Source organism: Nocardia sp. NPDC050378, from assembly GCF_040655675.1.
GTDB classification, from domain to species: domain Bacteria; phylum Actinomycetota; class Actinomycetes; order Mycobacteriales; family Mycobacteriaceae; genus Nocardia; species Nocardia coubleae.
Genome location: NZ_JBFAKI010000010.1, coordinates 173,015 through 230,685, shown reverse-complemented (window position 1 = coordinate 230,685; position 57,671 = coordinate 173,015). Strand labels below are relative to the sequence as shown.

Annotated in this window: 41 protein-coding genes (2 of these 41 running past the window's edge); 13 read left to right on the top strand and 28 right to left on the bottom strand. The window is 65.8% G+C overall.

Annotated elements, in window-relative coordinates; all coding sequences use genetic code 11:
* Together AB0I35_RS22455 and brxD are read right to left on the bottom strand one after the other, a co-directional pair.
* Positions 1-1,082, bottom strand: the 5' portion of a protein-coding gene (locus AB0I35_RS22455; protein WP_357398107.1) for a DEAD/DEAH box helicase. The gene continues 1,051 nt to the left of window position 1, outside the view; only the first 1,082 of its 2,133 coding nucleotides appear in the window; the start codon lies at positions 1,080-1,082; the stop codon falls past the left edge of the window.
* Positions 1,079-2,392 (bottom strand): BREX system ATP-binding protein BrxD, encoded by a 1,314-nt coding sequence (gene brxD / locus AB0I35_RS22450; RefSeq protein WP_357398106.1) that lies wholly within the window; start codon positions 2,390-2,392, stop codon positions 1,079-1,081. The genes AB0I35_RS22455 and brxD overlap by 4 nt, the downstream gene beginning before the upstream one ends.
* A 183-nt stretch (positions 2,393-2,575) precedes the next feature.
* On the opposite strand from brxD, the gene AB0I35_RS22445 reads away from it, so the two are divergent.
* Positions 2,576-4,483, top strand: a complete 1,908-nt coding sequence (locus tag AB0I35_RS22445; RefSeq protein ID WP_357398104.1) for a DUF2075 domain-containing protein — start codon at positions 2,576-2,578, stop codon at positions 4,481-4,483.
* A gap of 35 nt (positions 4,484-4,518) precedes the next feature.
* On the opposite strand, the gene pglZ is transcribed toward AB0I35_RS22445, so the two are convergent.
* The 5 genes from pglZ to AB0I35_RS22420 all read right to left on the bottom strand — a co-directional run bounded on the left by pglZ (position 4,519) and on the right by AB0I35_RS22420 (position 19,811).
* On the bottom strand, positions 4,519-7,338 hold the full coding sequence (pglZ, locus tag AB0I35_RS22440) for a BREX-2 system phosphatase PglZ (RefSeq protein ID WP_357398103.1): 2,820 nt from the start codon (positions 7,336-7,338) through the stop codon (positions 4,519-4,521).
* Positions 7,335-11,234 (bottom strand): phage resistance protein, encoded by a 3,900-nt coding sequence (locus tag AB0I35_RS22435; protein ID WP_357398101.1) that lies wholly within the window; start codon positions 11,232-11,234, stop codon positions 7,335-7,337. Before AB0I35_RS22435 ends, pglZ begins: the two co-directional genes overlap by 4 nt.
* Positions 11,234-14,869, bottom strand: a complete 3,636-nt coding sequence (pglX, locus tag AB0I35_RS22430; protein ID WP_357398100.1) for a BREX-2 system adenine-specific DNA-methyltransferase PglX — start codon at positions 14,867-14,869, stop codon at positions 11,234-11,236. The genes AB0I35_RS22435 and pglX overlap by 1 nt, the downstream gene beginning before the upstream one ends.
* Positions 14,866-19,335, bottom strand: coding sequence for a BREX system serine/threonine kinase PglW (gene pglW, locus AB0I35_RS22425; protein ID WP_357398099.1), 4,470 nt, complete (start codon positions 19,333-19,335; stop codon positions 14,866-14,868). Before pglW ends, pglX begins: the two co-directional genes overlap by 4 nt.
* A 104-nt stretch (positions 19,336-19,439) precedes the next feature.
* Positions 19,440-19,811, bottom strand: coding sequence for a DUF732 domain-containing protein (locus tag AB0I35_RS22420; RefSeq protein ID WP_357398098.1), 372 nt, complete (start codon positions 19,809-19,811; stop codon positions 19,440-19,442).
* A gap of 208 nt (positions 19,812-20,019) precedes the next feature.
* On the opposite strand from AB0I35_RS22420, the gene AB0I35_RS22415 reads away from it, so the two are divergent.
* Positions 20,020-21,441 carry a serine/threonine-protein kinase gene (locus tag AB0I35_RS22415; RefSeq protein ID WP_357398097.1) on the top strand — a complete coding sequence of 474 codons (1,422 nt, stop codon included), beginning with the start codon at positions 20,020-20,022 and terminating at the stop codon, positions 21,439-21,441.
* 1,166 nt (positions 21,442-22,607) lie between these two features.
* Entirely contained in the window at positions 22,608-25,217 is a 2,610-nt protein-coding gene (locus tag AB0I35_RS22410) for an ATP-dependent RecD-like DNA helicase (protein ID WP_357398096.1), read from the top strand.
* A gap of 20 nt (positions 25,218-25,237) precedes the next feature.
* Here AB0I35_RS22410 and AB0I35_RS22405 read toward each other — a convergent pair whose 3' ends face one another.
* Positions 25,238-28,420 (bottom strand): hypothetical protein, encoded by a 3,183-nt coding sequence (locus AB0I35_RS22405; RefSeq protein ID WP_357398095.1) that lies wholly within the window; start codon positions 28,418-28,420, stop codon positions 25,238-25,240.
* The gene (locus AB0I35_RS22400; RefSeq protein WP_357398094.1) at positions 28,417-31,908 is read right to left on the bottom strand and encodes an SNF2-related protein; all 3,492 of its coding nucleotides are present in this window, start codon (positions 31,906-31,908) and stop codon (positions 28,417-28,419) included. Before AB0I35_RS22400 ends, AB0I35_RS22405 begins: the two co-directional genes overlap by 4 nt.
* A 428-nt stretch (positions 31,909-32,336) precedes the next feature.
* On the opposite strand from AB0I35_RS22400, the gene AB0I35_RS22395 reads away from it, so the two are divergent.
* From AB0I35_RS22395 to AB0I35_RS22385, 3 genes are all read left to right on the top strand, one after another.
* Entirely contained in the window at positions 32,337-32,477 is a 141-nt protein-coding gene (locus tag AB0I35_RS22395) for a Fic/DOC family N-terminal domain-containing protein (protein ID WP_357398093.1), read from the top strand.
* Complete coding sequence (locus AB0I35_RS22390; RefSeq protein ID WP_357398092.1) at positions 32,474-32,566, top strand: hypothetical protein; 93 nt, start codon at positions 32,474-32,476, stop codon at positions 32,564-32,566. The genes AB0I35_RS22395 and AB0I35_RS22390 overlap by 4 nt, the downstream gene beginning before the upstream one ends.
* Positions 32,567-32,649: 83 nt before the next feature.
* Complete coding sequence (locus AB0I35_RS22385; RefSeq protein WP_357398091.1) at positions 32,650-33,339, top strand: Fic family protein; 690 nt, start codon at positions 32,650-32,652, stop codon at positions 33,337-33,339.
* Between the two features lie 136 nt (positions 33,340-33,475).
* Here AB0I35_RS22385 and AB0I35_RS22380 read toward each other — a convergent pair whose 3' ends face one another.
* From AB0I35_RS22380 to AB0I35_RS22365, 4 genes are read right to left on the bottom strand one after another with little or no spacing between them, the layout of a single operon-like run.
* Positions 33,476-34,783: an AAA domain-containing protein gene (locus tag AB0I35_RS22380; protein ID WP_357398090.1), complete on the bottom strand. Its 1,308-nt coding sequence runs from the start codon at positions 34,781-34,783 to the stop codon at positions 33,476-33,478.
* A complete protein-coding gene (locus AB0I35_RS22375) occupies positions 34,783-36,246 on the bottom strand; it encodes a hypothetical protein (RefSeq protein ID WP_357398089.1) in 1,464 nt (487 codons plus the stop codon). Before AB0I35_RS22375 ends, AB0I35_RS22380 begins: the two co-directional genes overlap by 1 nt.
* Positions 36,243-37,328 (bottom strand): hypothetical protein, encoded by a 1,086-nt coding sequence (locus tag AB0I35_RS22370; protein ID WP_357398087.1) that lies wholly within the window; start codon positions 37,326-37,328, stop codon positions 36,243-36,245. The genes AB0I35_RS22375 and AB0I35_RS22370 overlap by 4 nt, the downstream gene beginning before the upstream one ends.
* Positions 37,325-38,101, bottom strand: coding sequence for a hypothetical protein (locus tag AB0I35_RS22365; protein ID WP_357398086.1), 777 nt, complete (start codon positions 38,099-38,101; stop codon positions 37,325-37,327). Before AB0I35_RS22365 ends, AB0I35_RS22370 begins: the two co-directional genes overlap by 4 nt.
* 157 nt (positions 38,102-38,258) lie before the next feature.
* Between AB0I35_RS22365 and AB0I35_RS22360 the strand changes: the two genes are divergently transcribed.
* Positions 38,259-38,717 (top strand): DUF6228 family protein, encoded by a 459-nt coding sequence (locus AB0I35_RS22360; RefSeq protein WP_357398085.1) that lies wholly within the window; start codon positions 38,259-38,261, stop codon positions 38,715-38,717.
* Positions 38,718-38,736: 19 nt separating this feature from the next.
* Here AB0I35_RS22360 and AB0I35_RS22355 read toward each other — a convergent pair whose 3' ends face one another.
* The 4 genes from AB0I35_RS22355 to AB0I35_RS22340 all read right to left on the bottom strand — a co-directional run bounded on the left by AB0I35_RS22355 (position 38,737) and on the right by AB0I35_RS22340 (position 42,684).
* On the bottom strand, positions 38,737-39,117 hold the full coding sequence (locus AB0I35_RS22355) for a hypothetical protein (protein WP_357398084.1): 381 nt from the start codon (positions 39,115-39,117) through the stop codon (positions 38,737-38,739).
* Between the two features lie 207 nt (positions 39,118-39,324).
* A complete protein-coding gene (locus tag AB0I35_RS22350; RefSeq protein ID WP_357398082.1) occupies positions 39,325-40,923 on the bottom strand; it encodes a PQQ-binding-like beta-propeller repeat protein in 1,599 nt (532 codons plus the stop codon).
* 40 nt (positions 40,924-40,963) lie between these two features.
* The gene (locus tag AB0I35_RS22345) at positions 40,964-42,472 is read right to left on the bottom strand and encodes a hypothetical protein (protein ID WP_357398080.1); all 1,509 of its coding nucleotides are present in this window, start codon (positions 42,470-42,472) and stop codon (positions 40,964-40,966) included.
* Positions 42,469-42,684, bottom strand: coding sequence for a hypothetical protein (locus tag AB0I35_RS22340; RefSeq protein WP_357398079.1), 216 nt, complete (start codon positions 42,682-42,684; stop codon positions 42,469-42,471). The genes AB0I35_RS22345 and AB0I35_RS22340 overlap by 4 nt, the downstream gene beginning before the upstream one ends.
* Positions 42,685-42,739: 55 nt before the next feature.
* Between AB0I35_RS22340 and AB0I35_RS22335 the strand changes: the two genes are divergently transcribed.
* The 4 genes from AB0I35_RS22335 to AB0I35_RS22320 all read left to right on the top strand — a co-directional run bounded on the left by AB0I35_RS22335 (position 42,740) and on the right by AB0I35_RS22320 (position 45,173).
* Entirely contained in the window at positions 42,740-42,922 is a 183-nt protein-coding gene (locus AB0I35_RS22335; protein WP_357398078.1) for a hypothetical protein, read from the top strand.
* A 285-nt stretch (positions 42,923-43,207) separates the two neighbouring features.
* The gene (locus AB0I35_RS22330; protein WP_357152152.1) at positions 43,208-43,744 is read left to right on the top strand and encodes a hypothetical protein; all 537 of its coding nucleotides are present in this window, start codon (positions 43,208-43,210) and stop codon (positions 43,742-43,744) included.
* Positions 43,745-43,848: 104 nt separating this feature from the next.
* Positions 43,849-44,382 (top strand): hypothetical protein, encoded by a 534-nt coding sequence (locus AB0I35_RS22325; RefSeq protein WP_357398077.1) that lies wholly within the window; start codon positions 43,849-43,851, stop codon positions 44,380-44,382.
* A 62-nt stretch (positions 44,383-44,444) separates the two neighbouring features.
* The gene (locus AB0I35_RS22320; RefSeq protein WP_357398075.1) at positions 44,445-45,173 is read left to right on the top strand and encodes an SDR family oxidoreductase; all 729 of its coding nucleotides are present in this window, start codon (positions 44,445-44,447) and stop codon (positions 45,171-45,173) included.
* Positions 45,174-45,216: 43 nt separating this feature from the next.
* Here AB0I35_RS22320 and AB0I35_RS22315 read toward each other — a convergent pair whose 3' ends face one another.
* The 5 genes from AB0I35_RS22315 to AB0I35_RS22295 all read right to left on the bottom strand — a co-directional run bounded on the left by AB0I35_RS22315 (position 45,217) and on the right by AB0I35_RS22295 (position 49,254).
* The gene (locus AB0I35_RS22315; protein ID WP_357398074.1) at positions 45,217-45,528 is read right to left on the bottom strand and encodes a pyrimidine/purine nucleoside phosphorylase; all 312 of its coding nucleotides are present in this window, start codon (positions 45,526-45,528) and stop codon (positions 45,217-45,219) included.
* A gap of 36 nt (positions 45,529-45,564) precedes the next feature.
* Positions 45,565-46,587 (bottom strand): lipoyl synthase, encoded by a 1,023-nt coding sequence (gene lipA / locus AB0I35_RS22310; protein WP_067496062.1) that lies wholly within the window; start codon positions 46,585-46,587, stop codon positions 45,565-45,567.
* The gene (lipB, locus tag AB0I35_RS22305; RefSeq protein WP_357398073.1) at positions 46,584-47,333 is read right to left on the bottom strand and encodes a lipoyl(octanoyl) transferase LipB; all 750 of its coding nucleotides are present in this window, start codon (positions 47,331-47,333) and stop codon (positions 46,584-46,586) included. Before lipB ends, lipA begins: the two co-directional genes overlap by 4 nt.
* 83 nt (positions 47,334-47,416) lie before the next feature.
* Positions 47,417-48,733 (bottom strand): deoxyribodipyrimidine photo-lyase, encoded by a 1,317-nt coding sequence (locus tag AB0I35_RS22300; protein ID WP_357398072.1) that lies wholly within the window; start codon positions 48,731-48,733, stop codon positions 47,417-47,419.
* Positions 48,730-49,254 (bottom strand): lipocalin family protein, encoded by a 525-nt coding sequence (locus AB0I35_RS22295; RefSeq protein WP_357398133.1) that lies wholly within the window; start codon positions 49,252-49,254, stop codon positions 48,730-48,732. The genes AB0I35_RS22300 and AB0I35_RS22295 overlap by 4 nt, the downstream gene beginning before the upstream one ends.
* Positions 49,255-49,572: 318 nt before the next feature.
* On the opposite strand from AB0I35_RS22295, the gene AB0I35_RS22290 reads away from it, so the two are divergent.
* Entirely contained in the window at positions 49,573-50,466 is an 894-nt protein-coding gene (locus tag AB0I35_RS22290) for a MerR family transcriptional regulator (RefSeq protein ID WP_357398071.1), read from the top strand.
* 4 nt (positions 50,467-50,470) lie between these two features.
* Here the strand turns inward: AB0I35_RS22290 and AB0I35_RS22285 are convergent, their stop codons facing one another.
* The 4 genes from AB0I35_RS22285 to sucB all read right to left on the bottom strand — a co-directional run bounded on the left by AB0I35_RS22285 (position 50,471) and on the right by sucB (position 55,052).
* Complete coding sequence (locus tag AB0I35_RS22285) at positions 50,471-51,814, bottom strand: TIGR01777 family oxidoreductase (protein ID WP_357398070.1); 1,344 nt, start codon at positions 51,812-51,814, stop codon at positions 50,471-50,473.
* Between the two features lie 80 nt (positions 51,815-51,894).
* Positions 51,895-52,401: an N-acetyltransferase family protein gene (locus AB0I35_RS22280; protein WP_357398068.1), complete on the bottom strand. Its 507-nt coding sequence runs from the start codon at positions 52,399-52,401 to the stop codon at positions 51,895-51,897.
* Positions 52,402-52,409: 8 nt separating this feature from the next.
* Complete coding sequence (locus tag AB0I35_RS22275; protein ID WP_357398067.1) at positions 52,410-53,306, bottom strand: TIGR01777 family oxidoreductase; 897 nt, start codon at positions 53,304-53,306, stop codon at positions 52,410-52,412.
* Positions 53,307-53,318: 12 nt separating this feature from the next.
* Positions 53,319-55,052: a 2-oxoglutarate dehydrogenase, E2 component, dihydrolipoamide succinyltransferase gene (sucB, locus tag AB0I35_RS22270; protein ID WP_357398066.1), complete on the bottom strand. Its 1,734-nt coding sequence runs from the start codon at positions 55,050-55,052 to the stop codon at positions 53,319-53,321.
* Positions 55,053-55,309: 257 nt separating this feature from the next.
* Between sucB and AB0I35_RS22265 the strand changes: the two genes are divergently transcribed.
* On the top strand, positions 55,310-55,660 hold the full coding sequence (locus tag AB0I35_RS22265) for an oxidoreductase (protein ID WP_067496046.1): 351 nt from the start codon (positions 55,310-55,312) through the stop codon (positions 55,658-55,660).
* Here the strand turns inward: AB0I35_RS22265 and AB0I35_RS22260 are convergent, their stop codons facing one another.
* Both AB0I35_RS22260 and AB0I35_RS22255 read right to left on the bottom strand, forming a co-directional pair.
* The gene (locus tag AB0I35_RS22260; RefSeq protein WP_225282204.1) at positions 55,661-57,172 is read right to left on the bottom strand and encodes a leucyl aminopeptidase; all 1,512 of its coding nucleotides are present in this window, start codon (positions 57,170-57,172) and stop codon (positions 55,661-55,663) included.
* 38 nt (positions 57,173-57,210) lie between these two features.
* A protein-coding gene (locus AB0I35_RS22255; protein WP_357398065.1) for a GMC family oxidoreductase N-terminal domain-containing protein crosses the window boundary here: on the bottom strand, positions 57,211-57,671 show its final stretch. Its footprint extends 1,495 nt past the window's final position; 461 of the gene's 1,956 nt are visible here — the last part of the coding sequence; the start codon falls outside the window, past its right edge; the stop codon is at positions 57,211-57,213.

Below are 57,671 nucleotides of genomic sequence, written 5' to 3'. Positions count from 1 at the left end.
AGGCAGTTACGTGTGCTTCCCGCTCGACGTCCGGTACGCCCGATGCGTTGCAGAAACGATGCGACAGTGCTCGGTGAATCGATCTGAATGACTCGGTCCAGGTCGCCGACGTCGATCCCCAATTCCAGGGTGGAGGTGGACACGATCACGCAATCGCGCGCTTCCGCGAAGGCTTGTTCGGCTCGGGCCCGTTCATCCACGGACAGTGAGGCGTGAGAGAGGAACACGGTCACGCCACGGGTGCGTAGTGCCGCACCTAGTTCTTCGACTTGGCGTCGCGAGTCGCAGAAAACCAGCCTCTTCTCGCCGCGGTGCAGAGAGGCGATCACTTTCGCCGCGTTCTCCAGTGACCCGACATAATCGAGTTCGACATCGCCGGGCGGGGGTGTTGCGGTCTGTCCGGGAACTGGCAAGGTGACGCCGGGCGCTATCACCCTGCCGGGCCGTCGGCCGGCACCTGAGCCCTGCAGCCAGGTCAGGAGTTCGTCCGGATTGCCCACCGTGGCGGACAGCCCGACTCGTTGGATCGGCCTACCTGTCACTCGTTGCAATCGTTCCAGAACTGCGAGCAGGTGCCAGCCACGATCGTCGCCGGCAAAGGCGTGCACTTCATCGATGACGACGGCACGGACATTGCCGAGTAGCTGGTTGTGGTCGGTCTTTGTACCGATCAGCATGGCTTCCAACGACTCCGGCGTGGTGAGCAGGATGTCGGGGTGCTCACGTCGGATCCGGTCGCGCCGAGAGTTCGTCACATCCCCATGCCAGAGTTCCGCGCGGCGCCCGAGCCACTGCGCGTAGCCGTCGACCCGCGTGACGAGATTGTTCAGCAGGGCTTTCAGCGGGCACAAGTACAGGATCGATACGCCGGTCCATCGCTGCTTGGCCATGGCGCTGAGCAGCGGAAAGCAAGCTGCTTCTGTTTTGCCGCCCGCTGTCGGTGCGAGCAGGACGACATCGTCACCGTCGAGCACCGGAGCGATCGCGTCGCGTTGCAGGGGCCGTAACCCGGGCCAACCGAGGGTGTTGACGATGTGGTGTAGGACAACAGGATCGAGCCGATCCCATACTTCCTCGGTCACAGGTCGAGGTCGATGTCGTCGGCGCTGACCAGGTTGCGCTCGCTGTCGGTCAACTCGGCGGCGTTGACGGTCAGCTTGTAGTGTGCGCGCGGGTCGAAGTCGGGGAACTGGTCGATACGGTCCAACACATCCCCAACCAGTTTCTTCAGAAACAGGCGAGGTGCGATCCCGACTTTGCCGCCGAGGGTTCCGCCGACAGCATGGGCCAGATCCGCGATATAGGCGTTGTCGGCGACTTCACGGATTCGGTCGGGGTGGGAGCTGCCCTCGGCATAGAGATCGCGAATGGTGATTCCCAGTGCGACAAGCGATTCCATGGTGAACCCGGGCAGTCGCAATTGCACGGCTCTGGGGTTGTCGAAACGGGGGTCGGTGGTGAAGTCGGTGGCGAGGCGCTGGGCGAGGGGCGCGAGACGCTGCACGCCCTGTTGGCCGTCGTAGAACGCCGGTGTCCCGGTGATGAGTAGGTAGAGGCCGGGGAACCGGCCGGAATGGACTTCGTCGATGAGTTGTCGGAGCGCGTTGAGCGCCTTGTCGCGCGCGTCCGAGCGCACGCGCTGCAGAGTCTCCACTTCGTCGAGGACGAGGAGCAGTCCGCGATGGCCGCTGTCGCGCAGCACGGTGAGCAAGCCCTGAAGGAAACCGAGGGCCCCGAAATGATCGAGTTCGCCGCGGACACCCGCGGCGCGGCGTGCGGCCGCGGCGACATTCGGTTGACCACCCAGCCATGCCAGAATCGCCGCGGCGGTCGCTTCATCGTTGTCAATGGCAGCCCGGTGATAGCCGCGGAGCGCGGTCGCGAAGGCGGGGGCGTGCCGCGAAACCTCGATCAGGCGTGCGGTCATCAATTCGCCGACGGCCTCGGGAAGAGCGTCCTCTTCGGTACCGGCGGCGAGCGCGTCTTCTTCCAGGGCATAGAACCAGGCGTCGACGACGGGGCGCAGCGCGCTAGGGGGAAAGCTCGCGGTGGCGAGTTGTTCGGTGACTCGGCGATAGACGGTTTCCAGCTTGTGCAGTGGAGTCTCTGTTTCCGAGATCTGGACCTCGGCGACCGCGAAGCTCTTCTTGCGGGCACGTTCTCCCAGCCATCGCGAGAAGAACGTCTTGCCCGAGCCGTATTCACCACGGACGGCCTTGAATACCGCGCCGCCGGAAGCGACCGTATCCAATTCGACATCGAGCGCGGCTTCGAACCGGTCGAGTCCGGTCGCCAGCAGGTCCAGTCCGTTGCCGGGTACGGCGCCACGACGCAAGGCATCGATGACGTCACGGCGGCGGACTGCGCTGACCGGGGTGGGGACGCTGCTCACCACGGTGATCTTGCCACGAGCCGAAATAGACCGGCTACGTCCGCGTCCCGCGCCGGGCGCGTAGTCGCGTGATGAACTGCCCAACGCTGCGGAGGCTTCGTGTCGCAGTGTGGACGTCAGGGCGTTGCGGTGACTGAAAAGTCTTGCTAGGCAGAGCATTTCATGTTCACGTAGATTCTTGTCGTGAGGGAATCGTTTCGTGCGACAGCCGATGAGATCGCCAAGTACAAGCCGCATGGTTCGCGGGCAGAAGTTTTGCTTTCGACGATGCTCGCCGAGCATCTCGGTGGCGGAAAGTCGATGAAGCGGTCGTGGGACGCCAGCCTGCCGGTGTTCGCGCAACGGCTCGTTGACGCCGGCCTCGGCGACATCGACATGCTGATCGAGTATCCGATGCCGGAGACCGCCAAGTCGGCGGCCGACGTCGTACTCGCCGGGATCGACCCACGCGACGGCACTCGGATCTACTTCGTCGTCGAGCTCAAGCAGTGGAGCATTACGCGGCCGGCTTGGGAAAGTGCTCAGTTCGTCGAGGTGGCGGGCTTACCGGTCCAGAATCATCCCATCGATCAGGTGCGCGGCTACTGCGAGTTCCTGACGAACTACGTCGCCGTACTGCACGGGCGATCGGAGTCGATTCACGGGTTGGTATACCTGCACAACGCGACGCGGGCGAGCGTGCGCAATCTCTTCGACCGGGCACCTGACAGGTCCGGTCAGCTGTTCACCTCGAGTGAGGATGCGGCGCTCGTCGCCTACCTCCGTGAGCGGATCGCGCCAGCACCGGAGGTTGTCGACGAGCTGTTGAGCAGCGATATCCGCCGTTGTGGCGGATTCTTCGATACCGCTGGCGAGATACTTCGCGGTCGTTCCACGATCGCGCTGTTGGACAATCAGCGACTCGCCGTCGCGGCTGTCCTGAACGAGATCGAACAGGCTGCCGCGCCATCGAATACCAGGAAGCGGCTGGTGGTTGTCACCGGTGGGCCCGGAAGCGGGAAGAGCGCGATCGCGCTCGACATCATGAACAGGTTGCGGGATACGCGCCATAGTGTGGTCCACGCGACCGGGTCGGGCGCGTTCACCACCACGTTACGCAAGTACTCGGACAAACGAGGTGCAGAGGTGAACGCGCTGTTCACCTACTTCATGCGGATCTACAACAACCACAGGGCCACCGGAGTCGAGGTACTGATCTGCGACGAGGCGCACCGGGTGCGCCGTGTCTCGGATGGTCCGCGCGTCAAGAAGTCCGGTCTGTCACAGATCGACGAACTGGTCAGTTGTGCGCGCGTGCCGGTGTTCTTTCTCGACGAACAACAGGCTGTGCGTCCCGACGAGGTCGGCACGATGAAGATGATCAGGGAGTACGCCGACCATCACGGCATTCAAGTCCGTCATGTCGAGCTGGAGGACCAGTTTCGTTGTGGTGCGAGCGCGGACTACCTCGACTGGGTGAGCAGTCTGCTGGGACTACGCGCGGGCGCCTATCCGACGTCGTGGCGTGGCGACGGCTTCGATGTGCGCATCGCGTCGACACCACAGAAGATGGAGGACTTCCTGAAGTCGCGAGTCGCCGCCGGTGAGACCGCGCGCATCACGGCGGGTTTCTGCTGGGAGTGGAACGAGCCGCTGGATGACCGGACACTGCCCGCTGACGTCGTGATCGGTAGCTGGGCGCGACCCTGGAACAAGAAGGGGCCCACGGTGGTGCCCTCGGCGCCGCACTCGGAGTACTGGGCGACGGATCCGCGCGGATTCGGGCAGATCGGCTGCACTTATACCGCGCAGGGCTTCGAGTTCGACTGGGCCGGAGTGATTCTCGGGCCCGATATCGCCCTCGGCGTCGATGGCCGGTTGGACGTCGACGCCACGAAGAACTGCGACAAGCCGCTCAAGGGAACCAAGAACAAGCCGGTCTTCGACGAGGACGCCGAGCGACTCATCCGCAACGCCTACTACGTGCTGTTGACCCGAGGCCTGCGCGGCGTGGTGATCTACGCGACCGACCCCGACCTTCGAGATCTGTTGCACGAGCTGGTCAAGGTCGGTCCGCGACGACGGGCGTCGGGTAGCGTCGTCGAGCTATGACTGAAACGCGGTGACGTGCGGCGTCGGGACGCACGTCACCGCACGCCGAACTGAGCGCGAAGCAATCCGACATTCAGGCGTAGGGTGCGGCCGTCGGCCAGGGTTTCCAGGACCTGGATGCCGTCGACGTTGAGCAGTTGGCCGAGGATCGCCGCGAAACCGTTCGCCCGGTTCGGCGGGTCGCCGACCCGTTGCGCCAGCGCGGTGGTTGATTGCGGGCTGTCGAGCAGCGCCCGGATCGCCTTCTCCAGCTTCGCGTTGGTCGGTTTGCGCGCGAGCTGTTCGAGCTGGGCAGCGAACACGTCCGAGGCGAGCAGGCTGGTCACCAGATCCGCCGCGGGCGTGGCGGAGCGGACGAGCGGTCCGCTTGCGGGCAGGGGGATGTCCAGGCTGATCTGCGCCTGGGCGTCTTCGGCGATACGGGTGGTGACACGTTTGGTCGCCTTCTTGACGACCGTCGGGGTTGGTGGCGCGGTCAGGACGTCGGTCTCGCCGGTCCACCAGGTCGGGCGCTGGTCACCGAGTTCGTGCCAGCCCTGCGGGCGTTCGGCGCCGTAGGGGAGGAAAGCCAGGACTGGGATCGTCATCTCGGCCAGCGAGGCGCCGCCGTGATAACCGGCTTTCTGGGCGGTGTAGCGGGTGTCGTTGTCCCACAGGGCGACGATCGACGCACCCGGCTCCGGCCAGACCACGCGTGGACCGCGCAGCAGGATCTCGGACTCGTCGCGTCGGTCGAATTCCGCGCCGGGCAGGCGATGACGGGCCGATTCGATGTCGGTCGCCGCGATGGTCGAGCTGTGCCGGTCGATGACGTGCCCGTGGTCGCTGGTGATCAGGACGGCCATGCCCTGAGCGGTCGCCGCCGAGGCCAGCGCCCGCAGGTCACCGATCTCGCGGGCTTCCCACCCGGAGTCATCGAGCTTGGCTTCCTTGCCGAGGCGGTCGTCGATGGTGTTGAGCACGACCGCGACATGGCAGTCCGGGTCCACGAGCGCGGCGCTGAGCTCGGCGCCGAAGCGTTCGCCCGGCTTGCTACGCAGATCGGCCTTGTGGAAGACGGCCGCGCGCTTCGCGCCCCAGAACGAATGCGCGGGGAAGAGTTTCTGCTCGGTCTTCTGATCGCCCTTCATGAGTTTCCCGGCGAACAACGAGGTCCGCGAGACGGCGGTCAGACTCGGCAGCGCGGCGACCATGCACCGGCGGCGGTCGTCACCGTCCGGCAGCGGATCGTGTTCGGCGAAGCTGGCGCGCAGTTCGCCTGCCAGTTCGGTGGCGATGGACGCGCTCATGCCGTCGACGACGATCAGTAGCACGCGGTGTGACGCGGCCAGAGGACGAACGACACGGTGGAGAAAGGTCTCCACCGTCAACAACGATTGCGGTGCGGTTCCCGATTCGGTCCACACCGCCAGGTTCTTGGCGAACTCGCGATCGAATTCACGGCGGAGGGCCCGGGCTCGGGTGGTGATGCTGTCGTAGGCGACGCGCAGGGCAGGGTCGTCGTCACCGCCCGCGTCGAGGTAGTCCAGGGCCCGATCGGCCCAGGCCGTGCTGCGCATCTGCCGATTCAGGGCCGCGCCGACACTGTCGTCGACGGTGGGGTCCGGGTCGGTGGCCAGCCACCGGCTGAGACGTTGGGCCATCCGGACTCGAGTGATGCGCACTCGGTGGTCGGCGGCGAGGTCGTGGTCGCGCAACGCCGCGACAGCCCGATCGATTTCGGCGGCATCGCCGCGACCGAGCGCATGGCCGGCTGCGGTGAACCTGGCTTCGAGTCCGGCAGCGAGCAACGGGCTCTGGGCCGCGGCTTCATGTGCGCCGAACTGGCGAACCAGTTGATCAGACTGTGCGAGTACAGTTTTCGCGGCTTTGTGGGCGGCCAGGGCGATGTCGTCGGCCTCGTCGTGGAGTTCGGTGGCGGTACGTGCCTTAACCAGGAGATCGCGAATGTAGTCCTCGCAGGTACGGCCGTAACTCGCGAGCAGACGATCGAGGGCTTCGCCTTGGACCGGAGGGCGGTCGCCGAGCCAGCGCTCGACGCGGCCCCGGGCCTGGTAGACCGTGTGGTCAGGGGTGGCGTGTTGCCACAGGGCCGCGCAAACGAGGCCGTAGGCGAGCGCTTCGGGACCGTGCCCGGCCATCGTGAGCGCGGCGACGGCCGTGCCCGTGCCGCCGGATTGTTCGGGACTGCTGAGGAATTCGATGATGCCGGCACGCTCGGGAGCTCGTAGGTCGAGTAGCTGTTCGGCCGCGCCCGGTTGTTGGGTCCACTGCAGCAGGCTGACGGGGTCGATGCGATCGGAACCGGATTGGATGCGCAGGCGTCGGCTGGTCAGCGCGGTGAGCGCGGCGACGCGAGACAGTACCCGCCCTGTCGTCGAGGCAGGCCACCCGCTGGGGCCCGCCGCGTCGAGTAGTGCTTCGCAAGCCCAGCTCGCACGCTTGAGCAGTGGGTCGACGGCGGTGGCGCCGAACGATTCGCGGACGATGTCCCAGCGGTCGACCGTGTGCACACGGCCACGGTAGGTGCGCGCGAGGATCGCCGGGTCGAGGTCGTGTTCCTCGACATCGGTGAGCACCACTAGGACTCGGGGGTCGGGAGCGATCTCGCGGGCGTGTGCGAGGACGATTTCGTGCACCGCCAGTGGCGATGCGGCGAAAGAGATTCGGGCTCGACGTCCCTCGGCGAGTGGAAGAACGTCATCGCCGCTCCAGGACGGTTCACCACGTAGCAGAACGATGACCGGTCCGCCCGGCGTGGTGAGCTCGGTCTGTAGCCTTTTGTGGGCCGAAAGGTATTGGGCCACAGTCGCCTTCGACAGGCGCAAGGTAGTGGGTTCGGTGGTAGTGGTCATTCGACGATCCGCCAGCTGATCTCGATGCGGGCTGTGGGTTCGAGCGCCACCAGCTCACTCAGCTGATCGGCGAAACGACCGACGGCTTCGCTTGCCGTTGTGGTGTAGATGCCCGAGCGCTGCTTGGTGTGATCGATGTGCGGTTTGGTCAGCTGGATGTCATCGAGCAGTTCCGGCGCCACCGTGACCGGCTTCTCCGGGGTGGCCGGGTTCGCGGCTGTGGCCTGTTCGGCGATCCGCTGTTCGTCCCGACGCTGTTCGGCTCTGCGTTGTTCGAGGATTCGCCGGTTCAGCGCGGTGACCCCCGTGGCCGCGGTGCGCAGGGCGTCGACCAGGTTGGCCGAGCGCTGATCGGCGCGGGCCGCGGTGCGCAGTGAGTCGAGCAGCGCGGCGCCTTCGGGGCCGAGCAGGGTCGCGTCCTCCAGGCTGTGCCATGCGGCATTCGCCAGGGCGGAGATCACCTGATCGGCCGACTTGATCGACGTCGCATAGCGATCGGCATTGACCTCGCCCAGGTCGAACTGGGCGAGCGCCTCGACCGCCTTCTTGGCACCGGCGGACCCGCCGGTGCCCGCGCCGGCGAGCGTGGCGAGCAGTTCGAGCGAGCGTCGAGCCAGCGGCAGTCGTTCACCGGCGACACTGTCGTCGAGCTGGAGGAACTCCGCGCGCTTCTCCAATTGTTCGACCAGACGAGCGGCCGAGTCGTGGTATTTGGTTGCGGCGCTGTTGATCTGACGCGCGAACTGCTGCACCGGTCCGCCGCGCAGCAGCGTCGGCGCCTTCTCGCCGAAGATGATCTCGAACCGCTGACGGGCGGCCGCGAAATCCGATTCGCTCGGCAGTGGCTGCGTGCGCAACGCGTCGCCGTTCTGGATCTTGGTGAGTTCGGGGGTGTCGATCGGTACCCCGCCGCGCACCCAGATGCGGTCGTCCATCTCGGCGAACGACGCGATCACCAAGTTGGCGATATGGGGTTCGAGGCCACGCGGCTGAGGCTTGTCGATCCAGCCGTTGAGGGAAATGACCGAGAGGTCACCGGTGCTGCCCGCGTTCTGGGCGAGACGACGGAAGTGGTCGGCCCAGCGCTTGGACAGCTCGAAGTAGGCCTCTTTCTGCTGACCCAAGCCGAGCGGCTCGGCGATGCGGCGCATGAGTGTGCGCTCCTTGGCCGGTACCTCGAAGCGCCCGTCACGCGCTTCAGCGGCGCCCTTCACCTGGGCGAGTACGGTTTTCGCATCGCTCGGTTTCACGGCGATGCCGGTGTGGTCCGGGTCGAGGTCGGGGTGTTCGGGGAACTGGTGGGCCAGGAGCTTGCCCGCGAGGTTGCGGATGGCGTCGTGCAGCGACTGACCGATCGAGACGGTGAGACCGTCGATGTCGGGCAGCGGATGGAACAGCTCACCCAGGTCGTTGGTCACGTCCTCGGGTTTGCGTTCAGCAAGGCCGTAGGCCTGTTTGAACGTGGCGAGCACGCGCTGACGCAGGACCTCGCGCTGCGACTCCAGCAGCTGTTTGGCGCTGGCTCGGTTGTCGGGGTTGAGGTGCTGGGCGTACTGGGTGTCGAACCGGTACGGGTCGGCGAGGGCCTTGGTGATGACGAGCAGGCGCCGGAAATCCTCCCAGCGGGGTTTGGTCAGGTGGGTGGGCAGCCACGCGACGGTGTTGGGATGGTTATCGCCCTGCTCTTCCTTGAGGAGCCGGATCCGGTGGGCGTCTTCGATCGGGGTGTGCGCTCCCTCGTCGTAGGGCAGGTCGATGACGATGCGCCACCGGCCCGGGTAGACCGGCTGCAGATCGTGGTTGGGCATGGCGTCGTCGTCGCTGACATTGCCGAAGATCACTTCCGCGGTGCGCTGAGAACCGCGCCAGACGAAACGTAGTTCGTCGGCGTCGAGGCGGGCGCTGGCGCGGTCGAGACCGAACTCTTCGGCGAGCAAGTCGCGGGCGAGGGCGAGCCGGTTCGCCGGATTGTCATTGACCTGGGCGTTCGCGATCACCGACTCCACATCGACGCCCGAAAGCTCCAAGCGCACACCTGGATTGGCGTCGGTGCCGGTGGGCTTGATCTCCGGGAAGCGACCGGCCCATTCGCTGATCATGTCCTTGATCACGCCCTCTTCGCGGCCCGGGATCATGGTGGTGATCGAGCCGTAGTTGAGGGCGCCGAGGCGGCGAATGGTCAAGTCCCGCAGGGCGGGAACGCTGGGCGCGAGGGCGGCGAGCAGCACCGTGCAGGCGAGTCGATTCTGGCCGACGAACTTCTTGCAATTGCCGAGGAGTTTGGCGTCGGTGATGGTGTCGCGCCGGTTGATGTAGGCGTCGACGTCGTCCTCGGTGACCTCGCACGTGCTGAGCAGGTACGGACGCAGTCTTGTCTTGTACAGCTTGTCGGCGGCGTCGAACAGCACCTTCTTGTCGGCGACGAACGGACGGTCGCCACCGCGGGTGAGCTGCTCGTAGAGGTCCCCGAGGGGAACCAGGTCACCGAGGCGCAGCTCGTTGCGGTGGTCGGCCAGCAGCTGGCCCATGAGCTTCAGGCCGGTGCGGGAGCGCTGCAGGGCTGCGGAGATGTGGACCAGGGTGTCGAGGAAAGCGGGGGAGAACGGGTAGCTCAGCCGGAACGATGCCTCGTCGGCACCGGTGGTGGACTCGTCGGACCCCAGCAGGGTGTCCCATACCTTTGGGCTGAGCTTTCTGGTCCGTTCGAACGCCGCGTCGAACTGGGCGATCGCCGCCTCATCGCGAGGCTTGAGCAGACGCGCGTGGGCGATCTGGGGCAGGTTGCGGTCTTCGAGGCTGATCAGGTCGAAGCGGCCGGACGCGTGGTTGAGGGCGTCCTGAATCGCGGATTCGGCCGCGCCCGCGAGTTCTTCGCCCACGAGTTCACGGAGGTCGCGCTGGCGGGCGATGAACGAGATGATCGGGATGGCCCGGCGGGCGTCGCCGCCTTCACGGAAGTTGGTGATCTTGCTTGCCTCGCGGGCGACGCGCTTCTCGTCGTGGATGAGGCTGGCCAGCCAGAGGATCAGCTCGTCGAGGAACAGGATGATGCCGTCGTAGCCGAGCGACTTCGCGTGCGCGGCAATGACACTGAGGCCCTTGTCGAGGGAGATGAAACCGGTCTCGTCCTCGGCGGCCTGCTGCATGAATCCGGGCAGCAGGGTGTTGCTCGCGTCGCTGACCAGCTTGGCGCGCAGCTCCTGCGGGGTGGTGGGGTCGATCAGGTTGATGCGTCCGCCGTCGTGGACCTCGGCCGCGGCCAGGGCGGTATCGAGCTTCTCGGTGGTCCAGAAGGCTTTGGGGTCACCCCATTCGTCGTCGCCTTCGGCGGCGTGATCACGGTTGAGGGCGGTGAGGAACGCGTCCTCGCCCATCGTGGTGCGCAGCGAGCGCAGGTTCGTGAACAGCGCGTCGGTGCGGTACACCGGCGGGATGATCGCCTCGGGATGCAGTTTGCGCACGAAGTCGACGTAACCGCCGAGCACCCGCTGCTCCATCGCCTTGGCATCGATCATGTGGTACGGCACCATCAGGAACTTCTTGCCGTCCGACAGCAGCCACTCGTGCTTGGTGAGCAACGGGTCGAACTCGCTGCGGGAACGGGCAACCGGGTTACCCGAGAGCAGGGCGTAGAGCACCGACATGAAGTGCGACTTACCGGCACCGAAAGAGCCGTGCAGGAACGCGGGCTTGGAGGTATTGCCGTCGAGCGCGGACTTGATCAGTGCCAGCGCCTCATCGAAGTTGCCGAGCAGACGCTCGGTGAGTACATAGTCCTCGACGGCCTTGGTCGAACCTTCCTCGGTGACCGCGTCGGCAAGGGTGAGCACATAATCCGAACCGGAGATGTTCTCCTTGATCTCGATGAGGTCGCGCAGAAGTGGGCGCTGGTCCATCAGTTATCCCCCTGGGGTGCTTCAGTTTTCTTCGTGGTGCGCTTGGTGGGTCCGCGGCGGCCGCGAGTGGCGGGTTGTGGGCGCCAGTTACGCAGATCGTCGTCGGTCAGGCCGTGTTCGTTCTGCCGGTCGTGACGGTCGCCTGCGAGGAAGGTCGAAGGGGCGATGCCGAAGTCCGGGTCGATCTCGTTGTGCCACTGGTCGAGCCATGGCTGCAGTTCGAGCAGGCCGGCCAGGAACGGGGTGATCTCTTCGGTGTTGAGGCTGTGCTCGGCCAGGTAGATGGCGATGGCCATGGCTTGTTCGCGGTGGTCCCAGCCGGCCCAGCCGTAGAGGTCGGGGGTGGCGGTGTTCGTCGAGCCGTAGGAGATGAAGCGTTCCTTGGGGACATCGAGTTTGCCTCGGGCCTGCCAGAAGGATGTGCGCAGGAAGTCTGCCGAGGTGTATTTGGGTGGGACCGGGATGGTCTTGCGGAAGTCGTTCTTGGCGGGGCCATCAGGCATGGCGTCTTCTTGGCGCTGCATGTCCCAAACCTGCTCCCAGTCCTTGCGCTTCTTCAGGCCGGAGGGCTTGTAGCGCAAGGCGGATACGAAGGGGACGTGCTGGTCGGTGATCAGATCGGCGACGACCTTGGACAGTTCTGTACGCGGAGCGTAGATCGCAGCGATGGAGGCGAAGCCCTCTTCTGCTGCGAGCCGGTCAGTGAGACGCGACAGTGTGAGAATTTGGGGTTGTGCGTTGTCGCTGAACCAGAGGTCGCGGAATTCGATACGATCCAGAAGCCATTCGCGAAGCGCCTTTTCTTGCAACGTGTCCCAACTCGGCGATTTCCAGCGGCGCTTGTACTCGGGTCGTTCGATCATGCCGATAGCGCGGTTCGTTTCAATCGTTTCAATTCTACGTTGAACGATCTGTTGGTAATCCTCCGGCCACGCGCTTGGAATATCAGTCGTAGGAGATGCGCCATTTCGGACAAACCACTCAGGTGAGGCTTCACCTCGCTCAACACGACGAGCAAGTACGATCTCGAATGCCCGCTCACCGCAATTTATCTCAGGCACGGATTCGGCTGGAACGGTAAGGGGGGAGTCTTGCAGTCCGTATGCGAAATACGTTTGCCAGTCGAGTTCTTCCTGAAGCGCAATGAGCTGTTTAAATGTTGACTCCCAAATAGTTCGCTCATTGCGAAGTATGGTCATGCTGGGTGTGCTGCGACTGGCAACTGACTGAGGTGTCGCGGCGGAAAGTTTCTGAGCAAGAGTGTCAATCCGCTTCGCGAGACTTGCGTCTATAATCGCTGGAATAGGTAGCTTCTCAAGGTTCGAGGCATTGAATGCGAACCGATGTTCCCAAAATTCATCAGAAATTCCACCGCCAATTCCTCCATTTCCCTTGTCGAAGCAATTCATTTTGAGCCAGAAGCAGGCGGTCGAGCTGTTCAGTAGTCCCAGTAGCTGCAGGTGCTCATCCTCGGTCGCATCTTCCGGCAACTTGATTACCGGTGCTGTCTGCTTGAAAACCTTGCCTCCGCGGTCGAGGACGAAATGGTTATGCGTAGCGACTTCTGCGAAAGTAATTGACCATCGGTTGGTGTTCTGATCCCTAGGGATTTGATGCCACTCTTGCCATGGGCGGTGATCGCTAAAATATGTTCCTCGCGTGAATGTGGCCCGATTTCCGAGCTCAGTTCGGAACGCCCACAAGTGCTTTGCGAGCCCAGGGTAATGGGCTAGCGGTTGCAGCTCCCGGTTCTCGTTGTACGGATGAAATACATAGTCACCTTCAGAGAAAGTGAAATCGCGGACCTCGTCACCTACAACCAGGCGACGGATGTAGTCATCCTCCGCGTGATTCCGTGCGAAGTACCGATAATTGGCGATCATTGCATCGTCCGAGCCAACTACGCCGTAGAACCCGATTCGTGTAATCTTTTGCAGCATCCTTGTAACTGCGATCTCGTTGATTATTTCGATCATCTCAGTGCCGCCGTCCGAAAGTATCCAGGGCTGTCTGCCGAAATGCCTTTTGCGGTCAAGATCGTCTACGGATACCCATTGGCTGGCGCTAGGAGAATCGTCTATTTGATCTACTATTGCGCGCCACACCAACCCCTTTTCGGGGTCTGCAGGCGCGCAAGGTTCTCCTTGCACACTTCGGACTGTGCGAATGGTAGACCCTCGACCGTTTCCGGCTCGCCGGGTGCCGACTAGGATCACTGTTGGAGTCCCATGGCCGGGTATATATGCGCCGGATGTGTCGATGACCTCGGTTAATTCGACGTCGTGCCCGAAAAAATCCTCGATGAGTTTTCTTCCGAACTCTCGCTTCATGAAAGAGTTCGCCGTAATCTGGCCGATCCTACCGTAGCCATTGCCGTCAGGGCTGCCGAGCTTGGCGAGCTCAAAGAACCTCTGAGCAAAAGGGACTGAGAGCGCGTATTTTCCGGAGCAAGCATCGTAAAGATTCCGGTATATCTCGTTAAGATTTTTGTCTTTGACAGTGATGTATGGCGGATTGCCGACTACAACGTGGTATCGACCCGTATCGAGGATTCCAGGATAGTTCTGCACATCCTCTGTAGCGTAGGAGAAATCCGCAAGCGGGTCACTACTGTCCCCTTCAAGGCTGAGTTCCAACTGCCGCGCCTTGATCAAGGAGTCTCCCACCGCCAGTTTGATCGGCCACTCATAACGAGCAGCATCAGCCAGGGTGCGCACGTTAGCAGCAGCCATGGCGGCGACGAGGAGACGGAAGCGGGCGATGGCGATGGCGAAGGGGTTGAGGTCGACGCCGTGGACGGATTCGAGGGCCGCTTTGACGCGTTCGTGGCGGTCCTTGGTGGGCTGATCGGTTGCCCAGCGCTCGTTCAATCGTTTGAACGCACCGAGGACGAAGTGGCCCGACCCGCACGTCGGGTCGATGAGTTTGATGTCCGCGTAACCGAATTCGCGGATGGCGGGTTCGAGGGTGCGGTCGAGGATGAATTCTTCGACGAATTCGGGGGTTTGGAGGAGGGCATAGTTTTTGCGGATGTCTTCGGAGAGGTCTTGGTAGAGGTCGCCGAGGAAGCGGGTGTCCCAGCCGTTGAGGCCCTCTTCGTCGAGGGGGTCGGTGAAGTTGTGGACCAGGGTGCCGTGTTCGTCGCGGGTGCGCCAGAAGTCGATGAGGTCGCGGGCGCCCTCGTGGGAGACCGGGATCTGGTAGAGGGCGTTGTGGGCGCGGTCGAAGAGAAGTTTGCCTGCTTGGCCTGCGCCGAGTTCGGCGAAGGACTGTTCGAGCCAACCTCGGTAGGTGGGGTCGGGGTCGGATTCGACGTAGGCGTCGTAGCGTGCCTGGGCGAGTTCGCGGCGGTCGTCGGTGGGACCGGTGAGGTAGGGCTCGGGGATGAGGCGGTTGTCTTCGCAGAAGCGGACGAAGACGGTGCCCAGAACCCAGGCGACGGCGACTTGGGTGATGCGTTCGTCGAGCCAGGAGGTTTCAGTGGCCGCGGTGCGGTTGAGTTTGCGGGCGTGGGCCCACTCGTCGTGCAGGCGCGCTTTCACCTCGGGGAGGGCGCGCAACTGCTGATTCAAGTCGGCCTCGACCGCGGTGACCTGCTTCTTCAGGTCGGCGAGCAGTGCTGCGCGGTCGATCATGCGGTGACTCCTGTATCGGTGACGGGGCTGGCGCGGTGGAGGTTGTTGATCCACGAGGTGGGCAATTGGATCCACTCGTTGAGGGCGGACTGGTACGGCACGGTGACCGCGCCGAGGTGCGGCGGCCGTGCGGGGTCGGGCTGCGGACACAACAACCACAGTCCGCCCCTGCCGCGGCGGGCCTGCTCGGCCAGACGGCCGAGCACGCCCATCGCGTCGTAACGGGCGAACACCAAGGTGTCGGTGAGCAGCAGTGGGCCGTTACCCGCGATGTTGTCGGCGATCTCGGCTTCGATTCGGCTCCACGCGGTGCGCGTGTACTCGGAGAACTTCAGCGCGGGCCGGGAGCCCGCGGGGGCCACGTCGGCTCGAAGGATGGTTTCCCAGGTGGGCTTCTTGTCAGGGGTCACCAGGTCGTGCATGGTCGCCAGGAACAAGGCTGTGGCCGACATCGGGCGCGCGGAGAAACGCTCGCGCAGTTCGGCCGCGGCGTTCGGGCGATTGCGGTCGTCGTTGCGCATGATCGGCGCGGTGATCACCCGGAAACCGTCACGCAGGGACGCGCCGACGAGCAGTTCCTCGGCGCGGGCGGCCTTGGCGAGGTTCGGGTCGTCGGAGTAGCGGCCGAGCGCATGGGAATTGACCGAGGTCGTCCAGCGCGGGGCGTGCGCGGTGTAGCTGGAGGTCTGGTCCGCGTGTTCGGGCAGGTAGCGCTGCACCCGCGAGGTCGGGTGTGTGGCGACGACCAAGCCGAAACCGGCGTCGTGCAGTGCCTTCGTCAAGTGCGGGGTGGGTAGTTCGCCGTCGCTTCCGGCGATGGACAGCTCGGGGAAACGGGCCAGGATGCGGGCGAACACGGTGCTGGGCAGCAGCCCGGGTTGTTGCGCCAGCGGCATTCCCGGAATGAGAGTGACCAGGCCCGCCTGCGTCAACCGGACAGCCCGCACCAATGGCAGGTCGCGGGGGTAGATCTCCAGGCGAGGAGTGACCGCCGCGTTGCGCGACGCGCTCACCGCCACCTGGACGAGACGCCGCTCATCCAGGGCGAAGGTGCCCTCGGGCAGGTCGATCGCACCGAGCCGGTCGAGCACTGTCGCGGCGGTGGGCAGGGTTTCCTGCGCGGCGAGCGCGTCGGCGGCCTTGCCCAGGCGCAGCGCGAAGTGCGCGAGCGCTGGTCCCGCTGGCGTATCCAGCTCGTCGTTGGCTTCCAGTGCCAACACGACCACGGGATCACCCCCCGGATCCCGCTTCTGCGCAACGTAGATCGCGGCTTCGTCGGGCGCGAGCTGTTCGACCTCGGCCACGACCCGCACCGCGGCGAGTCCCAGCGCACGCCGCTGGGCGCGATCGTGCAGACGGGTGCCGCGGCGGGCGATCAGCGCGTCGGCCAGCTCGGTCGCCGCGGCGACGCGACCGAAACTGGCGAGCAGCTCCAGCACCTGCTGCCGGAGGGCGTGAACCGCGGGATCCTTCTTCCATTGCGTGCGTTGGGCTTTCAGTAACTGGGCTACCCGGCCGGAGGTCAGTCCCAGTGTCTCGGCCACCGCAGTCTGAGTCGGCCACGCGTCGAGCTCAGCCACGTCGCCAGTACCGGGGATGCGGAGCAAACGAGCCACCGCGTCGACCTTGTTGGCGTTGGTCGCGGTCTTGTTGGGCACGAAACCGACCGCGAGGGTATCGAGGCTGAGCGTGCGCAGCAGTCCGGCGCTGAGATCGGCACCGGCCGCCGCGAGTTCGGCTTTGGCTTCCTTCCTGGCCTCCGAAGTGAGCGGGGCGGGCTCTTCCTTGCCGAGCCTCCTACCCCACTCCTTGAGTCGTTCCTGGATCTCGCGTCGTGAGCGGGCACCGAGGCCGGGCGCGTTGATGAGTTTGCCGCGGCCGTAGTCGAGCAGTTCGCCGACGGTGCTCACACCGAGGCCGTAGAGGAATTGTTCGGTCGCCGCCGTCATGCCCGCTTGCGACAGGTGGGTGTCGACGGTGGCCTGGTCGGCGATCTGGCGTCGCTGTTCCTCCGGTGCCACGTCGTCCACGTCGGCCGACGGCTCGGGGTGCACGCTCAGCGGTCGCGACGGCACCGCGCGGGTCATGTCCAGGAAGATCTTGCGCCACGCGTCACGCATCGGCTTGAGATCGGAAAAACGTTGGGCCACATCGCGATGGAGTGCCTTGCGGAAGAACTCCACCAAACCGTCGCGCACCGAGGCGTCGAACGCGTCGGCGGCGATCTCGGGGTAGGGGAACTCTTTGGCATCGAGCTGCCGGGGCAGCACACTGCCGTCACCCCAGCGCGGTAGCTCGCCCGAAGCCATTTCGTGCAGCGTCACCGCCAGGGCGTAACGCTCGGCATGAGCGTCGTAGACACCGCGGGTCAATGTGGTGATGAAGGGGTCGAGGTAGCCCTCGGTGCCCGCCTCGGTGTTCTGCACCGGGTAGCCGGCCAACGAGAAGTCGATCAAGACGAGTTCGCGAGTTCTGTTGGGGCGCACCCGAATCGCGATGTTGTCCGGTTTCAGGTCGCGGTGCCAGACGCCTTCGCCCTCGAGGAAGTCGAGCGCGCCGAAGAGGTAGTCGCTGTAGGTCTCCAGACGGCCCACCTGCAGGCGACCGTTGTCGCGCAGCTCGCGGGCGACGGTCTCCTCGGTGCGATGCTTGGAGTCCTGGTCCAGCCCATGCTCGTCGCCGACGTACTCGAGCACGAGGGCGGTGCGCTCGGCGATGGTGAGCACGCCGGGATCGACCAGGTCGATGATGCCGGAATGGCGGCGCAGACCCCGCAGCACGCCTGCCTCGCGCAGCAGTACCTCCCTGCGGTCGTCGGCCAAGGCGACCTTGAGCACCGCATACGGTTTGCGGCTATCTGGGTCGGCCTGCAGATCGCGCACGAGCAGTGCGCGGCTCGTGGAGCCGGTACCGAGGCGGCGACGCACCTGCCACCGACCAGCAAGCACGTCGTCGCGAACTGCCTCCAGTGGGTCCTTGTCCGGTGTCTCCGGTTCTTCCTCGGGGGTGGTCAGCGCCTCCTCGACATCCTCGAGCAACTCGATGAACTCGGCGATCGACGTGAGCCGTCGAGTGGGGCGGTAATCCGTCGCCGCCGCCACCAGCAGGTCGACGTCCGGGGGGAGATCATCGACCAGTGCGCCCGGCCGGAGGTCCTCGCCCGCTTCGAATCGCGCCAGGAGCTCGGCCTGACTGGTGGCGGGGGCCCGGCCGGTCACCAGCAGGTAGGTGAGCATGCCGAGACCGTAGACATCCATGGCGATGGGGTCGGGTGAGGTCGCGGCTACCTCGGGAGCCAGGTAGGCGTCCGAGCCCGTCGAAAGATGGTGGGTCGACAGCAGAGTCGGCGCGTGGCGGGTCATCGTCGATGCCGAACCCGCCGGGCGCTGGGTCGCGACCTGCCAATCGGAGATCTGCAACAGTGGCGCGCGCCACCTCCCGGATTCGGCCGGCGCCCGCTGGGGTATCACATGAATCGACCGGGCGGCCAAAGCGCGGTGGTATAAGCGTGAGGAGTGCGCCGAGTCGAGCGTTTCGGCCAGTTGCCGTACCAGGCTGATGCGGTCACCGATATCGAGCGACTCACCGTGCTGAGCGAGGTATTCGTCCAGATGCAGCGTGTCGGGGTGATAGCGGAAGATGAGCGCGGGCCCGGCCGAATGGGCGGAGGAATCGAAATGCTCCAGCTGGACCGCCCCGGGATGCCGGAACCTCCGCAAGACGGCGGCTTCCCGGCGCGCGGCCGCATCGACCGACTTGCGAGCCTCCTCGTCGGCACCGCGCTCGCGCAGATAGATCCGAACTCGGACCGGCTCCCGCAACTCGGTGTGCACGGCGAGGAAGTCCTGCCAGGTCTGGCCTGCATCGATCGGTTTGCGTTGCAGCACATAGGGGCCGACGGTGAACTCCGCGTCGCTGCGCCGAACGCCCGCCTCCTCGAACGCCTTCTTGATCTTCTTGGCCAAGCGCGCATCGATCAGGCGACGGGCATCTTGGACCGGTGCGCTGAGGCGGTCGATCAACTCCTTGACCGTGTGGGTGTTGGCGCGGTCGCCGGGTGAGAGGTCGAACCTCAGTCCCGGATTGGTGAGACACACCGCCGAGCTCACGAAGACCCGCGCACCGCGGTTACCCAGCAGACCCGCCAGCTCCTTGCTCTTCTGGTTCACCAGATGCAGCGGGCTACGGAATACCCTGCGGTCGCCGCGCTTGTTCGTCTGAACCCAGTCGCCACTCTCGATGGAGAGCCGGCCACTCCAGTCCTTGAGCTCGATCATGTGCACCCCGTTGGGGGCGATCACCAGCAGATCGACCTCGCGCACATGCCCGGTATCGGCGGTAAAGGTGAAGTTCGACCAGGCGAACCACGGATCGACATTCGGCAATTGCGTTCGGATCGCTTCCAGCCCCCGACGCTCATGCTCGAAACTCGACTCGGTGACTGTCGTCCACCGACCCTCGTCCATACGCGCGCATCCTGTTCTCGTCGTCCTGCATCACCCGGCCCCGCCGCCGAGATGTCCACCCTAGCTGTTGGGATGACAGCGCGAGGCAACGCTGTGAGCGACCGTCAGTCCTTGTATTGCGGGCAGTAGGCCTCGATCGCGGCGTGCAGGAAAATGTACGGATACTCCAGGGTGTCACTCGTGCTCTCGGCAAGCTCGATCCGGTTCGCGGCCGAGTTTCCGTGAGCGTCGAGCCATCGGCATTCCGACTGCGCCAAGCGGATGCCGGCGTCCTGAACGTCGCATTCCTCGTCGTCGAAGTAGGACTCACGCAGGAACAGGAGATCCGCGTCGCTGCGGGGACCGCAGCCGCTGCTCGAGGAACCACTGGATGACCCGGTGTCGGGTGCTGCGACCGCCGTGGGAGCGAAGGCGGTCAGCGTGAGAGCGGCAGAGCCGACGACGAGCAGGGTCGACAGGGGCCGGAGAGTGCGCATACGTGTTCCTTGGTTGGTGCTAGGTGAAATGAATGGCCAGGAGGGCTGGCAATCCGGTGTGTTGATGTCAACCATGACAGCGAATGAAAGCATTGTCAATCGATAGAACGCGATGCTTATGTGCCTTATCGGTTTTATCGTGCCGCCGGACGATGCGCCACCCGAGATGGGAAGATGAAGCCGTTGCGCAGGCTGCCAGCGCGGCATCGTGGTCGAACTGACGGAGGTAGTTGCCGTGCAACCCCAGGTTGTCGGGGATCGTTACGAACTCCTCGAACAGGTCGGCTCAGGCGGGATGGGCTTGGTCTACGCGGGTTTCGATCGCCACCTGAAACGTCGGATCGCCGTGAAGTTCACGCAGCCGAGCTTGCACAGCGATCCTGGGTGGACCAAGCGCTTCTTCAGGGAAGCGGAGGTGATGGCGCGGCTGAGCCATCCCGGACTACCCGCCATCCACGATGCGGGTGTCATCGCCGGCAAACCCGAACGGCCCTATCTGGTCATGGAATTCGTCGAAGGCGTCACCTTCGAGGACCTACTCGCCGACCACGGATCGCTACCCGTCGGCGTCGTGGCCTCGCTCGGGGCGCAAACGGCCGCGGTATTGGCCGCGACGCACGGGCATCACATCTACCACCGCGACCTGAAGCCGTCGAATCTCATGCTCTGCTCCGACGGGACTGTCAAAGTTCTGGATTTCGGGCTCGCTGTCGTTCTAGACGGTGAGCTGACGCGCTACACCTCGACCGGAGCGACGCTGGGCACACCCGCGTTCATGGCGCCCGAGCAGGTCGAAGGCAAACCCGTTGTGGCGCAAACAGACCTGTACTCACTCGGGCTGGTACTGCACGAACTGCTCACCGGAACGCGTGTCATGACCGGTGGTACGCCCTTCGTCGTGTGGCAGAACCAGATCCACCGTCCCGCACCGGATATCGAGACGCTGTGCGCGGACGTGCCGGCCGACATGGCCGCACTGCTGATGAGCATGTTGGCCAAGTCGCCGAGCCGACGTCCGAGGGATGCCTCGGAGGTACACGGTGTTCTCCTTCCGCATGCGGCGGGCTTGGATGCATTGCCGCAGGTGAACGGACTTTACGGGCCGGCACGGATGTACGCCTCGGCAGTCAGCGCCGACGGCCAGGCGCAGGTGGCGGTTGAATCGCGGCTGGTCACCGCCGAAGACCTCGCGGTGACCGTCGTGGTCGAAGATCGAGACAGCCTGCGCAAGGCGATGGATCGCACTCACGTGCTGCCAGCGGTAGATGCCGTGACTCAACTGAACACGGTGGTCGAGGCAGCCTCGTCTGTGCTCGGTGCGGAGGATCCGGAAGTGGTGGAGGCGCGGACCAGGCTCGCGGAGCTCCGGGCTGCCGCCGGCGACGACCTCGGTGCCGCCGAGCTGTATCGCACGCTGGTCACCGAGTTGACCGCAGAACGAGGCCCCTACGACGATGCGGTGTTGAATTGTCAACGGCGACTGGCAGCCTGCGACGTGCGTATCGGCGATACCAGCGGTGCCCTCGGTCGTCTGCGAAAACTCCACACGCAGATGGCGATTCGATACGGCGAGCAAGATCGGCGCGTCATCGAACTGGCGGCGGAGATCAGAGCTATCGAGATCAATTGACTGTACGTGTCACACGTGCGTGCCAAGATTTCCGCATGACGCGAACCCAGCACCTGTCGATGCGTGTTCCGTGGCGGGATCGGCCGTGGGATGGTCGGGTTTGTGATCGCCCGCTGGACAACTCGTCGTGTGTCCTGCTCAAGGGCATCGGGGAGAAGCGTGACGACGAGTACGAACGCGACAATGCGGGCCTGCCGGTCATGAGTCTGGTGCCGGAGCAGCTGCCGTGCCTCAACGAGCGGGCAACGTTCATGTCGGCGCAGGGGTACACGGTGGTGAAGAACCATCCCTACGCGAAGAACAAGGTGCTGAAGGGGACGTTGTCGCCGACAGCGGTTTCGATCCCTGGGTACGCCTTCGAAGCAGTGCCCTTTCGGTGGATGAGCAGGGAGCCGTTCGAGTCGGATATCGCACCCGACTGGTCGAGCGACTACGAAGGTGAAGCGGAGGTTCAGGCTGTCGAGACGCTGACGTTCGATCCGAAATGGATCATGGACGGTGCGAATCAGCAGGCGGTGATCCGCGCGTTCTTCGAACCGGTGGTGCCGCACAACTCGCTGGTGTTCGCCTACCTCAAGCACTCACCCTTCCAAGAAGGCACATCGCGCAAGCTCTTGGTGGGAGCGGCGAGGGTGACCGATGTGCGATTGCCCGGTATGTGGAATATGCAGGGCACGCCCCCGTTCGAGTCGTCGATGTGGGAGACCGCGGTATCGCACAGTTTGCGTCCCGATATGCGCGACGGGATTCTGTTGCCGTACCAACAGCTGATTCCTCTCTTGGAGAATGGGATAGACGTCGACGACGCGCTCGCGTGGGAGCCGGAAGGTCGTGCACTCGAGTTCTCTTATGTCACCGAACATGTCTCCGACGACGCGGCGATCGAGGCGCTGCTCGCCTTGGCAGCGGCGGCCCGCGGTGCTGGATCGCTCGGAGTTGAGGTACCTGCCCAAGCGATCGAGTGGGTGGATCGGCAGGTCGGGCTCCTGTGGCAGCAACGAGGCCCGACCCCCGGCTTGGGTGCGGTCCTGGCCCACCTCGGAGTTCAGGGGGCATTCGGGGTAGCGCGGATGATCTCGGCGACGGTGGAAGACGCCGAGAATCCGTGGGACTATCTCGAAGACGGTTTCGCCGACTCGTCCCGGTTCACTCCCGAACTGCGACAGGTGCTCGGCCGCTCCACCGCGCGGATCTGGCAGCGTCAGACCGACGAATTCCGTGACGCACTGAAGACGTTGTCGGCACTCGACATCACCACGGACCAGGTCGCGATGATCATGGACGGCGACACGGTCGAGCCCTTGCCATTGGCGGAATTTCTGGAGAACCCGTACTACGCGGCGATCTGTAGCTATACCGACCCGCGTCACATTCCGGTCACCACCATCGATAGAGCATGCTTCCCACCAGCCCACGTGACATGGGATTCGCCGATGCCGGAGTCTGCGCACATGGTGGACGCCCATGACGCGCGCAGAGTCGAGGCCTTGCTGGTCGACAGCCTCGAACACGCTGCCGCGCAGGGCAATACGGTACTTCCGCTGTCGGAGGTACTCGCGGGAGTCGAGCGAATTCCGGTGGCGGCGCCGTGCCCGCTGAACGAACAGATCCTGGTCGGGCTGGAGCTGGACCCGGAGAGTCTGCCCGATCCGGAGGAATACTGGACGGCGCTGGTCGGGACGACGGTCGGCGGAGACACGTCGGCGTACAAGTTACGGCGTATGTTTCTCGTTGCGGGAGTGATTCGCCATCAAGTCGACCTACGCTGCGCGGCACCACGTTTCGGGGCGCTGTCGACAGCGCGGGAAGCGATAGACGCGGCGATCGAGCAGCCTCTCTCGCCCGGAGATCTCGATGAGGAAGCCGCCCGAACAGAGAAGGCCGCGGGTTTGGCCGAACTGTATGCCGCACCGCTGTCTGTGTTGATCGGCCCGGCGGGGACCGGAAAGACGACGCTGCTGCGTGCCCTCGTCGCGCTGCCCGACGTGGCAGGTATCGCTCCTGTTCTCCTGGCACCGACCGGCAAGGCGCGCGTGCAGTTGCAGCAGAAGGTCGGGTTCGCCGCCCATACCTTGGCCAGTTATCTCAGTCGCAGTGGACGATTCGACGGCACGACCGGACAGTACCGAACCGACGAGTCGGCGGAACGGCAACAGGCCGACCTTGTGGTGATCGACGAGGCATCGATGTTGACCGAGGAGATGCTCGCTGCGACGCTGGATTCGTTCGCCGGCATCAAACGGCTCGTACTGGTCGGTGACCCGCGACAGCTCCCGCCGATCGGCGCTGGGCGCCCGTTCGTCGACCTGGTGGAGCGGTTGCGGCCCGATGTATTCGAATCGTCGGTGCGAGTACATCGTGGTTACGTGGAACTTCAGGTGACCCGCAGGCAACAGGACCAGAACGGCGCGGACCTAACCCTGGCGAAATGGTTCGGCGGTGGCGAGCTGGGGCCCGACGACGACATGATCTGGCAGCAACTCGCCACGGATCCGAACCTGGAACGAGTCCGATATGTGCAGTGGAACAAGAGAAGTCCGGCAGAGGTGCTCACGGACGTGCTTCACGAGGAACTCGACCTCACCGCGAACCCTGACCTGGAGAAGGCCTTCGCGCTGACTTATGGGGGATCGTGGAATGATCCGTATCTGAACTGGGAGCTCGGCGCCGGCGTGGCTGCAGAAAACTGGCAGATCCTGACTCCTACCAGGTCGCGCCAGTTCGGCAGTGTGGAGCTCAATCGGCACATCAAACGGGCATTCCGCGCTTCGGATACGAAATTCGCCGGGAGGACAAACCGGTCCAACATCCCGTATCCGGTCGGGCCCGAGATGATCGTCCGCGGCGACAAAGTGATGAACACGCGCAACGCCAAGATGTCGGGATGGCCGAAGAACGGTGGCATCGATTATGTCGCGAACGGCGAGATCGGTGTAGTCATCGGTCGTCTCAAGCCGTTCAAGGAAAAGTATGTGCGCGTGGAGTTTTCCTCGCAACGCGGCTTCACCTACAGCTACTGGCCCTCGTCGGCGGACGACCCGGCTCTCGAACTCGCTTGGGCCGTCACCGTGCACAAGTCACAGGGGTCGGAGTTCGCCACCACGTTCGTCGTGCTGCCTTCGCGTGCGGGCGTCTCACGAGAGCTGCTCTATACCGCGTTGACCCGGCACACCGACCGTGTCGTCATTCTGCACGACGGGTCGCTGGCCGAACTGCGGGAGCTGGCACGGCCATCCGCCTCCGAGACCGCTGCTCGACTCACCGATCTGTTCCGCGCACCGATGCCCGAGGAAGTGACCATCGCCGGGCAGGCTCATCGCGTCGACGCGAACCTGGTGCATGTCACCGGGACCGGAGTGCTCGTGCGCAGCAAGAACGAGGTGATTCTCGCAGACATCCTGAATACCGTCGTTCCAGGTCAATGGAAATACGAACAACAGCTGGTGGGTGCCGACGGATCGGTGCGTTCCCCGGATTTCACTATTCAGACGATGCTTGGGCATACCGTGTACTGGGAACATCTCGGTATGCTCGACCAACCGAGCTATGCGGCGAAGTGGGAAGCCAAGCGCGAGTGGTATGCGCGCAACGGCATCCTGCCGTGGAGCGCCGGCGGTGGGCCGAATGGCTCGCTCGTGTGGACCGACGACCGGGGCGGGGTCGATGTGCCGCAGTGGCGGGCGCTTGCCCAGCAAGTGTTCGCCGGTCAGGCCGCGCCGGTGAAGCGGCCCGTGAAAAAAGCTCCTCCGCGGCGAGTCGATAAGGGGCGCAGCTAGTGCCTGCGCGCTACGGCGTCTCAGTCCGCTATGCGCTGTTCGCCCGCCACCGCCATGGCGGCTCGAAGGTCGAGTGCGTGCTTGCCCGTGAACCGGAGGCGGCGTATGCGTCCGTGGACGCGTACCGGTAGATCAATCGTCCCCAAGCCCGGCGCGATGTCGAGTTTCGACAGCGCGTCCAGTAGTGCGTCATCGGTAGTCTCGCGAACGTACTGGTACAGGGCGGCGCATAATGGGCAGAGGGCCAGCGCATTCTGGCGGTGGACTTGCTGTCTATCGCGTATGAATCTGATCGTCTCGAAGTACCACTGGTCCTTCACCTTGAAGGGCAATATTTCGTGGCACGCTTGGCAGTACATGTCGCCGCCGGAATTCGTGTACTGCTCCCGCAGATAGGATTTGGACTCCTCCGAGAATTGAGCATGGCCGGTGACCACGCTGCGAGACCGGAGGCTGGTTTGGTGGCTGGTCGCCGTGCGCGCGTCCGATGCCGCGACAGCTGCACGTCGATCCGGGTTCTCGGATGCCGCGGCGGGAAAGTCCTTCGATTGATTCTTTCGAGCTATGAGCTCGCGGACCTCGCCTTGGAGTTCCGCGCTGCCGATCCCCGCCGCACGGGCTTCACGGAGCAGTTCGACGTCCTCGAGGTCGATCCCGAGCTTCGAGGCGTAAGTCGGCTTGTCGGCCGCCTGTTCCGCGTGTCGCGCCGCATCGGTACCGAAAGGCAGTGTCGCGGCCAGTGATCCACTTGTCGGTTTCGGCCAACCGGACGGGAGGTGGTCCAGCGTGATGTTCTGCGGGTGTCTCAGTTGCCCGCTATTACTGGGGATCCAGGCGGTGGAGGTGAGGCGCTGGACCGCGCGCGAGGCGAACTCGTGTGCGGTATAGCTCGCGTTGGGTCGATATTTCGCGGTCGACCACTCCTTGGGTGCGGCTGAGACTGCGTCCCACAGCGAACGTAGGAGTGTGTCGTCACCGGCTGCTACGACAGCATCGAAATCGATGATGTCGTAGTCCTGCTTGATGGTGTTGAAATTCTCGTTTTTTCCGGCTGCCCACGCGTGATCGTACTTCGGGTTTAGAGATACCTCGCTGCCGACGATCTGAACCTTATCGGCAGCGCCGACAGTGGCCAGAAATTCGGCAAGTCCGTCGATTTCTAGATAGAACCCCGGCAGTGGGTACTTGTCATCTTCATCGGCATAGATGAGGTTCAAGCCTGTGGCGCGGAAGGGCTCGTCGATGAAGACAGCGCTCGGCTGAGCCCACTTACGGCGGCCGCCCTCGTCTGCTACCAGAATGAAAGGAACACCGTCGAACATCGAGCGGGCTGAACTCTGGTTCGACAGGCCGAACCGCACGAAGTCCTTCATAGTCTCGAGATGTTCGGCATCGTCAGCGGGAAACCGATGGGCGCGGTATGGCGCGAGCTGGCTGTCGATCTTGGTTCGCTCGTCCCAGCGTTTGACCCCAGCGGCTTGATAGAAGGATTGCAGGCTTTTCGACCGCTTCGCATCCAGGTCGTCGTCGAAGTAGGCGAGTTCGACCGGCACACGCGACTTATCGCGATCGCGCCGGTCCGAAGGGAGGTGGGTCGTGGTGCCCTTGACGTGCACACCAGGTGCGGGCTCTCGGAGCCGGACGATCGGAAGGTGTTTCAAGGCACACCCGTGATGAACGCTGCTGAGATCACGCGGGCTCTGCCGGCTGCTGATGCGATGGCCGAGGAGATCGTAGAGGTTGAGCAGGCTGTCGTCGTTTTTGTCTTGCAGCCACCGGTGCCAGGTCGAGACCGTCGCTACTGCCGGTTTAGGCCAGGCCCATCGAGGCGCGATAACCCCGAAGGCTTTGTCGAGTTCTTCCCAACCGAAGGGAATGCTGTCGAGATCTCTCAGGAATCGCCCCGTGCGTCCGTCACGATCCATGATCCATTGCGGCTGATCACCGCAGTCGATCCCCGCGAGTTTCATCAGATAACCGAGGTCGGCCTGATCGAGCCCGCTACGGAACTCACTGGGACTGGAAACCAGAGAACGTGCGGCGCCATAGCCACCCCGCCGTACCGGCGTCACGGCCTCGCTGTTGAAAGCCTCGACCACCGCGCTGCGTATCTGCCCGTAGATCGGCGGCAAGTTGTCTTCGGTGTTCGGCAGCGCAGCCAGGAAACCGTCGTCGATGAGCCCGCGGTCCCGGAAACCCTCGAGGTTTCGGACGATGAGGTCGCCGATATCAGCGACCAGCTGGGCGTTCTCCTCGGTGTCTCGGACGGAGTCCCGGGCGACCGTCGATGCGAACGGGGCATGAATGTGGAATCGGAGTTGCGAGCTCTCCTTCACCGCGGGGAAGTAGATCGATACATCGCCGGACGAGAGCGGCACAATGCGATACGGCGCCTGCGCGGGGAGACCCGGGTGCCCGGGGGACGGGCTCTTGCCGACCTCCTTCGGTTCCACCTTGAACGCGGCCGCGACGGTCAACGGTTTCGGCCCGTGATGAGCGGTGCTGGCGGGGCCGACCAACCGGAGCCAAGTCGATTCCACGAAGCCTTCGTCTCGCGAGGCCTCCACCTGGATCGTGATCTCGTCCACATCGGTGCGTTTCACGAACCCGATATCGCCGTCGGGCAGCGCGTAGGTGATCTCCTGGATGCTGTTGAGGAAAAGCAGTGTCTTCTCGTCGAGTGCGCGCAGCCCCCGTTCCACTTCGCCGCGGGCGACATCGGCCGGCTTCTCCGGACGGTTGAACGGAAACGTGAACGTGGTATGGCCGGGCGCAGCCGTGCCACCGATCAGCTCCGGGACGAAGAGATCGGCGATTTCGAAGGAGAACTCGCCGGAGCGGATCGCCGGGCGGGTGGTGTAGGCGAAGACCGCTTTGAAACCGACTCCGAACTTACCGATCTGCGTCTCGTCGTCCTTCTTGGTCGACTTGCCGATGCCGGTGATCGACTCGATGTCGGCCAGTGAGAACGCTCGAACACCGTTGTGGTTGACCGTCAGTCCGTCCTCGGCAAGTACGAACTCGACCACCGTGGCGCGGGCATCTTCGGCGTTCTGCAGGAGTTCGTAGATGAAGTGGGCGTTGTCGGGATAGAGCTCGGCGAGCAGCGAGCGCAAGCCCTCTTCGAAGCCGTTCTCCCGAGCGGATTCGATATAGCGAAGGCGCTTGCGTCGAAGTTGTTCGAAGTCTTGGGAATTTGTCATCGGACGACCTCGATAACGCCCGAGCACAGCAGCGTCGTCGTGACGTCGCTGCGCTCGATGGTGGATGCGAGGTTTCGGCTCCGAGTCGCGAAGTCGTCCTCGACCGAGCGAAGCTCGGACTCACGCATTCGGCGGATATTCTCGTGCGATGCCTCGGCTATCTGGTCTCTGAGGAGTTCAACCCTTGCCTGATGGGTGGTGTTGAGTGAGGCCAACTGGCTCTGCACCTGGGCACGAGCCCGCTCGATGTGCGCTGCCCGAGCGTCGGCCCAGGCGGCGAAGTGGCGCTCGTCCAGATCTTCGCCAAGGTCTTCCGGCGATTCCGTCGAGTCGCTCGTATCCACGAGCATCGCGGCGATCTCGCTGCTGAGCAGTTCGTCGCCGGAGGTGACGACAATTTCGAAGTCATCGTTGGCGCCCAAATACGTCCAGGCATGGACAGCGAACGGGTACCGGCCCGGCGGTACCGCACTGGACTCGACCCGCAGTGCCACGGTGGATTCGGCGGCGAAGCCTTCTTGGCGCGCAGCTGCCGCACGAACCAGCTCGTGGACTGGGGACAACAGCTCGATGTCACCCTCTACAGCCTCAGCAGGATCGAAAGTGAGCCGACGGGAAGGCTCAACGCCGTCGCTCAACCACCGGCTCCACGCCGAAACACTGCCTGGTGCTACCGCACGGTTGTCCTCGGCAAGCGTCGCGCGGACCTCCTTGCTCGGCCGCAGCACCGACACAGGACGGTCGAACAGCGCGTCACGTTCGTGGCCGGTGTCGGCGAGGTAGCGCTTCACGAGGCGGGCCAGCTGTCCCGGGGCAAGCCACTGGCTGGCGACCTGTTCGACACCCTCTTCGTCGAGCTTCATCAGCGGCAAGCCGAAGAGTGCGGCTTCTCGTTCCTCGAGTTCCTCCTGCTCCTGAATGCGCCCGATCTTGTTGTCGGCGAGTTTCTGCAAACGCTGCTCGCGCTCAGTCTCGCTGAGCGTGAGGTCCTCACCGATCTTGCGGATATCCCGGGTGAGCTCACCGAGGATCGCTTCGCTACCGCCGAGCGCACGACGGAAGACACCGATGCGCGACAGACAACGCTCGAAGATGACGGCGTCGACGGTTCCGCTGACAACCAGATTCTTGATCGCGATCGATTCGCTCTTCTGCCCGCGCCGATCAATGCGACCGATGCGCTGCTCGATGCGCATCGGGTTCCACGGCAGGTCGTAATTCACCAGGGCATCACAGAATTGATAGTCGAGGCCCTCGGTGCCGACTTCCGAGGACAGGAAGACATCGATGGCATCGGTCGCGTTTTTGTCCTTGGCGAACCGTGCCCGCAGGTCACGGCGCTGGTCGTCCGGTATACCTCCGTGTACCAGACCGACGCGGACACCCGCCGCTTCCAGATGTTCGAGAACGTAGCCGAGCGTGTGGCGAAAGGTACTGAACAACAGAAGCTTGTTGTTGGGCAGTTGTTGCTTTTCCTCGACGTAGCTGAGCAAGCGATCCAGCTTGGGGTCTTCCCGCAGATTGCCCGCGCGAACAGCGATCTCCTGGATCTCGTCGGCGAAAGTCTCCAGAGCAGTGGTCTCCAGCGCGTCGACTTGGATATCTGCTTCACTCAGTTCCTCAGGTGTGAGCTTGTGTCGCAGGAGATCTTCGACGAAGGGTGCCAGACCATTCAGGCAACTCGCGGCTTGGCGTTGCAGCGTTGAGAGCACGAAGTCGAGCGCCTGGCCGTGCCCTTTGCTGGTCGAGATCCGCCCGGCGAGATCCAGCAGGTCGTCGTGAACTGCGGCCTGCTCGGAAGTGAAGTCGACCTGAAACGTCTCCGGCTTGCGAGTCGTGAACTCACCGATGTCTCGGCGCCGAGTGCGGTTGATCAGGCTGGAGAACGTGTTGAGCGACTGTGCGAGTCTGAGGACCTTGACTCGATCTCGGTCGGTGACAGCATCCTCGTGGAGGATATCGCGCACCTGCTGCGTCCGTGGGTCAGCGCGTAGGACCCGACTGCCGAACGGGGTGTTCAGCGCGGCAGTCAAGGAATCGAGTGCTGCGGCCTGCCACCCGTTGGCGGCGATCCGTATGGTGCTCTCGACATCGGCCAAATGTCCGTTCGGCTCTCGCATGAGGTCGAATGCCTGATTGTCGGCGAAGATATCGGGACGGAGCAACCGCAGCAGCGTCTGAAGATCTTCGCTGCCGGTCTGAATCGGCGTCGCGGAGATCAGAATGGCGGCCTCGGCGGAGTCGAGAAAGTGCTTCACCACCCGATGGCTCCACGTGTTGCTGTTGCGGACGTGATGCGCCTCATCGACGATCACCAGATCGAATTTGATCGGCGGCATCAGCGAGATCAATCCTGCCCGTGATCGGCGCCCGGACGCCTCGCCCAACAGCAGTTTCTCATCGAGGAGTGAGTAGGGCAGAATCGCCTTCCGATAGCGTGCAGGCCACCTGCCTTCAGCCCGTGACTCATCGACACAGTGGCGAAGCGTCGCACTGTCGAGGTGGGCGAAGTCCTCATCGAAACGCTTGAGCTCTGTGCGCCACTTGCTCTCGACAACAAGTGGTTTGGGGCAGATCACCAAGACGGACTCGAGCCGCTGGCGCGCCTCGAGTTCTTTGATGATCAGCCCGGCTTCGATCGTCTTGCCGACTCCGACGTCATCGGCGATGAGTATGCGGGGGCGGTCGGCATTGATGAGTTTCATGACAGGCCGGTACTGGTACGGCTCGTAGTCGATCCGCCCGCTGTTGAGCGAATACAGTCGACTGACAGACGGATGCAGGACATGAGCGGCCGACAGTCGTGTCTTGAGGTCCTCGGCGCTCAGGTGTTCGCCGTTCTCGACCTGGACGACCTCGAGCTGCGACGCGTAATACGTCTGCGTCAGGTGACCGTGGAACACTGTCACTCGCGCGCGCTCGCCCGATTTGACGACCTGCATGACGACACCGGTGAATTCGGGTCGGGCCTTGACTCGAACCATGACACCGGAATTGAATTCGGTTGCGGGCGTGGGTGGTGGCGGCGCCGCGACGGTCGTCGGCAGCGCGGGAGCGAGCAGAGCTCGTGCCTCGGCGCGAGCGCTGACGAGCCACGCGGTCTCGGCGCTGTCGGGCAGCAGCGCCTCGGCAAGGAGAGCGAGAGTGTCGAGGTCTCGGTAGGCGCGTTCGGGGCTCGGCGCGCGACCAGGTACTGCATGGGCCAACCTGTTTCGGACGCTGAACGCTTCCTTGAGCCAGTTGCGTGCCTCCCACTTGACGATATTTCGTCGCCTGAGCAGCTCCCAGTTGGAGTCGGTGACCCGGAGGAGCGCTGCAACATCCAAGTCGCCCAGGTGCGACCAGCCGTTGTCCTCGGCTGTTGCTCGTTGCTGGTAGGAGAGCTCGGACAGGACGCACTGGTCCCACCATCGGGGGCCGGCGGACGGGAGTTCTCGCTCCAAGACCTTCCGCAGGACGACACCGAGTGCCGCCAAGGGCTCGCTCATACTCACTCCCACTTCCCGTACCGTCACGCCAAAGCCATTCGCGAAACCGATCGCTTTTCGCGGCGTCAGCATTACAGAACGAAGCCGACCGTCCGACTCCGAACCGGTTGATTCCCAGCCGGGTTCGCGCACATGCCTCGCCCGCCGAGTGCTGGGCGGGCGTGGGCTTCGATGTGGCAACCGCCTGCGGGCAGGATCGAGGCGTGTTGCTCGAGCTCAGGACAGCTGAACTCAGGCGGTTCACGCGCGGGGACGGGTCAGACCAGCCATGACTTCTGTGCCGGGAAATCGTCGAAATCATCTGACCAGTCCGTTGGGCCGACGACTTTCTCTCCCGGACGTGCCGACGGGCTATTCGGTGGTGACCATTGTGTGGGCTCGGGCTGGGGTGGCTCGGGTTCCCAGGCGAGGAGCTCGAGACCCGTAAAGTGCTCAAGGCTGCGATCTCGGCAAACAGAGCACTGGCGCAGCTGGACCAGGCCGCCTTGGCCATGCCGAACCCGACCGTGCTGATCAATACGATCCGCTGCTCGAAGCCGAGGCCAGCTCGGCGATCGAGAACATCGTGACGACAACCGACGCCTTGTTCCGTCACGTCGACGACGATGCGCATGCGGATGCGGCGACGCGAGAAACGCTGCGTATCGACATGCGCTGAGGATCGGATACAAGCACACCCTCGAACGAGGGCTGACCACGTCGACCCCGATCGAGGTCTGCAGCACGATCAAGGGGCGTCAGATGCGTTTGCGGGACCTCCCCGGGACCCGGATCGGCAACCCTACGACCAGTGAGGTCGTCTACAGCCCGCCGGAGGGCGCGGATGTCATCGCGGACAAGCTCACCGAGTGGGAGCGGTTCATTCATGCGGAGAACGGTGTCGATCCGCTCATTGTGATGGCTGCCACGCACTATCAGTTCGAGGCGATCCATCCGTTTGCCGACGGCAATGGGCGAACTGGTCGCATCCTCAACGTGCTGATGCTGGTCGAGGCAGGTCTGCTTCGCCTGCCGGTGCTGTACCTGTCTCGCTACATCATTGACACCAAGCATCGGTACTACCATCACTTGCGTGCGGTGACCGCCGAGTCGGCGTGGGAATCGTGGTTGCTGTACGTGCTGGCCGGTGTTACGCAGACCTCGGAAGCCACCGTCACCAAGATCAACAACATTCGGTCGCTTCAAGAGGATTTCGCGCAACGGGCCCGCGCCGTGTGTAAGGGAGGATCACACTCCGAGTTCCAGGCCGTGTTGTTCGAGCAGCCGTACTGCCGGATCGCGACGGTGATGGAACGCTGTGACGTATCGCGACCGACGACAACCAGCTGGCTGAGCGGGCTCGCGGCGGCAGGAATGCTTCACGACATGAAGATCGGCCGCGACCGGGTCTTCATCAACTGGGAATTTCTGCAGCTACTGACGGCACCGTGAGTTCATTTGGTCATTCACAAGATCCAGGCGAATTCTCTGGCCCTGAACTGTTGTGGTGCGAGGCCGGGCGTTGATGGTTAGGCAGGCAGCCGTATTGCGAATCGATCAGGCCGTAGAGCATCACCCTGCCCAAGACTCACGCACCGATGCGATGGGACGCGAGATGGCTGAGGATTGATTGGTTGGCTTCCCAGCCATCGGGGAACTTGACCGGAACGCCTAAGTGGACCGGTTCCGTGGACGGATATGCATCGAGCAGCTCGGCAATCCCCGCTCGGGCGACGACGATGCAGGCATGACGGTGGCGCGATGTCAACACGCACAACCGGCCGGCTTCGAGGTGGAAGGAGCTGGCGTCGCGGCGGCCGGAGAGGGGGTGGAGGACGATGGTGATGTCGTATTCGCGGCCCTGGAGGCGGTTGGCGGTGTCGACTGTGACCGGTTCGGCGAGGGTGCCGCGCAGGGCCAGGCGGATGGCTTCGGCTTGGTCTCGGTGGGCGGTGCCGATGGCTAGGCGGGCGGCTGTGACGGGGTGGGTGCCTTGTTCGGAGGTGGCGGTGGCGCCGCGTTCGAGGATGCGGACGGCGAGGGAGGCGATGGCGGAGACGGCTTCTCGGTCGGTGCGGAGGGTGTTGCGGGCGGGGAGTTCGTAGAGGGCCCAGCCGTGGTCGGCGGCTTCGTCCAGGCAGCGGTCCAGGGGAGTGCGCAGGCCGTGGGTGACGTAGGAGAGTTGGCGGGTGCCGGGGGTGGTGCCTGCGGTGAAGGGGGTGAAGGGGTAGAAGGCGGCGGAAATTACGGGGGCGGCGGTGGTGGGGAGGCGCCAGGAGACGGGGAGGCGGTGGATGGGGATGTGGCGGTCTCGGTTGTTGGCGAGCATGACGGGGACGGCGCTGCGGGTGGGGTCCCAGTCCAGGCCTGCCCAGCGGTCGGATTCGACGGTGGCGAAGGGGTCTAGTTGGCCGGGGTCGCCGACGAAGAGGCCGCGGTCGAAGCGGCCTGCGATTCGTAGGAGCATTTCGGAGCGCATTTGGTAGGCCTCGTCGACGATGGCGTGTTCCCAGGTGCCCTCGGTGAGGGTGGCCCATTTGGCGGCGGTGCCGATGAGGATGGTGCGGTCGGCGAGGTCGTCGACTTTGGCGGCGGCGCGGACGTTCGGGAGGTCGATGCGGTCGCTGGGGCGGTAGTCCTGGGCGGAGAGGCGGCCGATGGGGAGGTCGGGGTGGGCGGCGGCCAGGCGGGCGATGAGGTCGTCGACCTGTTCGTTGGTTTGGGCGACGATCATGCGTTGGGTGCCGTCTTGGGCGAGCTGACCTGCGGCTTTGACGACGAGGGTTGACTTGCCTGCGCCGGGTGGTGAGTCGACGACGATCGCCTTGTGGGAGGTGTCGGCCAAGTCGGTGAGGATGTTGGTGACGGTGGTATCAGCGGCGTGGGCGGCGGACATCAGTTCTCCTCATCGGTTTCCGGTGGGCCGCCGTGGGTCCAGGGAGTTTCCTCCGGGGGCGGGAGGGTGGCTGCGCGGAAATTGCCGTTCGGGCCGAACCGGGCCAGGACGATGCGGTCGCCGTCGACGTTTACCGTGCCTTCGGGGGGAACCTTTGTGCTGCGGCCCATTCCGCCGCTGAGTTCGAGCACGATGACGTCGTCGTCGACCTCGAGAACCTTGCCTTGCTGGTTCTTGACCGCAGCGTTGTGCAGAGATTCGCCGGGGATAGGAGTGAATGGGTCTGTCGTTGTCACGCGGAGCAAGGGGCGCAGGACGCTTTTGCCCTTGTCGCTCACCGTGGTCCGGGTGGGTTCGGAGTCTATGACGGTGGCCAGGCACGCCTCGCCGCCCAGTCGGCGTTCGAGCATGACATAGGGGTCGTCGTAAGCCATTGCGGCGGTGAGGCGTTCGAGTGCCTGTTCACGGGCGAGTAAGCGGCGGACCGCTGAGGTGGGGGAATCGCGGCGTGACTGGGCTTGGGTTTCGGCGATTTCGGCGTAGTAGGAGAAGGAACGCACGTCCTCGGCCCAGCGGGTGGCCACGCTCGAACCCTCGGGGAGGGCGCGCAGGAGCGAAATGCCCTGCCACATCAGCTCCCACGTCGGCTCCAGCTGGGTTCGCAGCGCCTGTTCGAGTCGCTGGACGGCACGGGTGCGGGCGATGTCGTCGGCAGCTGTGTCGTAGGCGTTGATGAGCGGGGCGAGGACGACGTTGTCGAAGCCGGGGTCGGTGGCGGGACCGGCCGGGGGACAGATGGTCGGGTCTTCGGCGCGGGCCGCGGCTTGGGGGCCGGTCAGGTTGTCGGGCGGTGCGATCCAGCCGAGGAGGGCGGTGAGGTTGGCGTCTTCCAGGGCGGATTGGCCGGTGGTCCAGTGCGTGGTCAGGTGTGCGGTGAGGGGTGCCAGCGCGGTGGAACCGGGATGTTCGGCGCGGTCGCAATACCAGGTGAGCCACCGGCCGACGAGCGGGATGGCCGGGGAGACAGCGCCTTCGCTCTCGGTGCGGCGGAAACGCAGGGACCGCCCGAGGAGCTTCAAGAAGGTGACGGCGGCCTGGTTGGGGACCCAGATCTGCGGGGCGTCGACGCAGCGGTCGATGGTCTCGTTGGTCTTCTTGTCGATCACCACGGGTTCGGTGTCGTCGGCATATCGGCCGATGTGGGGCAGCAGGATTTCCGCCAGTTCCTCGGCGAATCGCAGGCGCAGGACGCGGTCGCGTGGCTGCGGGACCACGAGGAGCCGCGGATTGTCGGGGTCGGTGCCGACGAGCACTGCCAGCGGTGCCGCCGCTTCGCCCGCCAGATGCAGCGGGATGAGAACAAGGGGCTGTTCGGCGAGGTGACAATGCCGGACGGTCGCGGTTCGGACAGCGCGGCCCGCGTCGACCGCCTCCACCTTGGCGAGGGCCGACAGCACGCTCACGCGATCTCCTGACGCAGGCGGTGGGCGGTGCGGAGCAGGTCGGCGATGTCGGCCTGGTCCTCGGTCGGCGGGCGCGAACCACGGGCGAGGGCGAGGACGTCGTCGATGTTGTGCAGCCCGCCGAGCTCGTCGCGGACGCCGCGGCCGAGGGCGTCGACCGAGCCGCACGCACGGGCTTCGGAGCGGCAGACGAAGCCGAGTTCGCACGTCGAAATGCACTCGGGGGCGAAGCGAGCCGGGAGCGCGGAGATCACCTCGTCCAGCTGCGGGCCGGGCTCGAAAGTCGCTCCGGGCGGGACCAATTCGATCAGCGACTCGATCGAGGTCAGGCGGGACAACTGGCGTGAGACCACGGCGATCTGATTGCGCAGATCGACGAACGTCGCGGTGGGTCGGTTCGAGAAGTCCTTGGTGCAGACCAGGATCGCGTTGTGCGACACGAGTTTTTCGGGGTCGGCGCCCAATTCCTCGAGCAGACGCCGCAATGCGATCACGTAGACCGCGGACTGGCGGGCCGCGGCCGCGACCTGGGCGGGGTCGGCTTGACCGTCGATCATGGGGAACGACTTGATCTCGACGATGTGGAACTTGCCCTCGATCTGGAGGGCGACCAGGTCCGGTTCGAGGTAGGCGAGTGCGCCGGCGATGTCCAGGCGCAGCATCGGATGGTCGAACAGGGTGCCTTCACCGGTGTCGAGCGCCTGCCCGAGCAGTTGGCGGGTTCGCTGGTAGCGCACCGCGTTTCCGGCGTTCTCGGCGACCGCCTCGAGGTTGTGATAGGCCACTTCGGGGATGGTCAGGTCGAGGACGTCGCGCAGGAGGGCGAGCAGGTCGGCGCAACCGTTCGCCTTGACCATCGATTCGAAGGCATTGCCGCGCGTGATGGCGAACGACGACTGGCCGTACTGCGGCGGATGACCGAGTTCCCGGGCGACAACAGCCTTGTCGACGGCGGCGGCGTCGAGCAGTGCGCGACGGGCGCAACCGGGGTTCGCCGTGAGCGCGGCGATGGTGCGGGCATTGTGACGGATCGACGGGGCACCACCGCGCAGCTCCTGCAGGCGGGCCGAAAGTTCTTTCATCCCATCTCTTTTCGTGAGGCGGCCAGGCTCAGCCGGGTGCCGAACAGTTGGGCGGGCTGATCGAGCTGCTGTGCCGCCCTGGTCGCGGCCTGGTGCCGCTGGAACGCGTCGTCTTCTTCATGGACCGCGAGCTCGCGCTGTGCGGCGCTCTTCACGTCCTCGGCATCGATGGAATCGGGGGTGCCTGTTACGCCCGGGATGGAGTTCGCCAGGCGCCACATCAAGCGGATGCCGTCCGGTGAAATGTCCGGCTGGCCTCTGACGTGGTCGGCTAGTCGGATCGCCGACGTCAGCAGGTTCACCCGGGGGCTGAGGGGTCCGATCATGCGTTGGGGGAGTGCCCAGCTGCTCAGGGCGAGGAGTCCGCGGGCGGGAGCGAGGAGGTCGGTGGTGAGTGCTGCGCAGATGTAGTACGGGCGCGCGAAAGGTGCGGCGCGGAAGGAACGTTCCTCGTCGCGGCGCAAGCTCGTCAGCCTTGCGGGGGCCAGATCGCCGGAGAAGAACGCGGTGTGGACCTGCATTACCAATTTCGGTGCCGACGGTGCGCCGAGCAGGGTGAGTGCGCGGTGAACATGCTCCCGCACCGGAACATTCGGATCCGGGGCAGGTGTTTCTCCGGTACCGAGAACTGCTTCGTCCCACTCGGTTTCGACCGCACGCAGCTCATTGCGCAACTGGCGGGCAGCGAGGCGGTCGCCGGCGGAGACAGCGCGCCTGACGGCCGCGCGCAGTTCGTTGATGCGGGCTTCCAGCAGCTCCGCAGCTTCTGACATGGGGCCGAGGGTAAGTGGAACTTCCAGTGATGTCCAGTATTTTCCAGTAATTGATGATCGAGTCCTGCGGCCTGGCTATCGGGTGGGCAATTCAGCTCGCTCGGCAGGGGGTCGTTGCGAACGACGCCGCACCTATCGTCGCGGTTAGCATGCGGCGATGGACTGTGACTGCGACCAGAATTCGGACTCGGACCGAGGTGTTTGCCTGGGCGAACCTGGTTACGGGACATGGGTTCGGCTGTGGAATCGAGTCGATCCCTGGGGTGACACCTCGGCCCGGGTTTGTGTTCAGGTCGGCGGGCCTGGAATGGCCGCCGTGCTGCACCGAGTGACGGTGTCACTCATGGGCGACCGCAATCTGGTCGCGTTCATCGAGAGTCTCATCGATGACTTCGCGGGATGGGACGGCGTCCGGGTGTGGGAGAGCATCGACCGCGACTTGCGGATCGATGCGGTCTTCGCGTCTCGGGGGCACGTCGGACTGACATGGACAGTGCGGCCCTGGCGGCATGACGACGGCAACTGGACCGCCTCGACCACCGTGGTGCTCGAGGCGGGGGAGCAGATGCTGCGGCTCGCAGCGGATCTCGACGCGGAGATCGGCAGTCTGTCGTAGTCGGCAGAACGTCGCTCGGTCAGGGGCGGTCGACGTCGGGGAGGATTACTTCGGGCTTGAAGATCACCTTGTAGTGGTAGCGGTCTACCTCGGCGGGTTCTAGTTGTTCTACGAAATAGCTGACGTTGTCGGATAGGCCGAGGAAGTGCTTCTTGTATTCGTCGTCGCCGGTTTTGCAGGTGACCTCTAGTTGGTTGTTCTCGTCCTTGATCGAGCACTTGCCCTCAACCGAGAGCAGGTATTTGTCGGTGATGCCGTTGAAGAAGACCACGCGGCGGTTGATCTTGAACTGGTCGGATTCCTTGGACAGGTTCTCGGAGACCACATCGGCGTCCGACGAGCAACCGGTGAGTGTGAGGGCGGACAGTGCCGCGATGGCGATGACGAGTGTCGATTTCATTCTCTACCCCTACTTCGGTGTATCCCCCGGAGAATGACTCCCGGATGACCGATCTTAGCTGCGAGTGGGGGATCGTCCGAAGATATTTGGTGGGCCACACCGGCATTGGAGTCGCTGTGTGTGGCGAGGGACTCGCCGGGCCGACGCTTCAGGGGCATGGTGCGGCGAACTCGGCTGCTTGTGCGAGATGAGCTGTCGGCAGGGGGTTCAGCGGAACCCGATGATGTCGAGGGTGGCGTTTCCTATGGACTCGTCGTTCTGGCAGACCACCAGGTTCGATGACGGTACGGGGAGAATTCGCTCGGAGGCACGGGGTTTACAGATGTTGTCGACGGTGGTGGGCCCGGTGGGGGCTGTCGCGACGGGGTCGTCGGAGGTGTGGACGGGGGTGGTCGACAGGCTGGCCGGGTCGCTGATCAGAAGATATTGGTTACCCTCGGAGCTGCGGGAGCTGACGACCACGGTGTTGCCTCGCAGGGTGAGCATTGGCTCGGCCGATGCCGGAGCGAGCAGGTCGCGGTGGCTCACGGCCCGGCCGGTGCCGGGATCCAGCGCGATGATTCGCCAGGTCGAGCCGCCGCATCGGAGGACGCGGTAGACGGCGTTCGCGGTGACCCCGGGGGAGATTCGGGTGGATCGGCAGTTACCGTCGGTCTGTGCTGTCCACCGGTGAGCGCCGGTGCGGGCGTCGTAGCCCGCGACGGTGGTTTCGGTTTCCACGATCAAGGTGGTCGATGACGCGCCGAGAAGGCGGCCGGTGGAGGTCGTGGTGAAGTCGTTGGTGTCGTCGGAGGTCCACAGGACCTCGCCGGTGATGGCATCGAAGGTGATTCGGCTGGGATCGTCGTAGCGATTCGTCCAGCGGGTGGTGACTACGGAGTGGTCGGCGGTGACGACGGCTGAGCCGCGGTCGTATGCCATCGCGCGCTTTCCCGATTGGGGTCGGCGCAGGTAGTGCCAGCGGGGTGCGCCGGTCGCGCCGTCGTAAGCGCGGAGTCCGTCGACACCGATCACGAGAAATCCGCTGCCCGCCGCGAGGACTTCGCGGCCGGTCGCCTCCGGTCGGTTGTTCAATGGCGGCAGCTGAAGCCGGAAGGCTTCGGCACCGAACTCCTCTGGTGTGGAAGGGATCTCGGCCGGGGCCGCGGTGCGATGGTCGACGTTGAGGCTGTCGTCGCCGGCGCGCACGGTGAGCACACCGAGCGTCGCCGCGAGGACCAGTCCGACCGCTACCGCGGTCGTCATGGTGCCGCGGGCGAGTGTTCTGGCGACACCCATGTGAAAAACCAGGGGCAGCACCAGGATCGAGCCGAGGGTGACCAGCGCTGTGGCGCCGACCGCCGTGGGAAGTTGTGCGAAGTAAGGCATTTCGGCGCGTAGGGCGGTGTAGCTGCTCGGTAGATGCTCGCTCCACGACCTCACGGTGAGAAAGGCGAGGACGAGTGCGACGGTCCCGGTCGCGGCCAGTTCCCACCGGTGGTGGGTGCTCCACAGGTCGGCATTCCGCGCGCGGCCGGCGACCCATGCCGCGACAGTGATCGCCAGCACAACCCCACCGAGGATGCCTGCGAGCGCCGCGAAGTGTCCGGCCTGCGCGTACGTCGTGCTGACCGTGACCTGTGCTGTGCCGAACAAGCTGTAGAGCGAGAGCGTGGTCCCGCCGGTCAGGAGCCCTGTGGCGAATGCGGCAGCCAGCGCCTGGTATCGGGCCGTGCGGCCGAGTTCACGGTGCAGTGTCGGTAGTGGACTGGATGTACCGCCGCCCACTTCCGTGTCGGATCGTTCTGTCGCCTCGATGTCCCCCACGGTGCCCCCTCCCGGCCTACGCGCGATCGCAGCCGACAGCCTATACAGGTAGATCCTCGGCGAGGGCGTTGTGCCCGCATTGTTTCGCCTGGACGGCCAGCGATTGCCGGATTCTTGGCGGGAGCTCGGTGCGGATCGTGTGCAGGTCGTCCCACACGGCGGAATCCGTCGGCGTGAAAGTGCCGACGAGGTCGTCCAGGTTCTCGACCTCGTCGAGCAGGGCGAAGGATCGCGATCGTGCCGGGCTGTCCTGGCGGAGTGCGATTTTCACCATTGTGGTGGTGCAGCCCGCGGCAGGTGCGGCTTCGACGGCGGCGAGGAAGCTGTCGTCGGACAGATCGCTGATCGCGATGGCGAGCAAGGGGTGGGTGGTGTCGGGCAGGACGTGCAGTAGGGGAAGGGCTTCGGGCCACAGGTTGTGGGCGGCGGTGGTGGTGATCGCGGCGGTGAGGGTGTCGGGGCGGTGCATGACGGGGAGGGCGGCCAAGCGGGCGCGGGCTGCTTCGTCGAGGGCCAGGGCGACGGGAATCAGGGTGTCCCAATGGTTTTCGTGATGCGCCTGATCTATCAGGGTGGTGAGGGAATCGTCGGATTCGGCGGCTATCCGCTCGGCGACGGTTCGGAGCTGGGTGTCGGACAGGTGGTTGGCGAGAGGGAGCAGGTCCAGCCAGAGATTGTGGGTGAGGGCCAGGTCGGCGATGGTGGTGAGGACGGTCGGGTCCTGCATGATCGGGCGCGCTGCCAGTCGCTTCAGGCCGCTTGTCTGCATGCCTGCGGCTACCGGGAGCAAGGTGTCCCAGGCGCCGACAGCCGTGACGGTGGTGAGTAGACCGTCGAGAATTTCGACGTGCTGGGCGGCGACTTCGTCGGCCAGGTGGGAGCGTTGGGTGGGGCCGAGAGTGTCGAGCAGGGCGATGGCTTCGGGCCAGTGGCCCTCGGCGTTGGTGGCGTGGATGAGGCCGGGGAGGCGGTCGGTGATGAGCGACAGGAGGCGGTCGGCGGCGCTGGGGTCTTCGAGGTGGTAGCCGACGTGGAGGAGGTCGATGTCGGCGGCGTGGGGCAGGGCTACGCGCAGGACGTCGTCGGGGACCGAGGTGGCCAGGCGGCCCATGGTGAGGTAGTCGCGGCGGCTGAGCAATTCGCGGGCGACGTCGGCGGCCATGCGGTCGGGGATCTCGGCGATCACCTCGGCGGCGCGGCGGGGGTCGAGGGTGACGGCGACGTCGGCGAGGAACACCGGGGACAGGGCGCTCGCGATGGCGACGGCGCGGGCCGGGTCGACGGAACCGGCGATCGCGGCGGCGAGGACGGGGCCGAAGGCGGCTTCGGTGATCTTGGCGGCGATGGTCGGCGGCACCAATTTCGCTGCGGCGGCGGTCTTTTGCATGCGCCGGGCCTCGCGGGCCGAGATGCGGTCGCTGATCTGGTCGCGGAAGGCGCGCAGGGCGGTCGGGGGGAGGGCGGCGAGGAATTCGAGGTCGGCGGTGGGACGGCCGAGGGTGGCGGACAGGCGGGCGATCTCGGCGGCGGTGTGGTGGGACGCGGTCATAGTCCGAGCACCTTCTTCACGGCGGGGCGGGCCAGGCGGGGAATGAGGCGCAGGCCGGAGTCGAGCGCGTCGTCGAGGGCGGCTTTGCGCTGGTCGAGGGCGGCCTGGACATAGGTGTTCAGGGTGGCGAGTTCGTCGGGTGTGAGGGCGGCGAACTCGGGTGGGGGCGGGGTGCCGAGCGTGGTGGTGAGCTGGTGCAGGGTGTCCGGCACGGGCCGTCTCCATTCGATGCGGTACGGATGTCGGTGCGGGTGACGATACTGGGGAGTGGAAAAGATCGGCATTTGTGAAAGATTCGAAAATGATTCGCGCAGTGTGAAATTCGCTCAACCATGGCTGGAAGAGGCGGACCGCCCCGGCTTGGTGAAAGACCTGTTGCGCCTGGCGCAGACGGTGCGGGTCGAGCTGACGCGGACCCAGGCCGTCGGCAAGGCTGGGCAGGTCTCCTGATTTCGTCGCCGCACGAAACCGGTGCAACGGTGAGGTGCCGACAAAGCCCTCGGATCGAGATCACAGCGTGCTGGTTGCGCGATCGTCCGGCATGCGGGATGCTTTTCCGACCGCACGTCATACGTGCGGCGTGACATTTCCGCGACCATTTCGTAATGTAGCGGTGACCTTGTCCTCTACGAGTAGCTGGTGATCGACATCGTGCGTGGTCAACATCGCAAACCGGCGCCGCCGCGTGGGCGCGCTCAGCTTGCCGTGTGGAGTGTCGCTGCGACAGTCCCGGCCATGCTGTGGATGACGATCCGGCCGGGGCCTGCGGTCCAGGAGGCCGCCGCGGTAGAACCGCAGACCACCTCGACAGTCGACCCCGACCCGATCGCCGCCGCGGCCGCGTTCGTGGAACCCGAGCCGGCGCCGGTTTCCGCCCTCGACGAGTCGGCCACGCTGTCACTGATGCATGCCACCACCCCGTGTGACACCGAGTGGAAGGGCGTGCAGCCGCACGTGGCGCAGGTGAGCCACCTGCTGCAGAAGATGTTCGGTATCAGCGATATCGGCGGGGCGCACGGCCGCTACGACGGTGACCACGGTGCCGGGCTCGCGCTCGACGTGATGACCAGCGGCGGCGTGGGCGACGCGATCGCCGAATTCGTGCTGGCCAACAAGGAGCGCTTCGGCGTCACCTACGTGATCTGGAAGCAGCGCTACAACGACGGCGGCGGTTGGTCGTTCATGGAAGACCGTGGCAGCCCCACCCAGAATCACTATGACCACGTGCACATCTCGTTCGAATCTTCGGGTGCGACGAATATTTCCTGCTGAAATCGGCTGGTACCAGCGGTTTCGCGGATTTGCATCGCCGTGGAATCGTGCCGTATCGGCCGAACCGGGCGACAGGGGCGTGCTGCATCGACCATGATCGATAGATGGCCCCCAACAGCGCGAAATTCTTGTTCAGCAACGGCACCGACGACCGGGTGTCGCTTTTCGACGACGGGCGTGTGAAGGTCTGGTCGACCACTCATCTCTGGTCCGAAATGGGCCGCGAACGGCACAACGCGTTGGGCGAGACGGTACTGCTCGGGATCGGGCGCACACTCGACGTACCGGGACCGGGTGACCGGCGCCAGGCCTGCGATGCCGAATTCGCCCTGACACCCGAGCTCGGACACACGGTCGCCGCGACGGTGGCGGCAGACAACGGGACGTTCGTACAGTTCTTTCACGACGGGACCATCGCGGTCGGTAACGACGGGCGCGATGTGGCGACGGTGTTCAACGCGGGCCGTGAAGCGACCTCCGAGCGCGGCGTGAACGGGGTCGGCGGGTCGGTGATGGTGACCTTCGGCGGCAGCTATCGGCCGAAGACGATGCGTCAGAGCGACTACCAGGTCGAGCTCAGCGAAGCGACGGCGCCCCGGCCGAACCGGCTGTACAAGGACGAGTTCCTTGTGAAATAGCCCCGAATCGCTTCTGCGCTCGTACGGTGTAAACGGCAGGGGTCGGCAGAAGGATTCGTGGTATGGGACGGTTGACAGGCAAGGTCGCGGTGATCAGCGGCGGTGCGCGGGGCATGGGTGCCGCGCACGCGCGCCGGTTCGTCGACGAGGGTGCGTCGGTGGTGATCGGCGACGTGCTCGACGACGAAGGTGCCGCTCTCGCAAGCGAACTCGGGGTGCGGTATCAGCACCTCGATGTGCGCGAGCCCGAGCAGTGGCAGGCGGTGGTGCGCACGGCGGTCGAGGAGTTCGGCGGGCTGCATGTGCTGGTGAACAACGCCGGGATCGTCAACGGCAACCTGCTCGTCGACTTCGCGCTCGAGGAATGGCAGCGCATCATCGACATCAACCTCACCGGCACCTTCCTCGGGATGCAGGCGGCGGTCCCCGCGATGACCAGCGGCGGGTCGATCGTCAACATCTCTTCCGTGGAGGGGATGCGGGGAAGCCCTGGGCTGCACGGGTACACGGCGACGAAGTTCGCGGTCCGTGGGCTCACCAAGTCGGCGGCGCTGGAACTCGCGCCGCAGGGGATCCGCGTCAACTCGGTCCATCCCGGTCTCATCAGCACCCCGATGACCGAGGGAATCCCGGCCGACTTCCTGCAGATTCCGCTGGCTCGCGCGGCCCAGCCCGACGAGGTGTCGGCGCTGGTCGCCTACCTGGCCTCCGACGAGTCCTCGTATTCGACGGGCGCGGAGTTCGTGGTCGACGGCGGGCTCACCGTCGGCGTGCCGCACAAGAGCTTCTGACCTGGAAGCCGGGGTGCCGTCGTGGAGACGGCACCCCGGTGGATCAGCCGTAGTGGCAGATGTAGTGCATGGTGTCGACGACCTCGATGTCGAACGAGCTGTCGCCGGGGACCTTGAACGACTCGCCCGCGCGGTAGGTGATGGGCTGGGTATCGCCGGCCAGCGTCACCTTCGCCTCGCCCGCGACCAGTTCCATGATCTCCGGGGCGCTGGTGCCGAAGGTGAGCTTCGACGGCTGGATCACACCGACGGACTTCGAGGTGCCGTCGGGCAACTCGAGGCTGTAGCTGACGCATTTGCCGTCGAAGTAGACATTGGCCTTGGTAGTGACGGAGACGTTCTCGAACTTCGACATGGGTCCTTCCGGAAACTTAGGGAAGCCTCAGTCTAACTAGCTGCCGTAGCGGGCCAGGACCGAGCTGGCTTCCTGGGAGGCGGTGCCTTCCTGGGCCAGGTGGGCCATGGCTTCGGGGATTTCGCGGCCGTGGTGGGTCATGGCCTGGGCGTAGAGGCGGCCGGCTCGGTAGGAGGAGCGGACGAGGGGGCCTGCCATGACGCCTGCGAAGCCGAGTTGTTCGGCGACCTTGGAGTGTTCGACGAATTCCTCGGGCTTCACCCAGCGGTCCACGGGGTGGTGGCGTGGGGACGGGCGAAGGTACTGGGTGATGGTGAGGATGTCGCAGCCGGCTTCGTGCAGGTCGCGCATCGCTTCGGTGACCTCTTCGGGGGTTTCGCCCATGCCGAGGATGAGGTTGGACTTGGTGACCAAACCTGCCTCGCGGGCCGCGGTGATCACCGCGAGGGAACGCTCGTAGCGGAAGGCGGGGCGGATGCGCTTGAAGATGCGCGGCACCGTTTCCAGATTGTGGGCGAGCACCTCGGGGCGAGTGGAGAACACCTCGGCGAGCTGGTCGGGGTCGGCGTTGAAGTCGGGGATCAGCAGCTCGACACCGGTGCCGGGGTTGAGGGCCTTGATGGCGCGCACGGTTTCGGCGTAGAGCCAGGCGCCGCCGTCGTCGAGGTCGTCGCGGGCCACACCGGTGATGGTGGAGTAGCGCAGACCCATGGCCTGCACGCTCTCGGCGACGCGGCGGGGTTCGTCGCGGTCGAGGGCAGCGGGTTTGCCGGTGTCGATCTGGCAGAAGTCGCAGCGGCGGGTGCACTGTTCGCCGCCGATGAGGAAGGTGGCCTCACGGTCTTCCCAGCATTCGAAGATGTTGGGGCAGCCCGCTTCCTCGCAGACGGTATGCAGGCCTTCGCGTTTCACCAGGCCCTTGAGCTCGCTGTACTCGGGGCCCATGGTGGCGCGGGTGCGAATCCACTTGGGTTTGCGTTCGATCGGCGTTTCCGCGTTGCGCGCCTCGATGCGCAGCAGCTTGCGTCCGGCGGGGGCAGAGGCGTCTACGGAGCTCACTGCACCGACTCTACGCTCGGGGCCCGCTCGGGCGCGGGGGCGGTGGTGCGATCGATGTCATGCGGGCGGACGGGAATTTCTCCGTCGAGCGCGGCAACAATCGCGGTGGCGACCAGCGGCTTGATTTCGGCGACGGTGACCTCGCGACCCAGCTCGCGGGTCAGGGTGGTGACACCGGCGTCCTTGATGCCGCAGGGCACGATGGCCTGGAAACCGTCGAGGGCGGAGTTGCAGTTGAGCGAGATGCCGTGCAGGGCGACACCGCGCTGCACGCGGACCCCGATCGCGGCGATCTTGCGTTCGGCGAAGTAGTCGGTGGCGGGCAACCACACTCCCGATCGGCCCTCGACACGTCCACAGATGATGCCGAGACTCGAGATCACATCGATCAGCGCCTCTTCGAGACGACGCACGTACTGCACCACATCGACCGGTTCGGCCAGCCGGATGATCGGGTAGCCGACGAGCTGCCCCGGTCCGTGCCAGGTGATCTTGCCGCCCCGGTCGACCTGCACCACGGGGCTGCCGTCGATGGGCAGATCGTCGGCCTCGGTGCGGCGGCCCGCGGTGTAGACCGACGGGTGCTCCAGCAGTAGCAGTCGGTCGGTGCCCTCGCCTGCGGCGCGTTCGTCGGCGATCTGCCGTTGCAGCTCCCAGGCGGCGTGGTAGTCGATGAGTCCGAGATCCTCGACCACGATCGGGGTCGTATCGAATCGGGCGGACGCGGAGGGGCGCGTGTCGTTCACGATCCTGACGTTACGCCCGGCGGCCGACGACGCCAACGGATGGTCGGGCCGCCGTGTCGCACGGTTGCCGAGAGGACGCGGGGTCACATGCCCGCGACGTCGACCAGCGGTGCTGGATAGGCGGAGCCGGGCAGGTCCGCGCGCCACGGGCGGTGGATGGCGCCGCCCGGCAGGTGAGCCAGTTCGGGGAGATGGCGGCGGACGTAGGTGCCGTCGGGGTCGTGACGGTCGGCCTGGCGGAGGGGGTTGAGGACGCGATTGGGGCGCGTGTCGGTTCCGGTGCCCGCGGCCCACTGCCAGTTGAGCTGGTTGTTGGCCAGATCCGCGTCGACGAGCCAGTGCAGGAAATGAGCGGCGCCGATCCGCCAGTCCAGGCGCAGGGTTTTCGTGAAGAACGACGCGGTGATGAGGCGGGCACGTCCGGGCATCCAGCCGTCGGTGACGAGCTGACGCATCGCCGCATCGATGATCGGGTAACCGGTGCGGCCCTCCTTCCACGCGGTGACGGCCTGGGGATCTCGGCGCACGGGGAACGGGCCGGGGCGAAGGCTGGTGGACGCGGTGTCGGGGCGGGCGGCGAGCAGCTGATGGTGGAAGTCGCGCCATGCGAGCTGGCGGGCGAAGGCATGACCGCCTTCGGTGGACAGGTCCGTGCGGTGCACGACCTCGACCGGGGACAGGCAGCCGAAGTGCAGGTACGGCGACAGGTGTGAGGTGGCGTCGGCGGCGAGGTCGTCGTTGCGGTCGGCGTAGTCGTCGATCGGGCCCGCCAGCCACTTGCTCAGGAGTGCGCGGCCGGTGATCTCGCCGCCGGTCGGGCAGTTCGGGGAGGGTTGTCCGGGCGACAGATCGGCGGCGGAAGGTATTGCCGCACTGGGGATGTCGGGTACGGCAAGCGCGTGGGGGCTGTCCAGTGGACGGCGCCGATGGGTGTCTACCCAGCGTCGGAAGTATGGGGTGAACACGGCGTAGTAGTCACGGCCGGTGGCCGGGGCCAGGGCAGACGGGTCGACGGCGGTGATCACGGCCGAGTGCGGGTGAACGGTGCAGTCCGACAGCGCGGCGCGCAGGGCGGCTTCGCGTCGGGTGGCGAAGGCGCTGAAGTCATGGGCGATGTGCACCGACTTGGCGCCGGTTTCGGCGACCACCCGCGCGACCTCGGTGGCGACGTGACCACGGCGTACGACCAGGCGCCCGCCTACGTCACGCAAGCCCGCGTCGAGTTCGGTCAGGGCACTGGCGAGGAAGGCCGCTCGGTTGGGTGGGCAGCGGGCGGGCACGATTTCGTCGTCGACGACGAACAGCGGCACGACCGTGTCGGCGGACCGGCGGGCGGCGTCGAGGACGGGATTGTCGGCCAGGCGCAGGTCGCGCGTGAACAGGGCGATCGAGACGGTCATCGGGTGCACAGCGGGACGATGTCGTTTCGGCCGCCGGTGGTCGGCGTGGTCAGGTACAGGCAGGTGCTCTGGCCTGCCGTCTCGATCGCGGTGTGGATGTCGTCCCATGCGGCCGCGTCGAGGGTTGGTGTGCGGGACAGGACGAAACCGGACAGGCGGCTCGGCGAAGTGACCAGCGCCCACGAGTACTCCGGGCCGAGCGCGGTGACGATGTAGTCGGTCTCTCCGTCCTGGCCGGGTACGCCGGGGAAGGAGACGTTCAGCTGGGCGTTCGTGGCCGGGTCGGTGACGGTGGCGGTGCCACGGATCTCGTCGATGCCGCCCGACCAGGTGTGGCAGCGGTTGTACACGCCGACATCGCCTCGTTCGTCGAGCGAGTAGGTGGCGGTGGTGTCGCGCGCGCACGCGAGGTTGAACGGCTGGGGTACGGCGGCCAGTTGGTGCCAGACGCCGAGGTACCGGTCCAGATCGAGGGAGGGAACGGGAGTCGGGGGCGCCGCGGCAGCCGTGGCCGAGGACAGGGCGGTGACCGCAAGGGCGACGAGGGCGGTCGCCGCCGAACGGCGGAACGCTGACGTCAGGGCAATACGCACAAGGGCTCCTCGAAATTGTCGGTAGCGATAGCTTACCAATAAGCGATGCATAAACGATGCATTCATCGGCGGTGAAGTCGCACCGACAGCCGGACGACTTCGGCCGTAACGCCGCCCGGCGGCGCCGATTCCGGGCGTGCTGCGGGCGGCGCGGAGAACGCGCGTGCTGTGAGCGGCGGGTTCGGACGGCGGCGCCGAATGACGTCGGTAAGGCGGGATGATCGGGTTATCGGCAAGAATGGAGCGATGTCCGCCGGTTCAGCCCCTGTCCCCGATGCGGCCGGTTACACGGTGCGCGCCGTGGCGGACCGGCTCGGGATTCCGACTGCCACGCTGCGCAGCTGGAACCGGCGCTACGACATCGGTCCCGCACAGGATCGCCCGGGCAAGCACCGTCTCTACACCGAGGCCGACATCGCCGCGCTCGAACGCATGCTCGCGCTGATTCGTGACGGCGCGAGCCCGGCCGGTGCCGCCGCCACCGTGCGCGGCATCGCGGTGCTGCCCGGCGATCGCTTGCCGCTGCTCGAGGCCGCCTTCGCGCTCGACTCGGGCCGGGTGATCGCGCTGCTCGAGGCACACGTGCGCGCGGTCGGCATCGTGGAAACCTGGGACGGTTTGTGCAGACCCGCCTTCGCCGATGTCGTGGCGCGCCAGAGCAGCGGCGAGGGCTGTATCGACGTCGAACATCTGCTGTCGTGGTGCATCACCTCGGTCATGCAGCGCACTCATGCCCCGCCCGCCCGCCCCGACCACACCATCCTGCTGGCCTGCACGGGTGGCGAAACCCATTCGCTCCCTCTCGAAGTGCTGCGCGCCGCCCTGGCGGAGCAGGGGGTAGGCGCGCGCATGCTCGGCGCGGATGTGCCGACTGTCGCCCTCACCGACGCACTGGCCCGGCCGAGCGGACCGACCTCGGTCCTGCTCTGGTCACAACGAGAATCCACCGCGTTGACGTCGGCAGTCGTCGCGGGCGTGGCCGCCGGGGCGCGGGTGTTCGTCGGCGGGCCGGGTTGGCAGGAGGTACTGCTGCCAACCGGGGTACAGCGCGTCGACGGGCTGACCGAAGCGGTCGCCCTGATCGGTGTCGACTCCTCTCGACTCGCCGACACCGAAGCCGCTGCGAATCAACGGCAATGAATCGTCAGCGGCCGAGGAGGTGGCGGAGGGTTTGTTCGAGGTCGGGGGTGCGGAACGGGTGTGTGGAGTCGGTGAGGCGGGTGGGGTCGACTCGTTGGCCGGCTTCGGCGAGTTCGCGGGCGCCCTGGCGGCCGAGGAGTAGGGCGGGGCCGAAGGACGGGACAGGTAGCAGGGCGGGGCGGCGGAGGACGTGGGCCAGGGTGTGGGTGTAGTCGGTATTGCGGACGGGGTTCGGGGCGACCGCGTTGACCGGACCGACGAGTGCGGTGTCCCAGAGTGCGCGGTGGTAGATGTCGAGGAGGTCGTCGATGCCGATCCAGGACTGCCACTGGGTGCCGGGGCCGATGCGGCCGCCGAGACCGGCGGTGAAGAGGGGGCGCAGCAGGCGCAGGGTGCCGCCTGCGGGGGATTGGACGATGCCGGTGCGGACGCGGACCACGCGGACGCCCGCGTGTGCGGCGGGTTCGGTTGCCGCCTCCCAGGCCGCGACCACGTCGGCGAGGAAACCTTCTCCGCGCGTGGAGTTCTCGGTGAGGACCTCGTCGCCGCGGTCGTAGCCGTAGTAGCCGATGGCGGAGGCGGAGACGAAGGTGGGCACACCGCAGCGGGCGGCGGTTTCGGCGAGGGCGCGGGTGGGGCCGATGCGGCTGTCGGCGATCGCGCGGCGGTGTTCGTCGGTGAAGCGGCCCGCGATCCCGGCGCCCGCCAAATGGACGACGGCGTCGACGCCCGTCAGTAGCTCCGGTGCGGGATCGTCAGGATTCCAGTGGCGTTCGGCGGGATCGCTGGTCGGGCGGCGGACCAGGCGGATCACCCGGTGCCCACCGGTGGACAGGAATGCGCACAAGGCGGTGCCGACCAGCCCGGACGCCCCGGTCACCGCGATGGTCCGGGCGGCGAAACCTGTTGCGGCGGCGCGCTGGTGCGCCGCGAGATCACCGGCGAGCTGACGGTAGCGATAGTCGAACATCGGCTGCAGTAGACGGGTGGGGATCGGGGTGTCGACACGGTCGATCACCGCGGTGTGCTCAGGGTCGACCTCGGCGAACTCGTGGGTGTGCCGCCACGGCAGCAGACGGCCGAGCGGCGCCGAGGCCGGACCGTCGACGGCGACCTCGTCGGCGAAAGACGCGGGCGGATCGTAGGCCGCGGGGTCGTGCCGGGCGATCCAGCGCAGGCCGCCGGGAAGACCGAGAACCGCGGCGCCACGGGCCAGATCGGAGGACTCCGCGAGCAGCCGCACCGGCTGCCACGGCGGCGCCAATCGGGTGAACGCGCCGGGCCGCTCGAACCAGCGGAACACTTCGGCGCGGGGTGCTGTGACAACGCTCGAACAGTCGATGCCCATAACCCGACTGTAGCCGTCCCCGGAAAGACGATGAAGCGTTCAAGCATCGTTTCGCGACGCCGATGACAGGTTGCGGAATGTCAGCGCGGTTCGAGAGGAAACAACCGCTGCATGAGGGTGAGGTCCATCCAACGACCGAATTTGTGGCCCACCTCGGGCAATTCGCCGACGACCCGGAACCCGAACCGTTCGTGGAGGACGATCGATGCGGTGTTGCCGGACTCGATAGCGGCGATCATCGCGTGCACGCGCTCGGAATCAGTTGCGCGAGCGATCAATTCGGTGAGCAGGGCGGTGGCAACACCGCGCCGCTGGAAACGCTCACCGACATAGACGGAGTTCTCGACGGAATAGCGGTAGCCGGTTTTGGGTCGCCACTGCCCGTAGGACGCGTAACCGGCCACCTCGCCGTCGATCTCGGCGACCAGCACCGGCATCCCCGCCGCGGTGCGGTCGGCGAACCAGGTGAGCCGGTCGTCGAGATCCACCTGATCGGTGTCCCAGATCGCGGTCGACTCGGCGATGTTGGCGTTGTGGATCTCCAGCACGGTCGGCAGGTCGGCTTTGTCGGCGTCGCGAATCAGCATGGGCGCCTTCATGATCGGCCGACGGTCGCGGCGAGCGCGGCGCCGATGGTCGGATGCTGGAAGGTGTAGCCCGCCTTTTCCAGCGCGGCGGGAATGGCCCGTGGACCGGTGAGCAGCGCCTCGTCCGCGAGCTCACCGACCGCCGTCCGCAACGCGAACGCGGGCACGATGAGTGGGGCGGGGCGGTGCAGGGCGCGACCGAGCGCGCGGGTGAACTCGGCATTGGTGACCGGAGCCGGGCCGACGGCGTTGATCGGCCCGGACAGGTCGGGATGGGTGAGCGCGAAGACGATCGCCCCTACCTCGTCGTCCAGGGAGATCCACGGCGTGTACTGGCGCCCGCTGCCCAACCGGCCACCGAGCCCGAGCCAGTACAGCGGGTGCAACATGCTCAGCATCCCACCGTTGCGGGCGAGCACCACCGCACTGCGCACCAGCACCGTGCGCACGCCCGCATCCGTGGCGGGCGCGGTGGCCGCTTCCCAGTCGCGACACAGGGTCGCGAGGAAACCTGTTCCGCTGGAAGCGGTTTCGTCGACGATCGAGTCGCCGGTGGTGCCGCCGTAGTACTGCGCGCCGCTGGCGTTTACCAGCGTCGGCACGCCCGCGGCGGCGACCGCCGTGGCGAGGACATCGGTGGGGGTGATCCGGCTGTCACGCAACAATTGCTTGTAGCTGCCGTTCCAGCGGCGCGCACCGATACTCGCGCCGCACAGATTCACCACCGCGTCGGCCCCGCGCAACGCCCGCTCGTCGAGCTGGGCGCGCGCGGGATCCCACGCGAATTCGTCCGGTGCCGCGGGAGCGCGGCGCACCAGCCGGGACACCTCGTGCCCGTCGCGGCGCAGAGCCGCGACGAGCGCCGTCCCGATCAGCCCGGACGAACCGGCGATGACCACCTTCATCGAAACGACCTGCTACAGCCCGAGATCGGCCTCGAACGCCGCCTCTTCCAACCGATGCTTGATGGTGGTGAGGAAGCGGCCCGCGTCGGCGCCGTCGATGAGCCGGTGGTCGTAGGTGAGCGGCAGGTACACCATCGAACGCACACCGATGGACTCGTTACCGGTCTCGTCGGTGACGACCACCGGACGCTTCACGATCGCGCCGGTACCGAGCATGCCCGCCTGCGGCGGGAGCAGGATCGGGGTGTCGAACAGCGCACCCTCGGAGCCGATGTTGGTGATGGTGAAGGTGCCACCCGACAGCTCGTCCGGCTTGAGACCACCGTTGCGGGCGCGGTTGGCGATATCGACGATCGCGCGGGCCAGCCCGGCCAGCGACAGGTCGCTGGCGTTGTGGATGACCGGCGAGAGCAGACCCTGCTCGGTGTCGACCGCGATACCCAGGTGCACCGACGCGTGGTAGGTGATCTCCTTGGTGTCCTCGTTGTACGAGGCGTTCACGTTCGGGTGCACACCGAGGGCCTCGACGACGGCCTTGGCGAAGAACGGCAGGTACGTCAGGTTGACGCCCTCGCGGTTCTTGAACGAGGCCTTCGCGAGCTGCCGCAGATGCGCGATCTTGGTGACGTCGGCCTCGTGGACCTGGGTCAGCTGCGCGGTGGTCTGCAGCGATTCGCGCGTCTTGGTCGCGGTGATCTGCCGGATGCGGCTCGCCTTCTGGGTGGAACCGACGAGACCGGCCAGCTTCGGAGCGGCCGTCTGCTTGGCCGGGGCCGCAGCGGCGGCCGGGGCGGCGGCGGGCGCGGGCTCCGGTGCCTTCTTGGCTTCGGCGGCGGCGAGCACGTCCTGCTTGCGGATGCGTCCGCCCACACCGGAACCGGTGAGGCTCGACAGGTCGACGCCGTTCTCCTCGGCCAGCTTGCGCACCAGGGGAGTCACGTACGGGGTGCTGCCGTTACCTGCCGACGCGGCCTGCGCGGGCGCGGGCTTGGCGGCGGGCGCGGGCTTCGGCGCGGGGGCAGGCTCAGGCTTCGGGGCCGGTGCCGCTTCCTGCTTCGGCTCGGGCTTCGGTGCCGGCGCGGCTTCGGGCTCGGGCTCGGGCTTCGGCTCCGGCGCGGGGGCGGCGGCGGGCTTGCCGCTGCCGATCACACCGAGCTGACCACCGACGGCGACGACGTCGTCCTCCTGCGCGGAGATCTCGAGCAGCGTGCCCGCGACCGGCGAGGGGATCTCGGTGTCGACCTTGTCGGTGGAGACCTCGAGCAGCGGCTCGTCGACGGCGACCTCGTCACCGACGGCCTTGAGCCAGCGGGTGACGGTGCCCTCGGTGACGGACTCGCCCAGCTCGGGCATCTTCACGGGGGTGCCGGACGACGCGTCGGCCTGAGCGGGCGCGGCGGCGGGCTTGGGGGCCGGTGCCTGCGCGGCGGGCTCGGGTTCGGGTTCCGGCTCGGGTTCCGCGGCCACGGATTCCTCGGCGGGCGCGGGGGCGGAAGCGGGGGCCTCGCCGGCGTCGCTGATCACGCCGAGCTCACCGCCGACCTCGACGACATCGTCTTCCTGGGCGACGATCTTCGACAGCACACCGGCGGTGGGCGACGGGATCTCGGTGTCGACTTTGTCGGTGGAGACTTCGAGCAGCGGTTCGTCGACCTCGACCGTGTCTCCTTCCTGCTTCAGCCACCTGGTCACCGTTCCCTCGGTGACGCTCTCACCAAGAGCCGGCATCTGGACGGAGAAGGCCATGTCCTCTGACTCCTCTGACTGTTCGACGGGTAATACAACAGTGCTTCGACCCCGGCGGGCATTACGTCGCGGGTCGCGGCGTGTGTCCACCCCGACCGTGTGGCGGGACTCCCGGGAATCGTTGGTTCTTGTTCCGGCAACCATCCTTGCACTCGCCCGCCGCGTCTGTGGCGCTGGGCGGCAATCCGTGCGGAGCTGGCACCATGGAATGTACGGCGGTGAGCAGAATTCCGTCGGAAAGCAGAAGGGCTGAGCCGGTGGGTTTGCTGGATCGTTTCCGCGGGGTGCGGGGCCGGAGCAGGTCAGTCGCGCGCGAGAACGCCTCGGAGGTGCGCGCGCTCGCGCAGTGGGCGCGGGCGCGGCACGGAGTCGAGGCGTTCGTCGAGCCCAAGACGACTGTGACTGATGTCACAGCGGTCCTGGTGGCGGCGGACGGTGAATGGACGCGCCGGATCGTCGGCGAGCACGGTGCGCGCCGCCTGGCCGACACCTTGCGCGTGCCGGTGTACGACGTGACCAAGACGGGCTATCCCCAGCGGATGCGCGACTTCGACGCCCGCCGCCGCATCGAGCAGCGGCGGGCCCGGGAAGCCGAGCTGGATGAGTGACTACTCCGCGCCGATCTGTTCGATCACCGCGATGAGCGTGCGCACCGGGACACCGGTGCCGCCCTTGCCGATATAGCCGAACGGTCCGCCGGTGTTGTAAGCCGGACCGGCCACGTCCAGGTGGGCCCACTGCACGCCCTCGGGCACGAATTCCTTGAGGAACAGCGCCGCCGCGAGCATGCCGCCCCACCGGTGCGGCGTGACATTGGCCAGGTCGGCGACCTTGGAGTTCAGATCCGCGCGCAGTTCGCTCGGCAGCGGCATGGCCCAGCCGTTCTCGCCGACCGCGCGCGAGACCTCGGCGACGCGATCGCGGAACTCGTCGGTACCCATCACGCCCGGGGTGCGGGTGCCCAGCGCGACCATCTGCGCGCCGGTCAGAGTGGCGACATCGATCAGGTAGTCGGGTTCGTCCTCGACGGCGCGCACGATGGCATCGGCGAGGATGAGCCTGCCCTCGGCATCGGTGTTGATGACTTCGACCGTGGTGCCGCCGTATTGGGTGAGCACATCGCCGGGGCGCTGCGCGGTGGCCGACGGCATGTTCTCGGCCATCGGCACGGTCGCGGTGACGGTGACCGGAAGACCGAGGCGCGCGGCGAGCAGCACGGTCGCGATGACCGCCGCCGCACCGGCCATGTCGGAGGTCATGTTCTCCATGTTCGCGGCGGGCTTGATCGAGATACCGCCGGTGTCGAAGGTGATGCCCTTGCCGACCAGCGCGACCTTCTTGGGCCCGCCGGCGTAGGTGATGCGCACCAGCCGCGGCGGGCGGGAGGAACCCTGGCCGACGCCGATGATGCCGCCGTAACCGGCTGCCGCCAACGCGTTCTCGTCGAGCACCTCCACCTCGAGCCCGGCGGCTTCGGCGAGCACGCGGGCCCGGTCGGCGAACTCGGCGGGGTACAGCGCGCTCGGCGGGGTGTTCACGAAATCGCGTGCGGTGGCGACGGCTTCGGCGACCAGCTGGGCGCGCAGCAGTTCCAGCACCCCGAATTCCGGTTCCGGAACCAGCAGTTCGACACGGACCACCGGCTGTTCGTCGGGCTTGGGCGCGCTCTTGGCCGACTTGAACGCGGAGAAGGTGTAGGCGCCGAGGTAGAAGCCCTCGGCGGCGGCACCGAGATCGATGCCGGACAGGGTGGTGGCGACGAGTTCGGTGCCCGACAGCGCGCGGGCCGCGACGCCGGCGCTGCGGCGGACCTGCTCGGCGTCGACCTTCTCGGCCGCGCCGAGACCCACGGCGAGCACGCTGGTGACGTTGTCCAGCGCCGCCGGTGCGGGCACCCGGGTGAGTTCCTCGGGCTTGCCCTTGGCACCGACCGCGCCGAGTGCGTCGAGGAGCTCCGTGCGGACCTCGGGGGTGAGCACGTCGCCGAACAGGTCGGCCGGGGCGATGGCCGGTCCGTTCTCCGAGGAGGTCAAGCCGATCACCAGCACATCGGTATCCGCGGTGAGGGATTCGATGCGTGCCAGTTCCGGTCCGAGTGAACGATCTGCAACAGCGGTCATCGACTCAGATTATGTGGTCGGCGCTCGGGGGCGCACGGCTAGGTGAGCTCGGCCGCGAGCCGCGTCGCGTTCATGTACCCGATCGCCTCGATGGTCACCATCGGGTTCACGCCGGGCGCGGTGGGGAAGCAGGAGCCGTCGGCGACGACGATGTTGCCGACGTCCCAGGTGGCGCCGTCCGGGTCCGTCGCGGACAGTTCGGCCGAACCGCCCATCCGAGCCGAGCCCATGATGTGCAGCGCGCCCATCGAGCAGCGCCCCGGACCGTATCCGGCCTGTTCGCAGGCGGCCTCGAACTCCGCGAGCGACCCTTTCTTGCCGGGCGTGAAGGAGATGCCCGCTTGATGCCCGGAATAGATGCGTTGCGCTCCTGCGGCTTCGAGCATGGTCGCCGCACCGATGATGCCCGTGTGCAGGTGGTCGGCGTCGTAGTCGGAGAGCCGGTATTTCACCACCGGTTCACCGCTGCGGTCCACCGTCACGGTCCCCGAGTCCCGGT

Coding starts and splice junctions, on each gene's coding strand:
- pglZ (WP_357398103.1), bottom strand. CDS start 7,338: ATGACCACTACCACCGAACCCACTACCTTGCGCCTGTCGAAGGCGACT.
- AB0I35_RS22435 (WP_357398101.1), bottom strand. CDS start 11,234: ATGGACCAGCGCCCACTTCTGCGCGACCTCATCGAGATCAAGGAGAAC.
- pglX (WP_357398100.1), bottom strand. CDS start 14,869: ATGATCGACCGCGCAGCACTGCTCGCCGACCTGAAGAAGCAGGTCACC.
- pglW (WP_357398099.1), bottom strand. CDS start 19,335: ATGGACGAGGGTCGGTGGACGACAGTCACCGAGTCGAGTTTCGAGCAT.
- AB0I35_RS22420 (WP_357398098.1), bottom strand. CDS start 19,811: ATGCGCACTCTCCGGCCCCTGTCGACCCTGCTCGTCGTCGGCTCTGCC.
- AB0I35_RS22405 (WP_357398095.1), bottom strand. CDS start 28,420: ATGACAAATTCCCAAGACTTCGAACAACTTCGACGCAAGCGCCTTCGC.
- AB0I35_RS22400 (WP_357398094.1), bottom strand. CDS start 31,908: ATGAGCGAGCCCTTGGCGGCACTCGGTGTCGTCCTGCGGAAGGTCTTG.
- AB0I35_RS22385 (WP_357398091.1), top strand. CDS start 32,650: ATGCGTTTGCGGGACCTCCCCGGGACCCGGATCGGCAACCCTACGACC.
- AB0I35_RS22380 (WP_357398090.1), bottom strand. CDS start 34,783: ATGTCCGCCGCCCACGCCGCTGATACCACCGTCACCAACATCCTCACC.
- AB0I35_RS22370 (WP_357398087.1), bottom strand. CDS start 37,328: ATGAAAGAACTTTCGGCCCGCCTGCAGGAGCTGCGCGGTGGTGCCCCG.
- AB0I35_RS22365 (WP_357398086.1), bottom strand. CDS start 38,101: ATGTCAGAAGCTGCGGAGCTGCTGGAAGCCCGCATCAACGAACTGCGC.
- AB0I35_RS22360 (WP_357398085.1), top strand. CDS start 38,259: ATGGACTGTGACTGCGACCAGAATTCGGACTCGGACCGAGGTGTTTGC.
- AB0I35_RS22355 (WP_357398084.1), bottom strand. CDS start 39,117: ATGAAATCGACACTCGTCATCGCCATCGCGGCACTGTCCGCCCTCACA.
- AB0I35_RS22345 (WP_357398080.1), bottom strand. CDS start 42,472: ATGACCGCGTCCCACCACACCGCCGCCGAGATCGCCCGCCTGTCCGCC.
- AB0I35_RS22330 (WP_357152152.1), top strand. CDS start 43,208: ATGCTGTGGATGACGATCCGGCCGGGGCCTGCGGTCCAGGAGGCCGCC.
- AB0I35_RS22325 (WP_357398077.1), top strand. CDS start 43,849: ATGGCCCCCAACAGCGCGAAATTCTTGTTCAGCAACGGCACCGACGAC.
- AB0I35_RS22320 (WP_357398075.1), top strand. CDS start 44,445: ATGGGACGGTTGACAGGCAAGGTCGCGGTGATCAGCGGCGGTGCGCGG.
- AB0I35_RS22315 (WP_357398074.1), bottom strand. CDS start 45,528: ATGTCGAAGTTCGAGAACGTCTCCGTCACTACCAAGGCCAATGTCTAC.
- AB0I35_RS22300 (WP_357398072.1), bottom strand. CDS start 48,733: ATGACCGTCTCGATCGCCCTGTTCACGCGCGACCTGCGCCTGGCCGAC.
- AB0I35_RS22290 (WP_357398071.1), top strand. CDS start 49,573: ATGTCCGCCGGTTCAGCCCCTGTCCCCGATGCGGCCGGTTACACGGTG.
- AB0I35_RS22285 (WP_357398070.1), bottom strand. CDS start 51,814: ATGGGCATCGACTGTTCGAGCGTTGTCACAGCACCCCGCGCCGAAGTG.
- AB0I35_RS22280 (WP_357398068.1), bottom strand. CDS start 52,401: ATGCTGATTCGCGACGCCGACAAAGCCGACCTGCCGACCGTGCTGGAG.
- AB0I35_RS22275 (WP_357398067.1), bottom strand. CDS start 53,306: ATGAAGGTGGTCATCGCCGGTTCGTCCGGGCTGATCGGGACGGCGCTC.
- sucB (WP_357398066.1), bottom strand. CDS start 55,052: ATGGCCTTCTCCGTCCAGATGCCGGCTCTTGGTGAGAGCGTCACCGAG.
- AB0I35_RS22260 (WP_225282204.1), bottom strand. CDS start 57,172: ATGACCGCTGTTGCAGATCGTTCACTCGGACCGGAACTGGCACGCATC.